Source organism: Bacteroides sp. L10-4, assembly GCF_013373675.1.
Taxonomy (GTDB): Bacteria; Bacteroidota; Bacteroidia; order Bacteroidales; family Bacteroidaceae; genus Bacteroides; species Bacteroides muris.
In genome coordinates this window covers 1-49929 of the sequence record NZ_JABXJH010000032.1, presented here as the reverse complement: position 1 = coordinate 49929, position 49929 = coordinate 1, and the positions used below count along the sequence as shown (strand labels likewise).

At 43.2% G+C, this 49929-nt stretch carries 39 protein-coding genes, 1 tRNA gene and 1 pseudogene; 9 read left to right on the top strand and 32 right to left on the bottom strand.

The features are described 5' to 3' along the window. The 4 genes from HU824_RS11480 to HU824_RS11465 form a co-directional block, all read right to left on the bottom strand. A tRNA-Arg gene (locus tag HU824_RS11480) sits at positions 1-71 on the bottom strand. A gap of 75 nt (positions 72-146) precedes the next feature. Further along, complete coding sequence (locus HU824_RS11475; RefSeq protein WP_136010978.1) at positions 147-2444, bottom strand: patatin-like phospholipase family protein; 2298 nt, start codon at positions 2442-2444, stop codon at positions 147-149. A gap of 182 nt (positions 2445-2626) precedes the next feature. Further along, the gene (gene htpG / locus HU824_RS11470; RefSeq protein ID WP_176468913.1) at positions 2627-4675 is read right to left on the bottom strand and encodes a molecular chaperone HtpG; all 2049 of its coding nucleotides are present in this window, start codon (positions 4673-4675) and stop codon (positions 2627-2629) included. Between the two features lie 111 nt (positions 4676-4786). Next, positions 4787-7315, bottom strand: a complete 2529-nt coding sequence (locus HU824_RS11465) for an ATP-dependent Clp protease ATP-binding subunit (RefSeq protein WP_176468912.1) — start codon at positions 7313-7315, stop codon at positions 4787-4789. 304 nt (positions 7316-7619) lie between these two features. Here HU824_RS11465 and gyrA point away from each other — a divergent pair, with 304 nt between their 5' ends. From gyrA to HU824_RS11440, 5 genes are all read left to right on the top strand, one after another. Further along, a complete protein-coding gene (gene gyrA, locus HU824_RS11460) occupies positions 7620-10148 on the top strand; it encodes a DNA gyrase subunit A (RefSeq protein ID WP_176468911.1) in 2529 nt (842 codons plus the stop codon). A 30-nt stretch (positions 10149-10178) separates the two neighbouring features. Then, entirely contained in the window at positions 10179-11420 is a 1242-nt protein-coding gene (locus HU824_RS11455) for a M48 family metallopeptidase (protein WP_136010982.1), read from the top strand. 529 nt (positions 11421-11949) lie between these two features. Next, positions 11950-12414 carry a hypothetical protein gene (locus tag HU824_RS11450; protein ID WP_176468910.1) on the top strand — a complete coding sequence of 155 codons (465 nt, stop codon included), beginning with the start codon at positions 11950-11952 and terminating at the stop codon, positions 12412-12414. Next, the gene (gene tnpB / locus HU824_RS20045; RefSeq protein WP_136010984.1) at positions 12386-12739 is read left to right on the top strand and encodes an IS66 family insertion sequence element accessory protein TnpB; all 354 of its coding nucleotides are present in this window, start codon (positions 12386-12388) and stop codon (positions 12737-12739) included. The genes HU824_RS11450 and tnpB overlap by 29 nt, the downstream gene beginning before the upstream one ends. Positions 12740-13156: 417 nt before the next feature. Then, positions 13157-13663: a hypothetical protein gene (locus tag HU824_RS11440; protein WP_176468909.1), complete on the top strand. Its 507-nt coding sequence runs from the start codon at positions 13157-13159 to the stop codon at positions 13661-13663. 799 nt (positions 13664-14462) lie between these two features. Here HU824_RS11440 and HU824_RS11435 read toward each other — a convergent pair. The 18 genes from HU824_RS11435 to tsaD all read right to left on the bottom strand — a co-directional run bounded on the left by HU824_RS11435 (position 14463) and on the right by tsaD (position 30473). Next, on the bottom strand, positions 14463-14738 hold the full coding sequence (locus HU824_RS11435) for a DNA-binding protein (protein WP_085929906.1): 276 nt from the start codon (positions 14736-14738) through the stop codon (positions 14463-14465). A 246-nt stretch (positions 14739-14984) separates the two neighbouring features. Next, on the bottom strand, positions 14985-15830 hold the full coding sequence (locus tag HU824_RS11430) for a tetratricopeptide repeat protein (protein ID WP_136010986.1): 846 nt from the start codon (positions 15828-15830) through the stop codon (positions 14985-14987). A 10-nt stretch (positions 15831-15840) separates the two neighbouring features. After that, complete coding sequence (locus HU824_RS11425) at positions 15841-17688, bottom strand: BatD family protein (RefSeq protein WP_176468908.1); 1848 nt, start codon at positions 17686-17688, stop codon at positions 15841-15843. A gap of 22 nt (positions 17689-17710) precedes the next feature. Further along, a complete protein-coding gene (locus HU824_RS11420; protein ID WP_136010988.1) occupies positions 17711-18415 on the bottom strand; it encodes a tetratricopeptide repeat protein in 705 nt (234 codons plus the stop codon). Next, on the bottom strand, positions 18412-19440 hold the full coding sequence (locus tag HU824_RS11415; RefSeq protein WP_136010989.1) for a VWA domain-containing protein: 1029 nt from the start codon (positions 19438-19440) through the stop codon (positions 18412-18414). The genes HU824_RS11420 and HU824_RS11415 overlap by 4 nt, the downstream gene beginning before the upstream one ends. Positions 19441-19499: 59 nt before the next feature. Then, complete coding sequence (locus HU824_RS11410; protein ID WP_176468907.1) at positions 19500-20483, bottom strand: VWA domain-containing protein; 984 nt, start codon at positions 20481-20483, stop codon at positions 19500-19502. 95 nt (positions 20484-20578) lie between these two features. After that, on the bottom strand, positions 20579-21658 hold the full coding sequence (locus HU824_RS11405) for a hypothetical protein (protein ID WP_136010991.1): 1080 nt from the start codon (positions 21656-21658) through the stop codon (positions 20579-20581). A gap of 7 nt (positions 21659-21665) precedes the next feature. Continuing rightward, positions 21666-22535 carry a DUF58 domain-containing protein gene (locus tag HU824_RS11400; protein ID WP_176468906.1) on the bottom strand — a complete coding sequence of 290 codons (870 nt, stop codon included), beginning with the start codon at positions 22533-22535 and terminating at the stop codon, positions 21666-21668. 170 nt (positions 22536-22705) lie between these two features. Next, positions 22706-23701: a MoxR family ATPase gene (locus HU824_RS11395; protein WP_176468905.1), complete on the bottom strand. Its 996-nt coding sequence runs from the start codon at positions 23699-23701 to the stop codon at positions 22706-22708. Between the two features lie 195 nt (positions 23702-23896). Next, a complete protein-coding gene (locus HU824_RS11390) occupies positions 23897-25111 on the bottom strand; it encodes an HU family DNA-binding protein (RefSeq protein WP_136010994.1) in 1215 nt (404 codons plus the stop codon). A 24-nt stretch (positions 25112-25135) separates the two neighbouring features. Further along, entirely contained in the window at positions 25136-25408 is a 273-nt protein-coding gene (locus tag HU824_RS11385; protein WP_025832116.1) for an HU family DNA-binding protein, read from the bottom strand. Between the two features lie 78 nt (positions 25409-25486). Next, on the bottom strand, positions 25487-26785 hold the full coding sequence (gene rimO, locus HU824_RS11380) for a 30S ribosomal protein S12 methylthiotransferase RimO (RefSeq protein WP_176468904.1): 1299 nt from the start codon (positions 26783-26785) through the stop codon (positions 25487-25489). Beyond that, positions 26782-27741 (bottom strand): signal recognition particle-docking protein FtsY, encoded by a 960-nt coding sequence (gene ftsY / locus HU824_RS11375; RefSeq protein ID WP_136010996.1) that lies wholly within the window; start codon positions 27739-27741, stop codon positions 26782-26784. Before ftsY ends, rimO begins: the two co-directional genes overlap by 4 nt. Positions 27742-28197: 456 nt before the next feature. Continuing rightward, positions 28198-28356 (bottom strand): DUF4295 domain-containing protein, encoded by a 159-nt coding sequence (locus HU824_RS11370; protein WP_005827735.1) that lies wholly within the window; start codon positions 28354-28356, stop codon positions 28198-28200. A gap of 14 nt (positions 28357-28370) precedes the next feature. Further along, a complete protein-coding gene (gene rpmG / locus HU824_RS11365; protein ID WP_002560155.1) occupies positions 28371-28559 on the bottom strand; it encodes a 50S ribosomal protein L33 in 189 nt (62 codons plus the stop codon). A 20-nt stretch (positions 28560-28579) separates the two neighbouring features. Next, the gene (gene rpmB / locus HU824_RS11360) at positions 28580-28840 is read right to left on the bottom strand and encodes a 50S ribosomal protein L28 (protein WP_136010997.1); all 261 of its coding nucleotides are present in this window, start codon (positions 28838-28840) and stop codon (positions 28580-28582) included. 121 nt (positions 28841-28961) lie between these two features. Further along, positions 28962-29429 (bottom strand): CinA family protein, encoded by a 468-nt coding sequence (locus tag HU824_RS11355; RefSeq protein WP_136010998.1) that lies wholly within the window; start codon positions 29427-29429, stop codon positions 28962-28964. A gap of 21 nt (positions 29430-29450) precedes the next feature. After that, positions 29451-30473 (bottom strand): tRNA (adenosine(37)-N6)-threonylcarbamoyltransferase complex transferase subunit TsaD, encoded by a 1023-nt coding sequence (gene tsaD, locus HU824_RS11350; protein ID WP_176468903.1) that lies wholly within the window; start codon positions 30471-30473, stop codon positions 29451-29453. 204 nt (positions 30474-30677) lie between these two features. Here tsaD and HU824_RS11345 point away from each other — a divergent pair, with 204 nt between their 5' ends. Next, positions 30678-35141, top strand: a complete 4464-nt coding sequence (locus HU824_RS11345) for a translocation/assembly module TamB domain-containing protein (RefSeq protein ID WP_176468902.1) — start codon at positions 30678-30680, stop codon at positions 35139-35141. Positions 35142-35300: 159 nt separating this feature from the next. Here HU824_RS11345 and dnaB read toward each other — a convergent pair whose 3' ends face one another. Continuing rightward, positions 35301-36872 carry a replicative DNA helicase gene (dnaB, locus tag HU824_RS11340; protein WP_136011201.1) on the bottom strand — a complete coding sequence of 524 codons (1572 nt, stop codon included), beginning with the start codon at positions 36870-36872 and terminating at the stop codon, positions 35301-35303. A 211-nt stretch (positions 36873-37083) separates the two neighbouring features. Between dnaB and ispE the strand changes: the two genes are divergently transcribed. Further along, the gene (gene ispE / locus HU824_RS11335) at positions 37084-37917 is read left to right on the top strand and encodes a 4-(cytidine 5'-diphospho)-2-C-methyl-D-erythritol kinase (RefSeq protein ID WP_176468901.1); all 834 of its coding nucleotides are present in this window, start codon (positions 37084-37086) and stop codon (positions 37915-37917) included. Between the two features lie 165 nt (positions 37918-38082). Here ispE and purT read toward each other — a convergent pair whose 3' ends face one another. Beyond that, positions 38083-39249: a formate-dependent phosphoribosylglycinamide formyltransferase gene (gene purT, locus HU824_RS11330; protein WP_176468900.1), complete on the bottom strand. Its 1167-nt coding sequence runs from the start codon at positions 39247-39249 to the stop codon at positions 38083-38085. Between the two features lie 139 nt (positions 39250-39388). Then, positions 39389-40906, bottom strand: coding sequence for a DUF4301 family protein (locus HU824_RS11325; protein WP_136011204.1), 1518 nt, complete (start codon positions 40904-40906; stop codon positions 39389-39391). A 106-nt stretch (positions 40907-41012) separates the two neighbouring features. Here HU824_RS11325 and HU824_RS11320 point away from each other — a divergent pair, with 106 nt between their 5' ends. Next, positions 41013-43232: a bifunctional (p)ppGpp synthetase/guanosine-3',5'-bis(diphosphate) 3'-pyrophosphohydrolase gene (locus HU824_RS11320; protein ID WP_176468899.1), complete on the top strand. Its 2220-nt coding sequence runs from the start codon at positions 41013-41015 to the stop codon at positions 43230-43232. 20 nt (positions 43233-43252) lie between these two features. Next, positions 43253-43624, top strand: a complete 372-nt coding sequence (locus tag HU824_RS11315) for a diacylglycerol kinase family protein (RefSeq protein ID WP_176468898.1) — start codon at positions 43253-43255, stop codon at positions 43622-43624. Here HU824_RS11315 and HU824_RS11310 read toward each other — a convergent pair. The 7 genes and pseudogenes from HU824_RS11310 to HU824_RS11280 all read right to left on the bottom strand — a co-directional run. Beyond that, on the bottom strand, positions 43600-44577 hold the full coding sequence (locus HU824_RS11310; RefSeq protein WP_176468897.1) for an MFS transporter: 978 nt from the start codon (positions 44575-44577) through the stop codon (positions 43600-43602). The genes HU824_RS11315 and HU824_RS11310 overlap by 25 nt on opposite strands. Next, positions 44558-45379, bottom strand: coding sequence for a 3-methyl-2-oxobutanoate hydroxymethyltransferase (panB, locus tag HU824_RS11305; protein WP_025832138.1), 822 nt, complete (start codon positions 45377-45379; stop codon positions 44558-44560). Before panB ends, HU824_RS11310 begins: the two co-directional genes overlap by 20 nt. Positions 45380-45422: 43 nt before the next feature. Continuing rightward, positions 45423-46070, bottom strand: a complete 648-nt coding sequence (locus HU824_RS11300) for an HAD family phosphatase (protein WP_136011208.1) — start codon at positions 46068-46070, stop codon at positions 45423-45425. A 149-nt stretch (positions 46071-46219) separates the two neighbouring features. Then, entirely contained in the window at positions 46220-48517 is a 2298-nt protein-coding gene (locus HU824_RS11295) for an ABC transporter permease (protein ID WP_255260503.1), read from the bottom strand. 54 nt (positions 48518-48571) lie between these two features. Further along, a complete protein-coding gene (locus HU824_RS11290; protein ID WP_168354365.1) occupies positions 48572-48730 on the bottom strand; it encodes a hypothetical protein in 159 nt (52 codons plus the stop codon). 60 nt (positions 48731-48790) lie between these two features. Then, positions 48791-49474, bottom strand: a complete 684-nt coding sequence (locus tag HU824_RS11285; RefSeq protein WP_176468895.1) for an ABC transporter ATP-binding protein — start codon at positions 49472-49474, stop codon at positions 48791-48793. Positions 49475-49583: 109 nt separating this feature from the next. Next, positions 49584-49769, bottom strand: a pseudogene (locus HU824_RS11280) (ATP-binding cassette domain-containing protein); the annotation flags it as partial. Positions 49770-49929: the final 160 nt, after the last annotated feature.

Below are 49929 nucleotides of genomic sequence, written 5' to 3'. Positions count from 1 at the left end.
CCGCGACAGGATTCAAACCTGTAACCGGCTGATCCGTAGTCAGCTACTCTATTCAGTTGAGCTACGCGGCCTCTTTGTTTAACGGGTGCAAAGATACGCACTTTTTCCGAATTAGCAAACAATATCCAAACTTTTTTTGAAAAAAATTATTCGACAAAGCGATAATTAAACAATTGCCAGCCGATGGTCATCCCCACATTCCACTCCTTTCTCGGTGAGCTATAATGATTTACATAAGCAGAGATGGCTCCAAATGGCAAATGGCAAATAATAGAAACTTCTCCTATATATTCAAAGCGGGAGAATGCTTTTCCATAATATGCTTTATTCAATGCATTCTTTTTTATCGGAAAAATCGGTGTAAAGCCATAAAATTCTGTCCGGAACTGGAACATGTCGTTCAAAACATATATGGGCTTGATACCGGCAGCCACATACTGGTTGGCACGAAAAGCTTCATTGTACATAAGTTTACTATGCGGAGTCGGTGCAAATTCTCCTGCCTGCATCATAGTTGCCGTATAATTCTCGGAGAAATTCTTCGATGAATACAGTGCTTCTGCCATCCATCCCAGAGTGAACTTCGGTCCCATTGTGTGATATGCCTCTTTCATATAAGAGATTTGCAACCAAGATTGCCGCTCTTGCGGAAAAGGACTATACCCTTCTTGCAGATTTCCCGGTTTAAATCTTTCCCTTCCAGTAAAGACCTGGGCTATCAGCTTCTCCAGATAGCCTTTTGTCGCGTATTGCCGCGTATTCAGGGTGCTCCCATAGAAACCGATGGAACCTCCCAGAAGCTTGTAGGTACTTCTGTCCGAACGGTCTCTATCGAAATCGATTACGCTGGATTGAAAGTAGTTATCTTCCAGTTGACCATATCCCAGGCTGAACTCCGCACGCTTATTGGCCAGAAACGGCAAGGCAACCATCAATTTCACAAAACGTTCGTCCTTTGAATTGAATGAAGGCTTGTCATTCTTGGAAAACAGCTTGTCTTTCTTGTAGTAATCGAAAGTACTGATTGAAGCAATAAAACGAAAGGACGTAGGTATGTGGGTAGGCAAATCAATCTTACCCATCAATTGGGCATTATTATAAATCTTACCCAACTGACCGTCAAAAGTGATTTCCTTGGAATAATAATTCAAGTTCTGATATCCTACTCCCAAATAGATTTGGTTTGAGCTGGTAGTAGAAACACTGCCCCCCAAACGGACGGAGAAATTATCCTCCATCTTCACCTTCAAATGCAACTCATATAAATCTGATTCAGAATTATATACGGCATGAGGAACTATTTCCGAAATCATATTATCCGCCAGTAAACGAAAATATCCGCGCTTCAAGTCTTCATAAGTAAAGACCTCATGCTCCTCATCATGGAATTCTTTTTTGATGTAGGCTTGCTGTTGAGTATTCGCCCCTTCAATAATAATATCCCGGAAACGGAATTGAGGCAGATTACTCCGAAAAACGAGACGCCTCAAACGTACATTATCAGCATTTACTCTACGATGGACACGGCTTTTGATGGAATCCATCATGTTAAGAGTACGGTTGTAACCTATATCGTGCAACTCCTGCAGACGATCAAAATCCAGCAGGTTGACATCGTCGTACTTGAAGGTCATGACTATGCCTAATGAGTCCGGAATGGAATAATCGGTCTTTTGCATAATCATATTCTCCAATTGGCTCATCAGGTTATTCTCCTTCGGTTTACCCGGATTGGCCGCCACCACACTGCCAATGATGACATCCGGATGAAAATCCTCCCGCATCACATCCGTAGGGAAATTATTGTAAATACCGCCATCATAAGCAAGCGTACTGTCTATTTCTATCGGTTTGAAGACAAAAGGAAAACTCATGGAAGCTCGTACCGCATCCCCCAAATCCCCTTTGCCCAATACCAATGGCTTTTTGTTATACACATCGGACGCTATACAGCGAAAAGGGACAAACAGTTTGTTGAAATTACCGGCACATGCAGCCGTGGCACGTGCAAACAATTCCACAAATACCAGATTCATCTGTATGGGGTTGACCATACTTGTAGGAAGTATCTGGGGTTTTATATGCAACGAGTCCCTAAAAGCAAAACGGATATTGAAAAATTCTGGTGAAGGACGATTTTTCTTAAAATAATACTCGTATTTGGGCTCCACTTTGCCCGAATACCAACGTTTAAAGTCGGGAGAGCGTAACAGCGCCTCCATATCGTCTGGAGAATACCCCATGGCATATAGAGAACCGATGATAGCTCCCATAGAGGTTCCGGTTATATAATCAATGGGGATATTATTCTCTTCCAAAGCCCGGATAATACCTATATGAGTCATGCCTTTTGCTCCACCGCCACTCAGTACAAGCCCCACTTTCTGAGCTTGTAAAATAAAGCTACATAGAAGAAACGAAAAAAACAATAAAACTCTTTTCATAACTGTGCTATTCCGAGTAAGATAAATGTTCATTGCCCCAAATATAAACAATAGTTTCTAAAAATGCCGTATTCAACGAGGGAAATCACACCTCAATTGGTGAAAATGAATAAAAAAAAGGGTATTGTGACTCTGGAGAATCACAATACCCTTGCATATATTGAATGCAAATTTAAGGGGGCCTATTTTATCAGATCAATGCTTCTCTTGACAAAGTTGTTCAAAGCTTCACCTCTCAACATACCATTCTGCAGCAGTGCTAAATCTATCAGTTGACGGACAACCTTATTCTTGGCTGCATAATCAGCGAAGATACCTTCTTTCTGCATTTTCAGTTTGTCCCACTTCTTATCCAGCTCATTTACCTTATCTTTTTCGGTAGTCGGTATATCTTCATCTTTCTTACCTTCCTGCTTCTTCTTCAATTCATTACGTTGTTTATCCACTTCATTCATTTCTGCCTGAACCGGAGCAATGGCAGCAGCACATTCCTTGTCTTCATCTACCAGAACTTCTTTCACTAGCTTATGGTCTGAATTCAATACCAAGTTAAACATATCCGGCATTTCGCCATAGAAGCTCATTCCTGCCTGAATATTGGCCATTTCTTTCATACGACGCATATACTCGCTCTGAGTTATCATGATAGGAGTGGCGTTTTCGCCCAAGGCCTGCGCCGTAACGTTGAATTCCGTCTTATCCATCTTGGGCAACTGGCTCTTGAAGATGGAAGAAAGAACTTCCTGCTTGCCAGCTTCCAACGCTTCGTTCTTCTTGTCTTCCTTGACAATCAGATTATCAATAATATCGCTGTCTACGCGAGTGAAGCGAACCTTTTCGAACTTCTGCTCCAACATGCTCACCAATGCAATGTCCAGCTGTCCATCCATCAACAGCACATTGTATCCTTTATTCGTAGCGGCCTCTATGTAGCTGTATTGCTCATCTTTATTATTGGCATACAGATAAATCAGATTTCCATCCTTATCCGTCTGGCTATCCTTAATTAACGTTTTATACTCTTCGAAAGTGTAATATTTGCTGTCTGTATCGGTGAAAAGGGCAAAGTCCTTGGCTCTATCATAGAAATCTTCCTGCGTAAGCATTCCGTAGTTGATGAAAATCTTCAAGTCATTCCACTTTTCCTCAAATTGCTTACGGTCGTTCTTGAAGATAGACTGCAAACGGTCTGACACCTTCTTCGTGATATATGTAGAAATCTTCTTCACGTTGCCATCGCTCTGCAAGTAAGAACGGGAAACGTTCAATGGAATGTCCGGTGAATCAAGCACACCATGCAGCAAGGTCAAAAAATCGGGAACAATACCTTCCACCGAGTCCGTCACATATACCTGATTGCAATAGAGCTGAATCTTATTCTTATTCAACTCAATGTTGCTCTTCACCTTGGGGAAGTACAGAATACCAGTCAGATGGAACGGATAATCCACATTCAGATGAATCCAGAATAAAGGCTCGTCGGACATAGGATAAAGATTGCGATAGAACTTCTTGTAATCTTCATCTTTCAATTCGCTGGGTTTCAGTGTCCACAAAGGATTGGAGTCATTGACAATATTATCTTCGGCAGTTTCAACCTGCTTGCCATCTTTCCATTCTTTTTTCTTGCCAAATGCAACCGGAATAGGGAGGAAGCTGCAATACTTCTTCAACAAAGAGGAAATACGCGCTTCTTCGAGGAACTCTTTGCAGTCATCATCTATGTAGAGAACGATATCAGTACCACGTTCTGCCTTATCTGTGTCTTCAAGCGTAAACTCCGGACTGCCATCGCAGGTCCACTTTACAGCCTGAGCACCTTCCCGATAGGATTTAGTGATGATTTCGACTTTCTTGGCAACCATAAAAGCCGAATAAAAACCCAAGCCAAAATGACCGATGATGGCATTGGCGTCGTTTTTGTATTTCTCAAGGAAGTCATTGGCACCAGAAAAAGCTATCTGGTTAATATACTTGTCTATTTCTTCAGCAGTAAGCCCGATACCATGGTCAGACACCGTAATGGTATCTTTTCCCAGCGAAACATGCACAGTTAAATCGCCAACTTCACCCTTGAACTCACCAATAGAGGAGAGTGTTTTCAGTTTCTGCGTAGCATCAACTGCGTTAGAAACCAACTCACGGAGAAAAATTTCATGATCACTATACAAGAACTTTTTAATGACGGGGAAGATATTCTCAGTAGTTACCCCAATATTACCTTTTTGCATACTACATTTATATTTTTTAGATTTATATTTTTAATTATTTCGGCAGATATAGCACAAAAAAAATGCCAGTCCATAAGGACTGACATTTTGACGGTTTTTATAAAGAACTGCTTATGCTTTCTTGATGCTCAGCTCATTTTTTTCTTTGTCTACTGATACGTTTACCATATCACCCGGTTGTAACTCCGCAGCCACTATCAACTCGGAAAGTACATCCTCCAAGTAGTTCTGAATGGCACGCTTCAATGGCCGCGCACCAAACTGCACATCGTATCCTTTTGAAGCGAGGAATTTCTTTGCATCATTCTCCACTACCAGCTTGTAACCAATTGCTTCAACTCGTTCGTACAAGCCTTTCAACTCAATGTCCACAATCTTCGTGATAGCATCCAAAGAGAGCTGGTCGAAAGTAATGATTTCATCCAAACGATTCAAAAATTCAGGAGCAAAGGTCTTGTTCAAAGCTTTTTGTATCACACTGCGCGAATATTCATTGTCATCCGTGCGGTTTTGCGCCGCAAAACCCACACCACGGCCAAACTCCTTCAACTGCCGTGTACCGATATTGGAGGTCATAATAATAACCGTATTCTTGAAATCGATGGTTCTGCCATAATTGTCAGTCAAACGGCCTTCATCCAGCACTTGGAGCAAGATGTTAAACACGTCCGGATGAGCTTTTTCAATTTCATCCAACAAGACAATGGAATACGGCTTGCGACGTACCTTTTCGGTCAACTGGCCACCTTCCTCATAGCCCACATATCCCGGAGCGGCACCAATCATACGAGATACGGTGTATTTTTCCATATACTCGCTCATATCAATACGTATCAAGGCATCGTCAGAGCCAAACATGTATTTTGCCAATTGCTTCGCCAAATGTGTTTTACCCACACCAGTAGGGCCAAGGAACATAAAGGTTCCGATAGGATGATTCGGAGCTTTCAACCCTACACGGCTACGCAAGATCGCTTTGGTAAGTTTCTCTATCGCAGCATCTTGAGCTATCACCTTCGCCTGCAGTTCTTCCTTCATTCCAGCCAGTTTAAGTCCTTCTGCCTGCGCCATACGCTGTACGGGTACACCGGACATCATCGAAATAACATTAGCTATTTCTTCTTCACCTACCGTTTGGCGATTATCCTTCAAACGGGCCTCCCACTCAACCTTCATCTCTTCCAAGCGGACAGAAAGTTCCTTCTCACGGTCACGGTAGCTGGCAGCCAGCTCAAAATTCTGTGACTTTACAGCTTCAGCCTTCAGGCTTCGTGCCTCTTCAATCAGCTTTTCCTGCTCCTCAATTTCTTTCGGAACGTTAATATTCGTCAAATGCACACGCGAACCAGCCTCGTCCAAAGCATCAATAGCTTTATCCGGGAAGTTACGATCGGTAATATAGCGTGCTGACAACTTGACACATGTTTCCAAAGCTTCATCTGTGTAGCTCACATTATGATGGTCTTCATACTTCTCCTTGATATTCTTCAATATTTGAAGCGTCTCTTCAGCCGTGGTAGGCTCTACAATAACCTTTTGGAAACGACGTTCTAAAGCACCGTCTTTCTCGATATTCTTTCTGTATTCATCAAGAGTGGTAGCTCCAATACACTGGATTTCACCACGCGCCAAAGCCGGTTTCAGCATATTGGCAGCATCCATGGAACCGGCAGCAGCACCGGCACCTACAATCGTATGGATTTCATCGATAAAAAGAATGACATTCGGATTTTTCTGCAATTCATTGATAATAGAGCGAATGCGCTCCTCAAACTGACCACGGTATTTTGTTCCCGCCACCACAGAGGCCATATCAAGCATCATCACACGCTTTTCGAACAAGATACGCGAAACCTTCTTTTGCACAATACGTAATGCCAAACCCTCTACGATAGCGGATTTTCCTACGCCTGGTTCGCCAATAAGCACCGGATTATTCTTCTTGCGACGGCTCAAAATTTGCGCCAAGCGCTCAATCTCGCGCTCACGCCCAACAACCGGATCTAGCTTGCCTTCTTCGGCAGCCCGCGTCATGTCTACGCCGAAATTATCCAACACAGGAGTATCATTGGACGGCTTTCTGGATGCAGTCTGTGCAGCTGAGGCTGAACCAGATTCACCGGTACGGGAAGAACGGGGCATATTCATGTCTTCTTCATCCTCTTCATCGTCCTCAGTGAATCCCATTCCAGCATTCGGATTAGTCGATTTCATGGAAAGTTGTTCAAATACAGTCTGGTAATCTACCCGATTTTCTTCCAAAACAGTTGCAGCAAGATTATCACCATCTTTCAAGATAGCCAGCAATACATGTTCCGTATCAGCTGTTACGCTTTTCAGCAGACGTGCTTCAAGCATACACATCTTCAATATCTTGGCCGACATCGGGGACAAAGGTACTTCAGCGTCCGGCAAGAGAGTATCGTCCTTAGCATCTTTTAGGAAACCCTCCAGACGACTTTTTACCCGTTTTAAATCTATATCAAGTTTCAACAATATTTCAATAGCTTTTCCTCCGCCATCACGTAGCATACCAAGCAGAAGGTGTTCCGGGCCAATATAGCGATTTCTCAATCGATTGGCTTCTTCCTTACTATAAGTAATTATGTCTGAAACTCTTTGTGAAAAATAATTGTTCATATTTTATAATTCTCCTCAATTAAAAAGGTTATCCACGACAAAGATACGCATTTATTAATTCAGCGTATCATATTTAACTGATTTAATAGTATACAAATCTCGTGCCATAAATCTCAAATCTGTTTTTCCATTTTATACCTTATATATTAATGGTAATTCGGGGGAAAAAGAGGGAGGTAGAACTTCCATATTTATGCCGCAGGCAACAAAGTTTATGGAAGAAAACTTTTGTATATCGTAAAAAAGTAGTACTTTAGCGTGGTTTTTCACGAACCCCCAAATGTATAATTAATAATCTTTTTAAATGCTTGAACAAGACAGAATTATAAAGATTAACATCGAGGAGGAAATGAAGTCATCGTACATTGACTACTCTATGTCGGTCATTGTTTCACGTGCCCTTCCAGATGTTAGAGATGGTTTTAAACCCGTTCACCGAAGAATTCTTTTCGGAATGATGGGATTAGGAAATACCTCCGACAAACCTTATAAAAAATCAGCCAGAGTTGTAGGTGAAGTATTAGGTAAATATCACCCTCATGGCGATTCATCCGTTTACGGAGCTCTTGTACGTATGGCTCAGCCTTGGGCAATGCGTTATATGTTGGTAGACGGACAAGGCAACTACGGTTCAGTAGACGGCGACAGTGCTGCTGCCATGCGTTATACAGAGTGCCGTTTGCGAAAAATTGGCGAAGACATGATGACAGACCTTGAAAAAGAGACCGTTGACATGCAGAACAATTTTGATGACTCTCTGCAAGAGCCTACCGTCATGCCGGCCCGTATTCCGAATCTTTTAGTTAATGGTGCGTCTGGTATTGCAGTAGGTATGGCTACCAATATGCCGACTCATAACCTGTCTGAAGTTATTGATGCTTGTATTGCATACATTGAAAACAATGACATCGACATAGAAGAGCTGATGACGTATGTCAAAGCTCCTGACTTCCCGACCGGAGGCTATATATACGGCATGAGCGGTGTTCGAGAAGCCTATCTCACGGGACGCGGACGTGTCATAATGCGTGCTAGAGCCGAAATTGAGACTGGTTCGACACACGATAAAATAGTTGTGACAGAAATTCCTTATGGCGTCAACAAAGCTGAATTGATTAAAAATATAGCCGATTTGGCCAATGAAAGGAAAATTGAAGGTATTGCCAATGCTAATGACGAATCCGACCGTGAAGGTATGCGTATCGTTATTGATGTAAAACGTGATGCAAATGCCAGCGTTGTACTCAACAAGCTCTATAAGATGACAATGCTGCAGACATCTTTTGGTGTGAACAATGTTGCATTGGTACATGGCCGTCCACGTCTGCTGAATCTGAAGGATTTGATAAAATACTTCGTTGAGCACAGACATGATGTAGTCATCCGCCGTACTCAGTACGATTTGCGTAAGGCCAAAGAACGTGCACACATTCTGGAAGGATTAATCATTGCATCTGATAATATCGATGAAGTAATCAAGATTATCCGCGCTGCTAAAACACCGAATGATGCTATCTTGGGTTTGATGAATCGATTCCAACTCAGTGAAATTCAGTCACGTGCCATTGTGGAAATGCGTTTGCGCCAACTCACTGGACTGATGCAAGACCAGTTGCACGCCGAATATGAGGAAATTCAAAAGCAGATTGCTTATTTGGAAGAAATTCTTGTCAATGACGAACTCTGCCGCCAAGTTATTAAAGATGAACTGATTGAAATAAAAGAGAAATATGGTGACGAACGTCGCTCGGAAATTGTCTATTCATCAGAAGAATTCAATCCGGAAGACTTCTATGCAGATGATGAAATGATTATCACCATCTCACATATGGGATACATCAAACGCACACCGCTGAGCGAATTCCGTACACAAAACCGTGGTGGGGTAGGCTCTAAAGGTACCGAAACTCGTGATGCAGACTTTGTAGAGCATATTTATCCTGCAACCATGCATAATACCATGATGTTCTTTACACAGAAAGGTAAGTGTTACTGGCTGAAGGTATACGAAATCCCTGAAGGTACTAAGAATTCAAAAGGTCGTGCCATCCAAAATTTGTTGAATATCGACTCTGACGATGCTGTGAACGCCTATTTGCGTGTGAAGAATCTGAACGACCAGGAGTTTATCAACAGCCATTATGTATTGTTCTGTACTAAGAATGGTATCATTAAGAAAACATTGCTTGAACAGTATTCACGTCCTCGCCAAAATGGGGTAAATGCCATTACTATCCGTGAAGACGATCGTGTAATCGAAGTGCGTATGACAAACGGTGACAATGAAATCATCATTGCCAACCGTAACGGACGTGCTATTCGTTTCCATGAAAGTGCTGTACGCGTTATGGGACGTACTGCCACCGGTGTACGTGGCATGACATTAGATGAAGACGGTCAAGACGAAGTAGTAGGTATGATATGCATCAAAAATCCTGAAGCAGAAACAATCATGGTTGTATCAGAACAAGGATATGGCAAACGCTCGGATATTGAAGATTATCGCAAGACCAATCGTGGTGGTAAAGGTGTGAAAACAATGAATATTACCGATAAAACGGGTAAATTAGTGACAATCAAGTCTGTTACAGATGAAAATGACTTGATGATTATTAATAAATCCGGCATTACCATTCGTCTAAAAGTTGCCGATGTTCGTATCATGGGACGTGCTACACAAGGTGTGCGTCTAATCAACCTTGAGAAACGTAATGACGAAATAGGTTCTGTATGTAAAGTCACTTCAGAAAATGAAGAAGAACTTATAGAGGAGGGGAAAGAAAATATCCCTGAAAGCCCTCAGAACGAGGTAAACAACGAAAATGAAGAATAGACATAATATTAATTTAAATTTTCTACAATCATGAAAAGAGTATTATTTTCAATGGTTTTACTATTTGCCGCAAGCTTTACTTTCGCCCAAGAAAAGAACGTGAAAGAGGCTAAAAGTATTGCTAACGGAGTAAATCCTGACTTTGCCAAAGCAGAGGAACTGATAAATCAGGCTTTAACCAATCCCGAAACAAAAGACAATGCTGAGACATGGGATGTAGCAGGTCTTATCCAAAGAAAAAGAAGTGAGAAAGAAATGGAAAATGCCTATCTGAGAAAACCTTATGACACTCTTCAGGTATATAATAGTGCATTGAACATGTGTAAATTTTACTTCAAATGTGACGAATTGGCACAAATTCCCAATGAAAAGGGCAAAATCAAGAATAAATATAGAAAGCCTAATTCTGCTACAATTTTAGCAGAACGCGGTAATCTGATTAATGGTGGTATACAGTTCTTTAATTTGGCCTCACAAAAGGAGGGCGATGCAGCTAATGAAGACAATAAAAAAGCGTTAGATTTCTTTGCAACATATATTGATATTGCTATCAATCCGATGTTTGAAAAGGAAAATTTATTACAAACAGATACAGTATTACCCCAAATAGCATATTATGCAAGTTTAGCAGCTGCTAAGATGGAAGATTATCCTAGTATTTTGAAGTATGCTCCTTATGCACAAGATGATAAAGAAGTTGGGAAATACGCTATGGAATTTATCTCTACTGCATTAAAAGCCGAAGGTGATACTGTTAAATGGATTGCTTCTTTAAAAGAAGGTATCCAAAAATATCCTGAACATTCATTCTTCTTTGGTCATTTGATTGATTATTATAGCAATAATAACAAATATGACGAAGCTATGCAGTTTGCTGATGATATGTTGGCTAAAGATTCTAACAATACATTCTATTTGTATGTAAAAGGTTACCTTTATCACAATATGAAAGAGTATGATAAAGCTATTGAATTCTATAAGAAAACTATAGAAGTAGATTCTAATTATGCAGAAGCATACTCTAATTTGGGTTTGATTTACTGCTTACAAGCACAAGATTTCTCCGAGAAAGCAACTACAGATATTAATGATTCTAAGTATAAAGAAGACCAAGCTACTCTGAGGACTTTCTATGAAAAAGCAAAACCTTATTATGAAAAGGCAAGAGAACTGAAACCTGATCAAAAAGATTTATGGTTAAATGGTCTCTATAGAGTGTATTATAATTTGCAGATGGGCCCTGAATTCGAAGAAATTGAAAAGCTGATGTAATATTTCTTTCAGTAATAATAAAAGCTTGTTTAGGGACATTCAGTAAATGTCCCTAAAACGTAAGATGGCATATAAAGTCGATAGAGTATAATCACTTTATATGCCATTGTTATTGTCCTTTTTCTGTGTTTTTTACATAATCCTATTATCTTGCTGGACATGACGTTTCGGAAGAAGTCTGATGATCTCTTTTGATTCGTAAGCATCCGGTATTGTTGTGTAACCAACTAATATTTAGTATCTTTACATCAATAAAAAGAGACAGACAATGGATGAAAAAGATATATTGCTCAAGACGATTGAAGGGCTGAATACCTCCATTGCTTCATTGTCTGCCATCAATAAAAAACAAGCAGATTAGAATGAAAAACTGCAGGAACGTATCAAGGAGTTGACGGTCCAGGCCACGTGGTTGAACCGCTAACTTTCCTCTGTCGAATCGAATTTATCCGTAAGTGTCCGATAATCGCATATTTACCAACCATGCTTTTCCCCCTATTTTTGTTCTGATTAAAAAAAATGGAAGATAATGGCAATATCACAAAGCGAAATGCAGGTTCTTTATGCAAGATACCTCAAAAGTGGAATGACATTGGAGGATTTCTGTAAGAAACAACAAGTCACGTATTGGGATATGGTGGAATGGATTAACCAATGGGAAAAGTTACACGGTGAGAAGTTCGTCGAAAACTCAACCGTGACATATCATAGAAGCCAGTCCAGATTGCTAGCCCCATTTTCTGGATCGAAAATCACACCTCAAGCACAAAGGTTGTTCCCGTTGGAGTTTGAAGAGAACGATGTGCCTCTCAGACTGCCGGAAGACAGTCCTGCATTCAGAGCCAGCCTCGAACTGCCAAAACCTGGAACCATCATCAAAGAAGCCAAGCTCACTTTTCCGAGCGGTATGACTATTGACATACCACAGACAACAATCAAGGCGTTAATCCTAATGTCTATCATATATGAAGGGAACTGTATTGGGATTGATTAAGGATATGAAATATTATTTCTGCCAGGAATCGGTGAATATGAGAAAGGGAATTGAAGGGCTTTGTGGTGTTATACGTGGTAGCCTGTTGCGTGACCCTTTCTCGATGGAAGTATTTGTGTTTCTCTCACGGGACAGGAAACTCTTAAAGATTCTCAGATGGAATGACGGGACTTTTGTGCTATATACTGTCAAGTTATACAACAGGAAGCGGGTTAATCCTTCATATCACACGGAATCGGAGTCTTATAAGATGAACTGGAATGACTTTTGGAACCTTATAAGCAACCGAAAAAACTGTTTAAACGGACTTGAAAAAGGTGAATGATTTTATGTGTAAAATCATTATAATTATTTGTGTATTAAATAATTAATTATTATATTTAATACATGAATATAAGTAGCATATACCATAATCTGATGGAGCAGGTACGCAGTAAGGACGCTCAACCAGACTTGAAACAACTTGTTTCAAGTCTGGTTGAAAAAGTCGATTCTTTAGAATCCGAACTGGCGTCATACAAATCGCTCGTAAAGGGAGCAGCTTGATACCATCGGGCTACTGAACAAAAAGATTTTCGGGTACAAAAGCGAGAAAACACATACGGAATCACCTGAAACGGAAAATATTGAGAGTGTACCAAGTTACATCAGAACTAAGCCGGTCGATGACGCACCTGTGAAGAACATACGAAAAAAGATTAAAAGTTCATACAGAAGACCGGAACGGAGGGCTTACAAGGAAATGGAGGAAAGGATTGAAGTGCTTACGCCTGATGCGGAAGAATTGAAGGGTGCAAAATTTGTCCGTTCTGAGAAGACCTTCCGCCTGTATATGATACCGGCGCGGATTGTGAAGGTCATCTATAGGAAGTTCGTCGAATCGGAGAGCAACAATCCGGAACATTCCGGGGAAGCTTTGGATTTTATCGGGAAGATTTACAGGTTGGAAAGGTTCTTCAGGAAGAAGAAGTTTATCCCGGAGAAAATCAGGGAGTACCGGATTCGTTTTACCGTTCCGATATTCAGAAAATTCAAAAGGTTGCTGCGTCCGACAAAACTTGGACTGAACAACTATCTGTTCTTCGGGAATCACAAGAATGCCAAGAGGGGAGCCATTATCTACACCATCGTGGAAAGCTGTAAACTAAACAATGTCAATCTGTTCGAGTATTTAAAGGTAGTGTTCAGCAAGAAACCAGAAGTGGGGGAGACGTATGAAATGTTTCTTCCGAACAAGTGGAAAGTATAAATTGGCTTGTAACTATTCAGCGATTCTTACTGCTGACTTTTTAATAGTGGAAATTGAATATCTCCCAACTCCTTAAAAAATGTATTCGGCTTTGTATTTACTAATAAGAAACCGTATACAGTCATCTTTTGGTTTCCTTTCACTACAAAACCGTCATCGTTTATCATCGGTACATAAATGATAGACCCTTTTTTATATTCTCATCCGTAACAATCTGAAAATCTCTCTTTTTGTTTGAAAACTTAGGCAGCTTCCCATCTTCCTGCAAATTTTTTATTTGCTCTTTTAATGCTATTTTCATCCTGCACAAAAAGCCTCCATTTGTTGTGATTGATGTATATAATTGATGACATCATGAGTTGCCCCTCCAGCTTTTGCCATATTCACTATAGAAATGTAATCATCTGCGGGGTCATTCTTGGCTCGTTTGTTGGCAGATTTCCAAGCACTGTCTTGGCTCGTTTGTTGGCAGATTTCCAAGCACTGTCATGTGACTCTTGAATAACGTAATTAAATCCAATGCACCACCGGGGTTTTCATAATGTAATATTAAACATAATCAAGATATTGGTTAAAAACTATATGTACCTATCAATACATTTCGCCAAATAAGCCATGTCCGACCACTAATCCAGTAGTTTAGAAACTTCGTCGAACATCATTTTCTTTTTCAAGAACATCCTTCAATTGTACGTTAGATTGCCAAAGTAAGTAACTAACCAATTTATCTTCCATGATTTTGAGATTAAAACAAGCAAGAAATCCCAATTGTTATCAGCAATTGGGATTCTATCTCTTCTTAAGCTCGAACAGCCTCTTCAGTCTTACCTGCCATTTCATCTAAAATTTTTAAAGCTCGCTCCAAAACAGTAGTATCATCAATCATAACCAATCCACCATCTGGTCCAGGTTCCAAGTGAATCCCAACACTTTTCCCCTCCTTAAAATTGTGTCCACCGAAGAAATTTCTTACAGTGTCAACATTCAGTCCAAGTTCATCGGCTATTCTATGCATACTACCACTGGGCAATGAGTCTTTAATCTTACGTAATTCATTAAATGTTATTGTTCTCATATTCATAAATTTAATGGTTAATACTCTATACTTTTATTATCACGCTATAAATTTAAGGAAAAAAAAGATAAAACAAACTATTTCTTTATCTTTTTTCAAAAAGAATATTGCCTCTCCCCAAAATAATCATTTTTCAAGTGTACAGAATTATAAGCACAGGGAAGAATCCCCTAAAAACATACAGAAACAGCTCGTATAAACCAATAATACCGCTTTATACGAGCCGTGTTTTAGATATAAGGAGAATTAAATACCCTCTACGGTGGAAGCTGGAACCCACCCTACTTTACCGTCTTCCAAACGAATTTCTTTCCATTCACGCATAGAGTTGTCTTTTATTTCAACTTTACGTCCTTCATGAAGAATGAATAGACTTGTACCACTTTCGCTGGGCGTGCTGCGTACTGTGACACTAGGAGCCAACACTATAGCTTCATTACGATTCATCAGTTCGTCTTTTTGCTGAGCAGCAAACACATTACTCAATATAACAAAAACCAAGAATACTATTCCTGCAATGAATCCCACTTTCTTTCCCATGACCTGTTTTGAAAAGAAAAAGAGATAGAATGAAACGAGTAACAGTATAAAGAATACAATCCCCAACTTAGCCCATGCATCTACGCTAAGACAATTAATCAACGATTTAGTCCAAGATACAAAGAAAACCTCAGGAACTGGAATTACCTTATCGATTGTCTTAGAACGTGCTATCTCCAAATTTGCACGAATATCAGCGTTACCAGGCTCCAACAACAAGGCACGCTCATAATTCAATATAGCTTTTGCCATATCATCTGCCTTATAATAACTGTTGCCAAGATTATAATAGACTTCTGCAGCCTCTCCCTTCTTTAATAGATTCTCATATATTTGAATGGCAGAAGCATAATCATTCCGTATATAGGCGCTGTCACCTTCAGCTTTTGTCACATTGCTTTCTTGTCTTGCAGCAGAGAATTCCGCATGTGAACTGGCAGATATAGAATCATCGGCAGTCTGTAATGTATCTACAGATGCGGAATTCTGCCCATAGGCAGTAATTGCCATCGCTAGACTAAGAGTAAAAAACAATATTTTATTCATTACCATTTCCTCCTGATTAATGTTTTATCGAGTTTTCCATTTTGCTGATAACTTCCAAAGAAGCTGAATATACCTTATCCATAGCCTGGTTATCATCACCCGGAGCAAAGCGGGCAAACTCACAGTTGTTCAATGCATCGAGGAATTCCTTTATCAACGCATCATTCACACCATAATTACGAAGTTCCTCTTCGATATTATCCTTAGACAAACGGGATACCGGAATGTTCAATTTATCACTGATATATCCCCAAAGAGCCTTCAAGACCTCATCATAAAACGCATCTTTCTTATTCTCAGCCAGTAATTTACCAGCTTGCTTCATACGTTTCACCGCCACTTTATTGGCTTTCTTGGTACGCATCTTTGCTACATTTGCATTGGCTGCTATTTGCTTACGATAGATGATAAAAAATGCAATGAATGCAATACCCGGTATCAAATAAAGCAACCAATACATCAACGAACCGAAGAAGAAATCGCCTTTGGGAGACAGAGTAACATTATTCTGCTTGATAAAACGAATATCCTCGTTCAATACTTTCAAATCTTCCTTGCTTGTAAAGTTTGCAATGGTCTGAGCAGCATTACCTGCTCCCTTTTCCACATGTAATTCGTATTCTTCTGTAGTCAACGTTTTATACGAACGGGAATTAATATCAAAATAACTAAATCTTACGGCAGGAATCTTATAAGTTCCGGCATTACGCGGAATTGCCAGATACTCGATGACCTTGCTACCGGAGAGACCCGAATTTGTCAGACGGAATTTACTGTCCACCTTCGGATCATATACTTCAAAATCCTCGGGGAATTTAACTTCCGGATTAGAAAGCAATTTCAGATTGCCGGTACCAGAAATGACAAGTTTGACAGTAACAGCATCATTGGTCTTGACATTTGTACTATTGATAGAAGAAGTTATATTGAACTCTCCCACTCCTCCCGAAAAATCGGCTGGCTTACCTGCCGGCAAAGGTTTTACGTCAATTGTCAGTTGCGGAGTCAAAATTGTCTTCTTGACTTCTACGTAATTGCTTCCTCCATTGAAAAATGCCTCAAACGGATCGGCAACTTGTGTAGCTTTTGCAATGGAAGCGTCAAAGCGTGCAGCATCAATTGTCAGCTTACCGGCTTGTTGCGGGAACAACACAAACTGACGATAGATAGTAGACTGATAATTTCTACCTTTATAATGCTCCAATCTCCATCTTCTATCATTAGGCAATTCTACTTCCTGAGAATGGAATCCTTTGAAGTCAGGCAATTTCACATTATCAAACATACGTAAGTCCACCAAAGTGTATATCTTGTATGTCAGTAGAAAAGCCTCTTGTTCATACACCGTCATCTTACTGGCAGTGGCTGTAATGAACAAATCACTATTCGATACAGATGTTCCGGAAGAAGCGCGGCTGGCAACGTCCCCACTCTGTTTGCCGCCATTTCCAGAAGATGCTCCATTGGCAGACTGATCTGCCGGAAGAACCCTTACTTGTACAGAATTAGAAACCATTTGATTACCATCAGCAGTAATAGTGGCTCCCGGAATGGTAAAATCACCTTCTGCAGTGGCCATTAAAATGTAAGTGAATGTAATGCTGCTGGTTGAAGTCGTCTGTCCATTAATCATCTGCACGCTACTTTGCTGCGAGCGGCTGGGTCCCATCAACACATCAAATCCCTTAATAGAAGGAGCACGAAAAGCCCTCACCTTTTGTGTAGTCACCGTATACGACAGTCTGAACTGGTCTCCTACCGCCACAGCGTCAGGAGCAGACGCAGTAAACGATACCTTGCCATCGGCAAAGGCATTCATACTGACTGCAATCAGTGCTATCCATAAGAAAACTATTTTTCTCATATATTACTTCCTATTATGTTTGTTACCAATCCTTTTCCAAGCGACCTCCTTGAAGTACCTGCTGCTTTTTCACTTTATCTTGCACATCCTTCTCGTCTTGCATGACAGAGTTCAACAGCTGCTCGGCATTTTCCTTAGACATCTCATTATCTTTCTTTTCCGGCTGAGAAGGTTGTTGTTGCTGGTCTTGATTCTGTTGCTGGTCTTTCTGCCGATCCTGCTGTTTATCCTGCTCCTTCTGTCGGTCCTGTTTATCCTGATCTTGATTCTGGTTCTGCTGCTGGTCTTGCAACTGTTTCTGTGCTAAAGCAAGGTTATAGCGCGTTTCATCATCTTTCGGATTATTGCGTAACGACTCCTTATAAGCTTCTACCGCCTTTGCATAATCCTTCTGAGAATGAAAGATGACTCCCATATTATGATAAATCTGTGACAAGTTCGATTTGTCCTTTTCTATCTTGGTTGCTCCCACATATTGCTCCATCGCTTCCTGCAGCTTGTTCTGCTGAGTCAATGTATTTCCCAAGTTAAACATGGAGACCGTTGACTTCGGATTTACCTCCAGAGCCTTCCGGTAGTTCACTTCCGCGTCCACATATATGCTATCCTTAAAAAAACGATTTCCTTTACGGATATAATCGCGTTCCGCCTTCTGTGCAGAAGCTGAAACTGCCACTAACAGCAGCAATACCATTCCAATATACTTTTTCTGTAACATACGCATCATTTCTTATTAGAAAATAAATGAATGTTGCGGAACAGAGGATTCTTGCGCTCCAATATCAACATCTCAGCCAGTAACAACAGCAGGATAATCCATGCCACTGCCTGAAACTGTTCATTGAATTCCGTGTACACCTGTGTTTCCACATCTGCCTTTGCCATCTTGCTGATTTCCTGACTAATCGCTTTCTGTGCACCATTTGTATTGTCTACGCGCACATAAATACCATTTCCTGCCTGAGCAATTTCCTGGCACATCTGCTCATTCAAGCGGGTAACGATTACGTTACCTTCACGGTCACGACGATAATCATTAGTGCCCTCTATTGGAATGGGGGCCCCCTCAGGCATACCTACCCCTAATACATTGACCTGGATACCTTTCTCAGCAGCGGCCTTAGCGGCTTCTACAGCACCACCTTCATGGTTTTCACCGTCGGTGATGACAATAACAGTACGTCCCACTCCTTCCTGAGGGGTGAAACTCCGGGCAGCCAGATTTATTGCAGCTCCAATTGCCGTACCTTGCTTGGAAATCAGCGAAGGGTCGATGGACTCCAAAAACATCTTGGCAGAAATATAATCACTCGTAATAGGTAACTGGGTAAATGCGTCACCTGCAAAAACAATCATACCGACCTTGTCATTTTGCATCTTATCCACCAACTGTGCCACCAGCCGTTTTGCCTTCTGCAATCGGCTTGGCTGTACGTCTTGTGCCAGCATGGAATTGGATATATCCAGCGCAATCATCACTTCCACTCCCTGACGTTTTACCGTCTCCAGTTTGGAACCGAACTGTGGACGTGCCAGCAGTACCGTGAACAATCCGATAGCCGCAAAAAACAACCAAAACTTCACATCCGGGCGGTATTTGGAAACATCCGGCATTAACTGTGCCATCAGTATAGGGTCACCAAACTTACGAATGGCTTTCCTCCTCCGATAATTGGAGTACAAGTAGAAGGCTGCCAATAAAGGCAGTAGCAGCAGCAAGTACAAATATGCAGGTTCTTCAAATCGAAACATATTCTTATTTACTATTTTACAATTTACTATTTTAGTGCAAGCATATCGAAAAGATCCTCTTACGGAATCTTCTTCAATATAGAGTTGCGCAACAGTACCTCCAGCAATACACACAAGAAAGCAGCCAACGCAAACCAGCGGTACTCTTCCTGACGCTTGCTGTATTCTTTTACATTCAATTTTGTTTTCTCCAGCTTGTCTATCTCCTCATACACTTCCTTCAACTTCGAATTGCTGGTGGCACGGAAATAGTTACCTTCCGTTGTTCCGGCAATCTGTGTCAAAGTCTTTTCATCAATCTCGACGGGCATATTGACATATTGCACTGTTCCGCCTACCGGATAAGGATAAGGAGCCATACCATTGGTTCCTACCCCAATAGTATAAACGCGAATGCCAAAGTTTTTGGCTATTTCAGCAGCCGTTAAAGGAGAAATATCACCTTTATTATTGACACCGTCCGTCAGCAGAATAATGACTTTCGACTTTGCCTTGCTATCCTTCAAACGGGTAACGGCATTGGCAATACCCATACCGATTGCAGTTCCGTCTTCAATCAGCCCGCATTTCATATCTTTAAGCAAGTTCAACAATACGGCATGGTCTACTGTCAATGGACATTGCGTAAAGCTTTCTCCTGCAAACAAAGTTATACCTATATTGTCATTCGGACGTCCGTTAATAAACTCTGCCGCCACATCTTTGGCTGCTTCTAACCGATTAGGTTTCAAGTCTTCGGCCAGCATACTGGTAGAAACGTCCATAGCAAGCATAATATCAATACCCTCAATCTCACTGTTCTGCCAGCTATCTGTGGTTTGCGGACGTGCCAAAACAAGGATAATCAGTATCAAGGCAATTATCCGCAGTACAAACGGTACATGCAATAAATAGTTCTTATAGCTTCTAGGAGTATGAGCATACACACGGGCATCCGGAATTTGAAGCGCAGCTTCACTATTCTTCCGCTTCATAATATACCATACTACATAAGGTATAAGCAACAGCAGCAAAAATAAATATTCAATATTGGCAAAAACCATATTTATGTACGATTTAACGATTTACAATTCAGCTTCGTTCCAAACATCCTTCATTTTTCATTCATATATATCTGATTGAAGTCACTTTTTCAGCATTAAGCAAAATAATTATACAACTCCAAACCGATGTATATCAATGAACCCGCAAGGGCTACAGCCAATACCACAATACCTGCTCCTAGCAAAATCTTGGTACGCAAAGAACGTTTCTCGATAATGGTAATCTCAGTAGGCTGCGGCTTGGCATTCTCCTCTTCTTTCTCCTTGGTTTCATTAATAAAGTCAATGGCATTAATCAGGTTAGCGTCATTTTCGTTCATCAACGGATTATGCTTGGCAAATTTCACCAAATCTGCAGTCTGAAACAATTCACGCAAATCAGAAATCGCATCCTTATCTCTTATTTCCAGCAACTTATCTATGATTTCCGTAGAAGTCATTTCTAACGCATTGAAACCAAAACGGTCTTTTATATACATACGAAGAGTATCGGTCAATTCTGTATAATATTCCTTCGGCTCCCCTTTCTGCCATACCTTCTCATTTTTGATACGTTCTATCTCCTGCATGGCCAACTGATGGGGAGGCAGCTTAGGCTCCACCTTCACCTTACGGATAATAGGCTTATTGTCAAAGAAACGCATTATCAGATAGACAAGCAATATCCCTATCGGGATAATCAGCGCACCGCAAGCCATAAGACCATACCAATCTTCCCAAGCAAAAGGTGCTTGCATCACTGTTTTGGGGCCAAAGAACTGTTCCGGATTCTCCGGGTCTAACGGGACATTCACTGAATATACTTTCAAGGCCAACGCTTTCGAGCAATACTTCTCATTATCCACTGTCACCTCCATAGGCGGTAGATAATAAAGAGCCGAGTCGAAAGAAGTAATTGTATACTCTTGAGTTATCAATGCACGCCGGCCATCATTCAGCAGTTGCGTATCCGGCTTGGCCACATCAATGATTTCAACCCCATTCACCAGCGTATCGGTATATACCGGAAATATGGCACGTTTATCGGCATCCAGAGATACTTGAAGCTTTATCCTTGCCTGCTCCCCAATAAGAATCTGCAAAGAGTCAATTGTAGCATCTACCGTTACCGACTGGGCTGCTACCCTTCCCGAGCATGCTATTAATAACGCTATCAGAAATAAATATCTTTTCATTTTCCGATTAATTTCGTTTCGCAAACAAATTCATTAATGCCTTGACATAATCTTGGTCGGTACGTACCGACACATTGTCAACATTACTCTTGGTAAACGTTTCATTCAATTCCGCCTGCTTGTTCACCCACCAATCATGATGGGCACGACGCACAGCACGCGAGGAGGTGTCGAACCACTGCTCGTGTCCCGTCTCGGCATCCCTAATCTTCATCAGTCCCACAGATGGCAATTCTTCCACACGACGGTCGTATACCTGAACGGCAACCAAGTCATGCTTACGATTGGCAATGGTCAAGGCGTTCTTGAAACTTTCTAGGTCTATGAAGTCCGACAGGATAAAAGCCGTACAGCGACGCTTCATTACGTTTGTCAGATACTCCAATCCCAGACGAATGTTAGTCCTCCGGCTTTCCGCATGAAAATCTATCAATTCGCGGATGATATAAAGTATATGCTTACGTCCCTTCTTGGGCGGAATAAACTTTTCAATTCGGTCAGAAAAGAAGATGACACCAATCTTATCATTGTTCTGAATGGCCGAAAATGCAAGTGTTGCGGCAATTTCTGTCACCATATCCTTCTTCATCTGCTTTACCGTACCGAATTCCAAACTACCGGAAACATCTACCAGCAACATCACAGTCAATTCGCGCTCCTCCTCAAACACCTTGACGTAAGGCTTATTGAAGCGGGCGGTCACATTCCAGTCGATGTCACGTATGTCGTCGCCAAACTGATACTCACGCACTTCGGAGAATGCCATACCTCTACCCTTGAAGGCTGAGTGATACTGCCCGGCAAAGATATTGTTGGACAATCCACGCGTTTTTATCTCAATCTGACGGACTTTCTTCAAAAGTTCTGTTGTTTCCATTGATTTATTTTAATAATCTCATTTAAGCACACAAGCGCAATTTAGTTTATAACAGAAACTTCCCTATGAAAAAGGGGGGGAGGTTTTGAATGCTCAAACCTAAGGCTTATGACGCTAAACCTCAGGTCCAGGACTATAAACCTCAAGTCTACGAAAACCTTTATTATGCGTTAGGGCACTTCAACCTTATTCAGTATCTTGCTGACGATTTCATCAGATGTCATATTGCTGGCTTCTGCCTCGTAAGTCAAGCCGATACGGTGGCGAAGTACGTCGTGTGCCACAGCGCGCACATCCTCCGGAATGACATAACCGCGGCGCTTGATGAACGCGTAGCTACGGGCAGCCAGGGCCAGGTTGATGGAGGCACGGGGCGAACCGCCGAAACCAATCATGTCTCTCAGCTCTTTCAGATTGTACTTCTCCGGATAACGGGTGGCAAATACAATATCGACAATATATTTTTCGATTTTCTCGTCCAAATATACCTGGCGAACCACCTTGCGGGCTTCGATAATTTCGTCAGCTTTCAGGATTGGCTTCACGTTGAACTTTTCTCCGTTGATATTCTGGCGGATAATCAGTTTCTCCTCTTCCAGTTTCGGATAGTCAATTACGACTTTCAGCATGAAACGGTCCACTTGCGCTTCGGGCAGCGGATAAGTACCTTCCTGCTCAATAGGATTTTGCGTGGCAAGCACCAAGAACGGCTTGGGCAACCCGAAAGTTTCATTGCCGATAGTAACTTGACGTTCCTGCATGGCTTCCAGCAAAGCACTCTGTACTTTGGCGGGAGCACGGTTGATTTCATCGGCCAAAACAAAGTTTGCGAAAACCGGACCTTTTTTTACTTGAAACGTTTCATCCTTTTGACTGTAAACCATTGTACCTATTACATCGGCAGGCAACAAGTCGGGCGTAAACTGAATGCGACTGTATTGTGCATCAATCAGCGAAGAAAGTGTCTTGATAGCCAAAGTCTTTGCCAAACCGGGCACACCTTCCAACAATACATGTCCATCAGACAACAAACCAATCAACAACGACTCTACCAGATGCTTTTGTCCTACAATGACCTGGTCCATACCTGTGGTAAGATTGGTAACGAAAGCACTTTGTCTTTCAATCCGCTCATTCAGTTCGCGGATGTCAATTGTTTCAGCCATAAATCAATCTATTTTTTAATGTTTAATTTCCTCATTTATCCGGTTTTTAACCGGTAATCATTTTTTTAGCTCCCAAAAGTACAGGAATAAATTAACCATACCAACTAATTTTTATTAAAAAAACTATGCGAAGCCCTTAGATTAAACTACTTTCATAGAGTTTAGTATTTAACAAAAAAAGAAGCAGCAATTTTTTTACTGCTTCTTGGCCAGTTTCGGTATCTTGATAGTGGTACCATAAGGCACATTATCCGGATTCTTGATTACGTCGGGATTATGCTTCACGATATAAGGCCAAAGAGCTTTTGTTCTGTAAAAACGAAGTGCCACCCTAGTCAGCGTTTCTCCTTCCTTGATGGTATAAGTGGTTTCTGTTCCCACAATCGTATACCCCACAGAATCCGGTTTAAACGGTACAACTGTCTTTTTCTGCTCTTTTTTAGGAGCAAAAAACTGTGCTTGTACATTTTCTTCGGGAGTCTTTTTAAGCGCAGCGGTTGTTGCAGCAACAGTTTCTGCCACAGTATCTGTCCGGGCAGGAACTACAACATTTTTAAAAACAATACTGTCTGTCAAAGCAATATTGTCTTTACCGGTAAGAACATTCGCCTTTTTAGTAACAGATTCCTTTACATCTGAATCTGCAACTTCTTTTACAAGAAGGTTTGTCGCAAATTTGTCAAGCAAGTCCGGATAATACATGAAAGCTACAGCACCACCACACAATAACACTACAAAAATAACGATGCCTATAAAATATTTCATAGTCGAAGAATCTGCCATATCTTTTACCACTGCCTCAGACGGTTTCAGCTCAGTAGCAGCTATATTTTCAGGTATTGCTTCCGGTTCAGTTTTTTCCGGTTTCTCCTCTTCAACTTCCGATTCTGGCTCGACTAACGGTTCTTCCACTAAAGCAGCCTCTTCCGCCACCGCTTCTTTTATTGTAATTTCATCTTCTACGATTACAGTTTCTTCTTCAACAGCAAGTTCAACCTTCTCCTTTACCTCTTGTTCCGGAGTCTTGATTTCAATATCTTCATCATCTTCACTGTCATTTTCCTGCAAAGTATCCTCAAGCACTGTAGCGTCATTCAAAACTACAGTTTCAAAATGCGAAAATGGTCTATTGACAATATCTTTCAAAGCCGGTTCTGGCGTAAACGACACTTTTGTATGCCCTTGTATCTCAAACCTTTCCCCCGTATTCACATTAACGCTTTCACGACTCCCGACATCTATCAGCTTGAAAGTCCCCAAACCTCGTATCTTCACATACTTGTCCTTCTCCAATGACTCCTCAATCAGCTGGAAGAATTCTTTCACAAAACTATCCGCATTCTTCTTGCTCATGCCATGCCTTTCAGCCAGCGTGTCTATCAGATCTTGTATGTTCAGTTTCTCATTCATATACGGGAGATTTTTAAAAGCCAGTTACTTAAACTTATCCTTCAATAATGTACTCGGCTTATAAGTCAACACCAATTTAGGAGGTACCAACATACGCTGCTTTGTAGTCGGATTCACTGATATACGCTCTGCCTTCTTTTTCACTTCGAATGTGCCGAAGCCTTGTATAGAGATAATATTCCCCTCCTCCAACTGTCGTGTCATATCCGACAGCAATGAAGCAACCAACTCAGAAGTATCTTTCAATGTATATCCTAACCTCCGCGACAATTCAGAAGTAAACTCTTTGTTATTCAAAATGTAAGCTTTTAAATTGAACTTCAGTGCTATATTAGCAAATCTTCTTCACATATGCAAGAAGATAAGGAAAATTCTTTAAATTATTCGCCCAAAAAGGTCGAAATCATCGGAATTAATTATCTCTACATGGTAAAAGTTACCTATATGTAATGTTTTGTCTCCACGTTCAATCAGAACCTCTGGATCCACTTCAGGAGAATCAAATTCTGTACGTCCGATATAATATTCACCTTCAAGCCGGTCAATGATTACTTTCATCCGCCTGCCTACTTTTTCAGCACTCAGCTCCCCTGAAATGCCTTGTTGAATAGACATTAACTCATCCAGGCGCGCTTGCTTCACTTCTTGGGGAATAGAATCCTTGTATTCGGCAGCAGCATATGTCCCTTCTTCTTCCGAATACGCAAAAGCCCCCATTCTATCGAAACGAACTTTATGGACAAACTCTTTCAGTTCCTCAAAATCAGTTTCTGTTTCTCCCGGATGCCCCACCATCAGTGTAGTACGGAGATGGATACCGGGAACCTCCTCACGGAATTGTTCTATCAACTTATAAGTCTCAGCCTTCGTCACATGGCGGCGCATCCTTTGCAGCATATTGTCGCTGATATGTTGCAGGGCAATATCCATATATTTACATACATTGTCACGTTCGCGCATCACACGAAGCAAATCAGCCGGGAAATGCGCCGGATAAGCATAGTGCAAGCGTATCCACTCCACTCCGGGAATATCCGAAATCCGCTCAACAAGCTCGGGCAACATTTGCTTCTTGTATAAATCCACTCCATAATAGGTCAACTCCTGGGCTATAACTTGGAATTCCCTTACACCACATGCAACCAGATATCTCACCTCACCAAGTATCTCCTCCATCGGGCGTGACACATGTCGTCCCGTAATGATGGGAATAGCACAATAAGAACATTTACGGTCACACCCTTCGGATATCTTCAAATAGGCATAATGCTTTGGAGTGGTCAGTGTACGCTCTATGTGCAACTCGTCATGATAGGCCTTTCCCAAATCCTGCAACAATTCTTTCCAATTGAATTTACCATAGAATTTATCCACCTGGGGAATTTCAACGGCCAATTCTTTCAGATAACGTTCCGAAAGACAACCCATTACATAAAGCTTTTCCAAGTTTCCTTCCTCCTTGGCCTGCGCAAATTCCAGAATCATATTAATGGATTCCTCTTTGGCATCACCGATGAAACCGCAAGTATTGATTACGACAATCTGTCCTTTTGGCCTTTCCGCATCATGTGTCACATAGAATCCCTCTTCTTCCAACTGGCGCATCAAATGTTCCGAATCCACTAGGTTTTTAGAACATCCTAAAGTAATGATATCTATAGTCTTCCGTTTCATGCATTCTCCCCAAACAGTGAATCAACAAATTCCTTTTTACGGAACACCTGCAAATCTTCCACTCCTTCACCCAATCCAATATATTTAACCGGAATCTTAAACTGGTCTGAAATGCCGATGACTACGCCACCCTTGGCTGTTCCGTCCAACTTTGTAACAGCCATTGCCGTAACCTCTGTTGCCAGAGTGAACTGCTTGGCTTGCTCGAATGCATTCTGTCCGGTTGAGCCATCCAACACAAGCAACACTTCATTCGGAGCATCAGGGACAACCTTCTTCATCACATTCTTGATTTTCGTCAGTTCATTCATCAAACCGACTTTATTATGAAGGCGTCCTGCCGTATCTATAATTACTACATCCGCATTATTGGCAGTTGCAGAATTCAGTGTGTCAAAAGCGACTGAAGCTGGGTCGGCACCCATTTTCTGCTTCACAACAGGCACGCCTACCCGTTCACCCCATATTACCAACTGCTCCACTGCAGCAGCACGGAAAGTATCGGCAGCACCCAGATAAACAGATTTTCCGGCTTTCTTGAACTGATAAGCCAGTTTACCAATCGTAGTGGTCTTCCCTACACCATTGACGCCCACTACCATAATGACGTATGGTTTCTTAGCAATCGGTGCTTCAAAGTCATCCACATCCTCCGAATTATTCTCCGTAAGCAACGCTGCGATTTCATCACGTAAAATATGATTCAGCTCAGTGGCATTCATATATTTGTCTGCTGCTACACGCTTTTCGATACGTTCAATAATTCTCAGTGTCGTTTCCACGCCCACATCCGAAGTTATCAACACCTCTTCCAAATTATCCAATACTTCATCATCAACTTTTGACTTTCCTGCCACGGCACGTGCAATCTTGCCAAACACACTTTCTTTGGTCTTAGATAATCCTTTATCTAATGTTTCCTTTTTTTCCTTGGAGAAAAAACTAAAAAATCCCATACATTAATTATTTTTATGCAATCTATTTTCGCATTCCCTGTAAAGATATTGCAAACCGAATATAGAATAAAAATGAACTCGTTCATTTCTTATGCTAAGGTGCAGCCTATCTTCGCATTTTCAGCAAAGATATAACAAAACTGACGAATATTAAAAACTTCATCCTCTTTTTAATTGAGTAGAAGGAAAACTAAGTAGTTTTCCAATCTCTCACATCACCGTACATGCCGTTCGGCATACAGCGATTCCTATTCGGGGCACCCATTTGAGATAGCAGTCCATTAGGAACACATATCCAGTCCTACGCAACCTATCATTAGACATTGCGGAGGTTACAAGTCGGCTTTTTCCCACACACTAATAACCATACCGGGCATACACAAAGAATCCCCTTACCGGAAAACCGACAAGGGGATTTTTATAATCCATCAGCGCTTTACAGCCACTGTATTTATCTTATTTCTTAAAGAAGTTCTGAACATCTTCATTACGGACCATCTGTTCATCAAAGATGTAAGCACCAGTCTTAGGAGACTTCACCATTTTGATAACCTTTGTATAAGAACGTCCTTCTTTACTTCCTTCGTGCAAGGTTGCTACCGCTTTCTTTGCCATAAGTTATAGATTTATTATTTGATTTCTTTATGTACTGTTACTCTCTTCAAAATCGGGTTATATTTCTTCAACTCCAATCTCTCTGTGGTATTCTTTCTGTTCTTCGTCGTAATATAACGAGAAGTACCCGGCATACCGCTATCTTTGTGTTCTGTGCATTCCAGAATCACCTGTACTCTGTTACCTTTTGCTTTCTTTGCCATAATCAGTATTCTCCTCTACTTTAGCCAATAACTTTAATGCTTTTCCAATCACAATAACCTTTAGCTACCGCATCTTTCAAAGCAGCGTCCAGTCCTTTCTTATTAATAACGCGCAAACCATTAGCGCAAATGCTAAGGCTGATCCAGCAATCCTGCTCTACATAGTAGAACTTCTTGTTAAACAAGTTCAAATCAAAGGTTCTCTTCGTTCTTCTCTTTGAGTGTGAAACATTGTTGCCAATCATGGCCTTCTTTCCGGTAATTTGACAAATCTTTGACATTTCTATCTTAATTTTATAGTTTTCTTTTTTGCCTATTTCAAACAGAGCGCAAAGTAAGCACTTTTATCGTTACCAAACAAGTTTTTCCTAAAATAATTCACTGTATAATAGTATTTTTTCCTCATTTCAATCTCTCATAAAGCAACATAAGGGCATTTTGAATTGCTTTTTTCACATTTCCCTTTCTTCCCTCGTCTCCCTCCTGCTTCATGGTAACGATTTCATTTTTATAGGCAGCAGCTATCCACACTGTGCCCACCGGCTTTTCCGGAGTTCCGCCTCCAGGACCTGCAATGCCGGAAGTAGCCACTGCACAATCTGTTTTCAGCGTTTTCATCGCACCTTTCACCATTTCTGTAACAGTTTCGCGGCTTACCGCTCCATATTTTTCCAATGTTTCGGCAGACACATGCAACAAAGACATCTTTATTTCATTGGAATACGCCACTATACCACCATTAAAGTATTCCGAACTGCCAGGAATAGAAGTTATCAAAACAGCAATTCCCCCGCCCGTACAACTTTCTGCGGTAGAAAGGAACAATTTCTTTTCTTTCAGCAGCTCTCCAACCTTTTCTTCCAACTTCATACCTTATATATTATTATATACTTATCCTAAAGTAACACGCGAATAAGCAGGTGCCTCCATTGGACAAAAATCTTTGTCCAGATATTTAAAGTATCCTGTAATGGCAATCATGGCGGCATTATCTGTCGTATAGCTGAACTTCGGAATAAATATCTTCCAGCCATATTTCCCTGCATGCTCACGAAATGCATTACGTAATCCATTATTAGCGGAGACGCCTCCTGCCACAGCCACTTCCTTTATCTTATATTGCTTGGCGGCTTTACGCAACTTGTCCATCAAGATATCCACAACAGTAGCCTCTAACGAAGCTGCCAAATCCGTCTTATGATGCTTGATAAAATCGGGATTTTCCTTTATCCAGTCACGCAAAGAGTAGAGAAATGAAGTCTTCAATCCACTGAAACTATAATCCAGCCCCGGAATATGCGGCTTGCTGAACGAGAAGGCTTTAGGATTACCCTGACGGGCCAGCTTATCAATAATAGGACCACCCGGATACCCCAATCCCATTACCTTCGAGCATTTGTCAATTGCCTCGCCTGCAGCGTCATCAATCGTCTGCCCCAGAATCTCCATATCATTATAAGCCTTCACTAAAATAATTTGCGAATTACCACCGGAAACCAGCAAGCAAAGGAAAGGAAACTCCGGCTGCACATTATCTTCACCTTCTACTTTAATAAAATGAGCTAACACATGTCCATTCAAATGATTAACATCAATCATAGGAATACCTAATGAACGGGCGAACCCTTTGGCAAAAGATACCCCCACCAACAAAGACCCCATCAATCCCGGTCCACGAGTAAAGGCCACAGCATTCAATGCCTCTTTGGTTACTCCGGCGCGTTTCAATGCCTCATGCACTACCGGAACTATATTTTGTTGGTGCGCACGGGAAGCCAGTTCAGGCACTACCCCACCATATGCTTCATGCACAGCTTGGCTGGCCACCACATTCGAAAGCAGATAGCCATCTTTGATGACAGCTGCAGAAGTGTCATCACAAGAAGATTCTATTCCCAAGATTATTGTACTCATAATGTTTATTTACGTTTAAACGCTGCAAAAGTAGTGATAAAAGTACGATTCATAACGTATTATTTCATATTTTTGTGGCGAGATTATAAAAATTAACCGCCTATCAGAAAGCTAAAAAAAACAGTACGCTGGGTACTCGGTATTGTATTGGGCCTGTATATCGGTACCATCATGTTGCTGAACATTCCATATGTTCAGCGGCAAATGTCTGTATTTGTTGCCAATGAACTGGCTTCCATGCTGGACAGCAAGATTTCCATTGGGCGAATAAACATAGGATTGCTGAACCGCATCATCATCGACGACCTGCTCCTGAATGACCTGTCCGGTAAAGAAATACTGAAGGTGACCCGTCTTTCTGCCAAATTCGATATTCTCCCCCTATTCAGCGGCAAAATATCCATCAGTAATATACAATTGTTTGGATTTAACATCAATCTGAGCAAGCAGACTCCCAAGGATAAACCTAATTTTCAGTTTGTACTTGACGCATTCGCATCCAAAGATACGGTTCAAAAGAAAACCAATCTGAATCTCCGTATCAATTCCTTACTGATACGTCGCGGAAAGGTTTCGTATGATGTTCTGTCTGAAAAAGAGACTCCGGGAAAGTTCAATCCACAGCATCTCCGCTTGCGCAACATTATTGCAAACATCTCCCTAAAAGCATTGCAAAATGATTCTATTAATGCCGCCATCAAGCGTCTGAGTATCGAAGAGGAGCACTCCGGATTTGAATTGAAGAAACTAAGCCTAAAGGTTATCGGCAACAACCAACGGATGAAAATCGAAAATTTTGCCATTGACCTCCCCAACACCTCTTTGGCAATGGATACTATACACATGGATTATGACAACCTGGGGGCTTTTAACAATCTTGCCCAAGATGTACGTTTCTCATTCCATTTGCTACCCTCTCAAATTGCCTTGCAGGATTTATCGGCTTTTGTTCCGGCTTTTAGTTCCTTCAAGGAGAAATTGCAAGTAGAGGTACAGACGGACGGTACCATCAATCAACTGAATTGTCCACACCTTTCCGTCTCTGTCAGAAATCATTTTTATCTGAGGGGAGACGTATCTCTGCAAGACCTTTCCCATCCGGAAAGTGCTTATATATTCGGCAATTTGTCCAATTTGTACGTAGATCCGGAAGGAATGGCCTTCCTTGTTCGGAATTTCAGCAAGAACTATAATGGAGTACCTCCAGTCCTGCAACACTTGGGAACGGTTTCCTTCCGTGGAGAAGTCTCGGGCTACTTCACAGACCTCGTAACTTACGGACAAGTACGCACCGACATCGGAACCATCCAAACTGACGTAAAACTAAGTTCTAACAAAGATAAAGGTTATTTTGCCTATTCCGGTGCAATAAAAACAAAGGAATTCGAACTTGGCAGGATGTTGGGTAACAATAAACTCGGCAAAGTAACCTTTAACCTGGATGTCAACAGTAATCATTACGAAAACCAATACCCGTCTGTCATATTGAAGGGATTGGTTACCTCCATTGATTACAGCGACTACACTTACGAGAACATCACCTTGGATGGAGAATACAAGCAGGGAGGTTTCACAGGAAAAGTCGCCTTGGATGACACCAATGGTACTGTTATTTTGAACGGTACTATCAATACCGCCAGTCGGATACCTACTTTCAATTTTCAGGCAAACATCGACAAATTTCGTCCTCATGCCCTACATCTGACACCCAACTATGAAGATGCGGAAATATCAGTCAAGGTCAAAGCTGACTTCACCGGTGGTTCCATTGACGAGATGAACGGTGAAATCAACGTTGACAGCTTACTGTTCGCAGCTCCAGAAGCACAATACTTTCTGGACAATCTGAAGATATCTGCCATAAGGAAAAGCAAAGACCGGAAACAGCTGACCATCCAATCCAATTTTCTCCAAGGTAGCATAGAAGGAGACTATTCTTATCGTACCTTGCCTGCCAGTGTACTGAATATCATACAGCGTTATATCCCCGCCCTGATTCTGCCAGACAAGAAACCCATAGAAACTGAGAATAATTTCCATTTCGACATGCACATTTACAATACGGAACTACTCTCCACCGTCTTTCAGATTCCGATAAAAGTATATACCCATTCCACTATTAAAGGATACTTCAATGACAAGGCACAGCGGCTCCGCGTAGAAGGCTATTTTCCCCGTCTCCGCTATGAGAACAAATTCATTGAATCAGGAATGTTCCTTTGCGAGAATCCCAGTGACCAATTCCATACGCGCCTACGTTTCAACAACCGCAAATCAAATGGCGCAGTCAATATAGCCTTAGAAGCGCAAGCCCAGAACAACAGCATACAGACCACGCTGAATTGGGGTAACAGTAGCACTGTAACCTACAGCGGGAAACTTGCCGCTGTCGCCCATTTCATCCGTGAACAGAAAGAAGCAAATGAAAGCAAGAGAGACTTAAAAACCGTCATTGATGTTCAGCCCACCAACGTAATACTGAACGATACACTGTGGGATATACATCCTTCTCAGGTCGTATTCGACTCCGGCAAAGTGTACATCAATGATTTTTACTTTAGCCATAAAGACCGGCACTTGCGTATCAATGGTATCGTTTCACCACAACCCGAAGATACTGTACGTCTGGATTTGAAGGAAATTAACATTGGTTATGTATTCGACATTGCAGACCTCGGAGTCAATTTCAAAGGAGAAGCCACCGGTCCGGCTTTCGCTAGCGGAGTACTGGAAAAGCCCGTCATGAGTACCGACTTGTTTATCCGCAACCTCGGGCTGAACGAAGGATTGTTGGGTGATGCCAATATACACGGAGAATGGCACCACGATGTGAAAGGCATCTATCTCGATGCCCATATCCGGGAGAAAGACATTGCCAAAAGCCATGTGTATGGCTATGTCTATCCCCTGAAACCCACCAGCTCATTAGACCTCCAGATTGAAGCGGGCGGCACCAACCTGAAGTTTATACATCATTATATGAGCAGCATCACGCCCGAATTCAACGGACGTGCCACCGGACATGTACATTTCTATGGCAAATTCAAGGCTCTTACCATGGAAGGACGTATATTTGGCGATGCCTCCATGAAGGTAGACGTGCTCAACACCACTTTCTCCGTCAAAGACAGCATCTACATCGAACCCGGCGGATTGACCTTCCGCAACAACCGCATTTTCGACACGCAAGGGCATCAAGGCAGCATGAGTGGCTATCTGCACTATCAGCATTTCAAGAACCTGGAGTACCGTTTCAATTTCAATGTCAACGACATGCTGGTGATGAATACCAAAGAATCACCAGACTACCCCTTCTATGGTACCGTCTATGGTACGGGAAATGCCACTATTGCCGGTAACGCCCAAGATGGCGTGAACATTGACGTTGCAATGACCACCAATCGTAACACCTCCTTTACATATATAAAGGATAATGTTTCTACAGCAGTCAGCAACCAGTTCATCAAGTTTGTGGACAAGACACCACGCCGTGCCATACAAGACTCTGTCCGCCTTTCCGACTACGAGATTGCTCAAAAGGAAATTGAGGAAGAGAAAGAGAACGACACTGATATCCGGCTGAATCTCTTGGTAGACGCCACTCCCGACGCCACCATGAAGATTATTATGGACCCTATGGCCGGCGACTATATCAGTGGACGGGGAACCGGAAGTATCCGTACTGAGTTCTTCAATAAAGGAGATGTAAAGATGTTCGGCAGTTACCGGATAAGCCAGGGAGTCTACAAATTCAGCCTGCAAGAGGTCATCCGGAAGGACTTTATAATCAGAGATGGAAGTACCATTACATTCAACGGCTCGCCACTGGATGCCACTCTGGACATAAAGGCAGGCTATACGGTCAACTCAGCATCCTTAAATGACTTGATGCCCAACGAGGCAACCTCCGGCTACATCAGCCAGACAAATGTAAAAGTGAACTGCATGATGGACCTTACCGGACAATTGACTTCACCTGATGTAAAATTCGACATCGAACTGCCCAACGAACGCGATGAAGTGCAAGCCATTGTCCGAAACTATATTCCTACCGATGAACAAATGAACATGCAGATACTCTATCTGCTGGCTATCGGCAAGTTCTATACCCCGGAAAACTTGGGAGCCACCCAGAATTCGAATATGATGTCCAGTGTTGTTTCATCCACCCTTTCCGGACAGTTGAATAACGCTTTGTCGAACATTCTCGATATCAATAACTGGAACTTCGGTACCAATTTCAGCACCGGAGAAAGAGGCTGGACAGACGTAGAGTTCGAGACCATGCTTTCAGGACAATTATTGAATAACCGACTACTTATCAATGGTAATTTTGGTTATCGTGACAATCCGATGGCAAACACCAATTTTGTGGGAGACTTTGAAGCGGAATGGCTCGTCAACCGTTCCGGAGACATCCGCTTGAAAGCGTACAACGAAACGAACGACCGCTACTATACCCGGACAAATCTGACGACACAAGGTATTGGCATTATCTTCAAAAAAGATTTCAACAAATGGAGTGAGCTCCTTTTCTGGAACAAATGGAAACTCAACCGGTTGAGAAAGGAACAAGAAGTAAAACACAATACTCTATCCACTGATAAAATAAACACAGAACAGCAGATACCCGAGGCACAATCAAAACGGAAAAGGAAGCAAAAGTAAGATTGACGTTTTCACTTGTCCACATTGAAGGTTGTAGAATAAGCAAACAGACTAGAATTCAGTATTTTAACATGGCTACACCCTTTGCGCCTGAAGGTGTAGCCATTACTCTACGATGGTATAGGTATTCAAGGCAAAGGGTGTAGCTATAAAAATATATCAGAAAGGCAGTGGGCCGTCTGCCCCCATACCTCCAAACGGGTTGTCTGTCTGTAACGGAAAGTCGCTAGCCGATGGGGGCGGCGGTGTGGCCGTACTTCCAATAGGCGCATTCATACGTGAGCCGAATGTAGCTCCTCCACCCTCTGTCGGAGGTGGGATAACCATATCATCCTCCGGGTTCTGGAAACGGGTGTACTGCCCGATAAATCTCAGACGCACATCCCCTACGGCACCGTTACGATGCTTTGCAATGATGATTTCTGCCATACCACGCAAATCACTGCCATCGGCAGAAGTATAAATCTTGTAATATTCGGGACGATGGATGAAGCACACCATATCAGCATCCTGCTCGATGGCACCAGATTCACGAAGGTCACTCAACTGGGGACGCTTGCCTTCTTCGCCTTCACGGTTTTCCACACCACGGTTCAACTGCGACAGAGCGATGATGGGAATGTTCAGCTCCTTGGCCAGCCCCTTCAATGAACGCGAAATGGTACTAACTTCTTCCTGACGGCTACCAAAAGACATTCCGCTTGCATTCATCAACTGAAGGTAGTCGATGATGATAACCTTCACTCCATGTTCACGTACCAGACGCCGTGCCTTTGTACGGAGTTCGAATACCGACAAAGAAGGCGTATCGTCCACATAGAGCGGAGCATCCAGCAAATCACGCAGTTTGTAATCCAACTGCTGCCATTCATAGTCTGCCAACTGACCGCTCTTGATTTTTTCACTCGGAATCTCGCACACGTTAGATATCAGACGGTTCACCAACTGCACGTTACTCATTTCAAGCGAGAAAAGCGCTACAGGATTGCGAAAATTCACGGCAATGTTTTTCGCCATGGAAAGTACGAATGCCGTTTTACCCATGGCAGGACGGGCTGCAATAATAATGAGGTCGGACTTCTGCCATCCGGAAGTCATCTTGTCAAGTTTGGTATACCCACTTTCCAAACCACTCAAACCATCGGTACGGGCAGCAGCTTTCTGAATCAAATCATAGGCTTCGGCAATAACCGGATTAATCTGCGTGTAATCCTTCTTCATGTTCTGCTGGGAAATCTCGAACAGTTTTCCTTCAGCCTCCTGCATCAAATCATCCACGTCCAGCGTCTCGTCAAAAGCCTTGCTCTGGATATTGCTGGTAAAAGTAATCAGTTCACGTGCCAAAGCTTTCTGTGCAATAATACGTGCATGATATTCGATGTGTGCGGAAGATGCCACCTTACTACTGAGTTGGGTAATATAGAACGGTCCTCCCACTTCTTCCAGTTCTCCCCGCTTGGAAAGCTGCTCCTTCACGGTGAGGATGTCGACCGGCTTCTGATTCACTGCCAAATCGGTAATGGCGGAATATATCAACTGATGTCTATGCTCATAGAATGACTCCGGACGAAGGATTTCACTTACCAGCGAATAAGCGTCCTTCTCAATCATCAAGGCTCCTAAGACAGCTTCTTCCAGCTCCGGTGCTTGCGGCTGAATACGTCCGTAGTCTGTTACGGGCTGTGGTGTCTTTCCTTTCGGAGTGCGAGATGTTCTTCTTTGTTCTGCCACTTTAAAAATTAAAAATTAAAAATTGAAAATTAAATGAACTTCCCTTTTGGAAAGGGGAAGCAAAGATAAGCGAATTTATTTATAGGCGGTAAATAAATCATTGTTAAGTTTTCAATCTACTATGAACAGAAATCACTAACTTTGTCTTCGGAAACTGCCTCACAGCTTTCCTTTTTTAATTTTAAATTATTAATTATCAATTATCAATGCCATGCTGACTTTTCCAAATGCCAAAATAAACCTGGGACTGAATATCACAGAGAAACGTCCGGACGGATACCATAATCTGGAAACCATTTTCTATCCGGTTCCCATAGAAGATGCTTTGGAAATAAATATTTTGAATGAAGGAAACGGAAAGTTTCGTCTGCATCAGGCAGGTCTGGAAATTGAGGGAGAAGCGGAGAGTAACCTGGTAGTGAAAGCCTACAAGTTGCTGGATGACCGGTTCAACCTTCCTCCGGTAGAGATTCATCTCTTCAAGCATATTCCCTCGGGAGCCGGACTGGGTGGCGGCTCGGCTGATGCTGCCTTCATGCTGAAACTTCTGAATAATAAGTTTGAACTCGGACTACCGGATGACACTCTGGAAGAGTATGCCGCCAAGCTGGGTGCCGACTGTGCCTTCTTCATCAGAAACCGTCCGACTTACGCAGAAGGTATCGGAAACATTTTTTCTCCCCTTCCTCTATCACTGAAAGGATACCAGATATGGTTGGTGAAACCGGACATATTCGTCTCTACGCGGGATGCCTTTGCAAAAATAAAACCGCATCATCCGGAAATGTCTCTGAAAGAAATAGCCCGATTACCCGTAGAAGAATGGAACGGACGAATGGTCAATGACTTCGAAGAAAGCGTATTCCCCCAATTCCCGGCTATCGGAGAAATTAAGAAAGAGATGTACCGACAAGGAGCTGTATATGCCTCCATGAGTGGTTCAGGGTCATCTGTTTACGGATTATTCAAAGAGGATGCCGTATTGCCGGAAGTGGATTTCGGAGAAAAAGTTTTTGTATACAAAAGCCAGTTCGCTGATATTTAAAAATATATCAACACAACGTACTGATTCCCGGAAACAAAAGTACATCCAGGTTGTTCTTACAGAAAGTTAAAAACAACCTAGATTGTGAAAGAACTAAGAGATTGATGATTTGTCGATGACATCTACTACTCACCAACAAATCACCAAATTATTCATCACCAATCATTAATACACCTCTATCTTATCTGCAATATGCTTCGCTTTGTCGCGCAGCGTGTCAAGGTCACTGCCAAGAGGTGCATAACACAGCACTACACCCATACGACGGTTTACGCGGGTAGTAGGCTTGCCGAAAATACGCAGATAAGTATCCTCTTCTTTCGTAACCTCTTCCATACCGCGATAGTTGGGACGTTCTTGGCTAGCTATCGGAGAGAGGATGACTGCACTGGCTCCTATACGCTCCTGCTTGATGCCAGGAATAGGCAGACCGAGCACCGCACGGCAGTGCAATTCAAACTCATTCAGATTCTGCGTTCCGGCCAAGGTTACCATACCTGTATCGTGCGGACGTGGAGAAAGTTCGGAGAAATAGACACCGTTCTCATGGCTGAGAAAGAATTCCACTCCCCACAATCCGGCGCCGGTCAAGGCACGGGTCACCTTCTCTGCCATATCCTGCGCCTCCTTCAGATGGGCAGGGTCAATATGGGCAGGCTGGAAACTTTCACGATAGTCTCCACCTTTCTGTACATGGCCGATAGGTGGACAAAACAAAGTCGGGCCATTCTTCTGCGTTACAGTGAGCAATGTTATCTCACTGTCGAACTTAATGAACTCTTCAATGATAAGTTCTTTGATGTCTCCACGGCTACCGTTACAGCCATACTCCCAGGCATGCTCTAATTCGTCGGCACTTTTTACGAGAGACTGGCCTTTGCCGGAAGAGGACATCAGCGGTTTCACCACACACGGGAAACCAATCTTTTCAGCAGCAGCTTTCAGTTCATCCAAAGATTTGGCATAAAAATATCTAGCAGTTTTCAGTCCCAACTCTTTAGCTGCAAGGTCACGTATAGCCTTACGGTTCATGGTAAAGTTCACGGCGCGGGCACTGGGCACCACTTGAATACCTTCTTTCTCGAAATCATACAGACGTTCCGTACGGATAGCTTCGATTTCCGGAACAATGATATCCGGCTGGTGTTTTCGTACCACACGTTCCAAGGCATCTCCATCGAGCATACTGAATACTTCACATTCATCTGCCACTTGCATGGCAGGCGCTCCGGCATACGAGTCGCAGGCGATAATATACTGGCCTTTGCGTTGGGCGGAAATGACAAACTCTTTGCCCAGTTCACCGGAACCCAACAATAAAATCTTTTTCATCCTATCTATTTATTTACTATTTGACGATTTACAATTTACTATTTAACACTATACAATCAGACGATTTACTACTTACCATCCGCTGCCCGATTACAGCGCAGCCAATAGTAAATAGTAAATCGTCTAATAGTAAATCCTCTTATTGGTGTTGGTCTCTCAACAAGTCATTCACCGTTTTTACCGGATTGAACGTCGTCAGAGGCACTTCTACAAACACTGTGTTCCAGTCGCTCATGGCTCCGTTCCACAAACCGGGGAGTTCAAGCGCTTTCAAATCCTTTCCGTTCTTGGACTTATAGGAAATGAACCCCGTCGCTTTATCCACATACTTCACAAGATTAAACTTATGCCCTTTATAGTCACGTACGGCGCAAACCAAATCTACCGGATTGAAATGGGTACCCTTTTCAAACATCTCCTTCTTTTCCGGGTCGCCCATATCAATCTGCGAACTTTCCAGAATCTGCAAAGAGATAGTACCGTCATTGTTGTATGCCAAGAACGGCCCCCCACCCGGTTCGCCTACGTTTTTCACCATACCGCAAACACGCATCGGACGGTTCAGCTTCTCTTTCAGATATATAACTAACTCGGCATCTTCCAGATTCTTTGTCTCCGGATTCTTGCAATAGAGCTGTTTCTGTAGGAATTGCAGGATTTCAAGAATTTGTTCATGCGTATACTTCCCGCTGTCAAGCAACTGCAAATAAGCAAACGCTCTCTGTTGTAAAGCTACCAGTACACCGGCAATCAGTTTTTTATATAACACGGTATCACCTTTCAGTTTGTCGGGTACCACATTGTCTATATTTTTTATAAAAATAATATCCGCATCAAGGTCGTTCAAATTTTCAATCAATGCACCATGACCGCCCGGACGGAACACAAGTTTGCCACTGTCACGGAACGGTTTGTTTTCCATATCGGCAGCAATGGTATCGGTACTTGTTTTCTGCTCTGAGAAAGTAATCTCATAATCCACCCCATACTTCTTTGCATAAGAGGCAGCCTTTTCGTCTACCAAAGCCTTGAACAAAGCACGGTGTTCAGGCGAAACCGTGAAATGCACATTCACCTTACCATTCTTATTGGCAGCATACAACGCTCCTTCTACCAAATGTTCTTCCAGCGGCGTGCGGCTATTGTCTTCATACTTATGGAACTTCAGCAATCCTTTGGGCAGAGCACCATAGTTCAGTCCGGCTCCTTCGAGCAAGGCAGCAACAACCGCCTTGTAGTTTCCGGCAGCAACCAAAGCCGGTATGCCCTTTCCTGTACCCCTCTGACAGGCGGTATTCAGGTCATCATAAAAAGCAAACTTCTCTATTCTCTCAAAAAAAGTCTTTTCAAAACTTGTCTGGGGAGCATCATAGTTTGCCCCGAGAAATTCAAACAAGTTTTTGAACATACGACTGGCAGCACCCGAAGCAGGCACAAACTTTACCACCACTTTATCGGTTTGTGTATATGCCTCCCACGCGTCCAGATATTTCTTCTGTTCATCCGTATCCGGAGCCAATATACCTTTTTCTACAGAAGCGGCGGCAGACAGCTTCAAGTATGGAAAACCTTTTTCGAAACAAGCCAACTGTTCGGCTATTCGTTCTTCGGAGATGCCTTTATTTTCGAGCAACTCTTTGTCTTGCGGTGTTATCATATATATCTTGTTTTATTAATTCATGCCCAAAAATACAAAAAAAGCAGAACTGCTGTCAAGAAAATGAAGAAAAAACTTACCTTTGAAGCATAAAATACGGACGATTATGGAAACTGATGAATTTTTCACTACCCGAGAGAAAGATTTGCTCTTCTCTCTCTACCGCAAACTGTTGCAACTTTCCGGAGAAACCCTTCGGAAAGGAGACTGTAAAAAACTGAAAACGCATCTTATTAGTACCATACAGAACAACCGCATCCAGCGTGACCTATTCGGTTTGAATCCCGTCATCAAGGATATGCAGACGGCTGTCATCGTGGCCGAAGAAATCGGCATGAGACGTGCTTCCATCCTAGGACTTATGTTGCACGACTCTGTACGCTGCGGCACTTGCACTACACAGGAGGTGAAGCAGATTTATGGTGAAGATGTGGCAGGCATCATCCGCGGATTGATACGCGTGAACGAACTCTATGCCAGAAGTCCTGCTATCGAATCCGAAAATTTCCGCAACCTATTGCTTACCTTTGCCGAAGATATGCGTGTCATCCTCATCATGATTGCCGACCGCGTAAATATCATGCGGCAAATCAAGGACTGCGAAAATGACGAAGCCCGTCGGCAGGTAGCCAATGAGGCGGCATATCTCTATGCTCCCTTAGCTCATAAACTGGGGCTATACAAACTTAAATCGGAACTGGAAGATCTTTCACTGAAATATACCGAAAAAGAAGTTTACTACCACATCAAGGAGAAGCTAAACGAAACTAAGGCATCGCGCGACAAGTACATTGCTGCTTTCATAGCACCGGTACGGAAGAAGCTGGAAGAGGCCGGACTCAAGTTTCACATCAAAGGACGCACCAAGTCCATCCACTCCATCTACCAGAAAATGAAGAAGCAGAAATGCCCCTTCGAAGGTGTATATGACTTGTTTGCCATCCGTGTCATCCTGAATTCCAGCCAAGAAAAAGAAAAAATGGACTGCTGGCAAGCCTACTCCATTGTAACAGATATGTACCAACCCAACCCGAAACGGCTTCGAGACTGGCTGTCTGTACCAAAGAGCAACGGCTACGAATCACTGCACATCACCGTGATGGGGCCCGAAGGCAAATGGGTAGAAGTACAGATACGTACCGAACGTATGGACGACATTGCCGAACGCGGTCTGGCCGCCCACTGGCGATACAAAGGGGTGAAAGGAGAATCGGGACTGGACGAATGGCTGACTTCCGTACGCGAAGCTTTAGAGAATTCGGACAGCAACGGGCTGGAAACCATGGACCAGTTCAAACTGGATTTGTACGAAGATGAAGTCTTTGTATTTACCCCCAAAGGCGATTTGTTCAAACTGGCCAAAGGCTCCACCGTGCTCGATTTTGCGTTCCACATTCACAGCAAACTGGGATGCAAGTGCATCGGTGCCAAAGTAAACGGCAAGAATGTACAGCTGAGGCAAATGCTGCATAGCGGTGACCAAGTGGAGATAATGACATCGAATACGCAGACGCCCAAGCAGGATTGGCTGAACATCGTAACCACCTCCAAGGCCCGTACTAAAATACGCCAGGCATTGAAAGAAATGGTCGCACGCCAGCATGCCTTCGCCAAAGAGACATTGGAACGCAAGTTTAAGAACCGGAAGATAGAGTATGATGAAGGAACCATGATGCGCCTCATCAAGCGCCTCGGCTTCAAGATAGTAACCGACTTCTATCAGGCTATAGCCGATGAAGAGCTGGATGTCAACGAGATTATAGACAAATACCAGGAACAGCAAAAACGGGAAAACGATACGCGCGACGAGATAACCTATCGCAGTGCCGAAGGCTACAACTTGCAGCAGGGAATACCCGAAGAGATAAGTACCAAAGAAGATGTACTCGTCATCGACCAGAATCTGAAAGGGCTGGATTTCAAGCTGGCACGCTGCTGCAACCCCATCTATGGAGATGATGTATTCGGCTTTGTCAGTGTGACGGGAGGCATCAAGATACACCGTTGCGACTGCCCCAATGCCAGCGACTTGCATTCACGTTTCGGCTACCGCATCGTAAAGGCACGCTGGTCCGGAAAGTCACAAGGTACACAGTATCCTATCACCCTGCGTGTAGTAGGACATGATGATATCGGTATCGTGACCAACATCACTTCCATCATTTCCAAAGAAACGGGCATTACTCTGAGAAGCATCGGTATTGACTCGCATGACGGACTGTTCTCCGGAACACTGACCATCAAGGTAAACGATACAGGGCATTTGGAAGCGCTCATCAAAAAACTGAGAACTGTAAAAGGAGTAAAACAAGTCACAAGGAATTAATGTATTAGCACATTAAAAGTATGCAGTACGACTTTAAAAAGCAGTTGCGCAGTTTCGGCTATGCCTGGAAAGGTATCCGGTGCTGCGTAGGAAAAGAGCAGAACCTAAGCTTCCATCTGATTGTTACGGTACTCACAATAATTGCCGGATTCTTATTGGACATTACCCGGACTGATTGGATGATTGTCATCCTCTGTATCGGTGTGGTAATAGCTGCCGAGCTGTTCAATACCGCCATTGAGAAGCTGGTCGACCTGGTTTCTCCGGAACGACATCCCATTGCAGGGCAAGTAAAAGACATAGCCGCCGGAGCAGTACTGGTATGTGCTGCAACGGCGGCCATTATAGGATTGATTGTATTTATCCCCTATCTCACCCGCTTCTTCTTATAATAAGGATAGGTCAGCAGCACAAAGAAGAATACTGCAAGCATAGCGGCAACAGATGCCACATGATATACCAGTACTCTGTCCATCAGATAGCAAGACACAGTCATACCGGCCAACAGCCCTCCCTCCATAAACAAATGGCAAGTGGTGTTTGCCGTTCCACGCTGGCAGTGGTGTGACAATTTGACAAACATCTTCATGAACGGGACTGTAATGAACACCAATACAGCCAATGCCGCCAATGACCAGTAATCGCCCACAAACATCAGCGGTAGCAATGCTCCCGGTGCAAAAGCAATCAGCAGCATATTGATGGCAGGCACCCATGCACGCGGCAATAAAAAGCGATCCATATTGCACAGCGACACACCTATCGGAGCACGGAAAGCCACATATACCCTCGATGCGAAAAATATGCTGGCCAATCCGGTAGCTACGGACAAATAGGTCACCATACGGAAACCATACATCTTATACATGCCAATGCCCAAAACAACCCCCACCAGCATACCCAAGCGTGCAACCCATGCATATACCATGTTTCCTGCACTGCGACGCGCGGAAGTCGTTATGTCAATGGCCACCGTAATGCCCGCTGTGGTTGCTAGCCCGAAACATGCCCCCTGCACAGCGGCAAGCAGCAGAAATTTCGTATAACTATCCACAAAGGCATACCCCAGAACAGCCGTCAGCATAATGAATGTGGAGTAAAGGAGCACGTGCTTCCTTTTATATTCATCGACCAGATAAGCATGGAAAGGCCCCACAGCAAACATGGCCATCGCAAAAACCAAGAACATGCTACCCACCTGCCCGGCGGAAACGCCCAGCTGCTCTCCCTTCACAAAAGGAAGCAGAGGAAAAAGCATGTAGACGGATGTATACAACAACAGATTTGCCACACACATCCGCCAAAAGTTGAGAGTCATTAGTTTGTTAGTACTGTTCTTTCTCATTCGGGAAATCTAAATTCTTCACATCGGATACATAACGGCTGATGGCATCCGTCATCACTGTATGCAGGTCGGCATAGCGACGCAGGAAACGGGGACGGAAACCGTTATTCATACCCAGCATATCCTGAACCACCAACACCTGGCCGTCCACATCACCACCGGCACCGATGCCTATAACGGGTATAGTCAGCTCGCTTGCCACGCGGGCAGCCAATGCGGCAGGAATTTTCTCCAATACCAGTCCGAAACATCCGGCTTCTTCCAGCAGATGCGCATCGCGTACCAGCTTCTCGGCTTCGGCATCATCCTTGGCACGAACCGTATATGTTCCATACTTATTGATAGATTGGGGCATCAGTCCGAGATGTCCCATGATGGGAATACCGGCGCTGAGAATACGCTTTACCGTGCCAATGATTTCCTCGCCTCCCTCCAGTTTGAGAGCGTCGGCATGGCTTTCTTTCATTATACGGATAGCGGAAGCCAATCCCTCCAGTTCGTTGCCCTGATAAGAGCCGAAAGGCATGTCGACGATGACCATGGCACGCTTCACACCGCGAACCACGGATTTGCCATGATAAATCATCTGGTCGAGCGTAATGGGAAGCGTGGTAACATTGCCTGCCATTACATTGGAAGCAGAATCTCCCACCAGAATCACGTCTACACCGGCACCATCTACAATCTGCGCCATAGTATAGTCATAAGATGTCAACATTGATATCTTTTCGCCTCTTTGCTTCATTTCAACAAGGCGATGTGTAGTCACTTTACGAGTGTCGTCTGAAATATAACCCATGATGATATTTTTTATTAATCGGGCGCAAAGGTAATCCTTTTTCTGATTACTTGTGCAATTGAGTTAATTTATCGTAAGTGAATCCCTGAAAGTCATCCAGTACATAATGGCACAACGGAGCTATGTCTTCACGGGAATTGGTAGTTGCCAACCCTATAACGGTAGCTCCTGAAGCCATGCCGGCTTTCAGCCCGTTGAAGGAATCCTCGAATACATATGTTGTGTCGGGAGTTGTGCCGAGAACCTCCATACCCAACAGAAAACAATCCGGTGCAGGCTTGGAAGCCGTAAACATCTCGGCCGTAAGGATACGGTCGAAAAGAGTCTTTATTTCGGGATGAACCCGATAGACAGCTGCCATCTTCGCTTCGTTGGAACTGGTCACCACGGCAGTCTTCACCCCATTCCCGTGTAGGTCGGCAATGAAGTCAAGCACTCCGGGAATAAAGTCGAATGACATCTCCTGTTCAAAACGGTTCAACCGTTCGGTAATTTCAGCCTGCTCCTTCACCATGCCAGGGAAAAAGGTATCATATATATAAACCAATGTCTGGCCTTTCACCCTACCTTCAATATCGTCCATACCTAAATATTGCTTTCCCATTTCATGCCAGAAGTGGCTGTACTGCGTTTCCGTGTCTACCACCACACCGTCAAAATCAAAAAGTACGGCGGTTGCTTTTGTTGTGTCCATAAACATTCTTTTACCTAGATCTGTTAATACCAAAACATTATAATGCACAAAGGTGAGAATAATCTGCGAATCGAACAAATAATTCTCACCTTTGTACTTCTTAATTGACTCATATCAAATGAACAACTTGCATCTATTTAGGAAACTTTTTATTCACTCTTTATGCTATTCACCGGGTTCTCATTGGCTATCCGCCAAGTGCGCCATACTATGCAAACGGCAATAACCGTTAAGATTAGGATAGCTACTCCCACATGGAGCCCGGCATCCACCGTTATTTTCTCAGCAAAGATTTCCAGCCAGCAATGTCCGAGAACAAAAGCGGCAAAACTTCCGAGAAAAACCGCAGGCAATGCTATCCAGGCAACCTCTCTTGTCAGCAAGCCGATAATGTCACTCGATTTCGCCCCGTTCACCTTGCGGATGGCTATCTCCTTGCTGCGACGGCAGATTTCATCGTTGATATACCCAAACAAGCCCATCAGTGCAATGAAAAAGATAGAAATACTGGTCAGAAACACCGCGTTGCGGAAACGATACACATTTACATATTCCTCATCCAAGGTTTTTTCCAAAGAAACGAACTCCACCTCTTCTGTGGGAAATGCTTCCAGCGCCGTACGATTCAATGTGGCAAGATTCTCTTCAAAAGGTTCCTTCAGCCTTACGTAATGCGCGTAACCTAGCTTTTCTTTCCATCCTACAAGTACGGGCGTCTGCTCCTTGTATGCGCTGTACACCGGATAATCTTCCATTATACCAACCACCGTCAGGCTTTCTCCTTCATGGTTTATGACACGTCCTACAGCACTTCCCTCCCAACCGGCCTGACGTACGAAAGTACGATTGACTATCAGCTCGTGATTCTCCGAGGCGAAATTGGATGAACGCTTTTTAGGGGTAAAGTTACGCCCCTCCACAATATCCACCTGCATCATCGGAAAAAAGTTGGGAGAAACCCAGTCCATACGGGCTGTCACTTCAACACCTTCACCCGTGCGAAAAGTTTCACCACAATAGCCTTGGCAGACAAGCTGGCTGGAACAAGTATAATCTTCCACCATGGGAAGCTCTTTGAAAAAGGACAACCGGTTTTCGTAACTGCCTCCCAGCTTGGCCCAACATATCGCCACGCGCTCCGGATTGTAACCCAACGGACGGTCTACCACCGACTGATACTGCCGGAACACGACCAGCAAAAAGCAAAAGGCAAAAGCAACACCCAGAAACTGGATGAAAAGCAACGGACGCTTCCAAGACGCATTATGCTCCGTATACCGACGGAAGACCTGCGTCACCGGGATGGACGAGAACAAGCATGCCGGCATAATGCCTGCCAACAGAAAAACAAGCAATACCACCAAGAAAGGCATCCACAACGTCTGTATGGCAAATAAAGAAGCAAGCCGGACTGCTGCCATCTCCTCTACGAAATCAGCAAAAAGATACATCAACAGCCCCACCCCGGCAATGGATAACAACACCATCAATGCTGTTTCAGTGAGGAACATGCCGAATACCGTACCGGCGGAAGCCCCGCTACATTTATGCACTCCCATCTCCTTGGCACGATGGGACAAGGAAGAGACGGATATCAGCACATAATTGAAAGCTGACACCAGCAAAATGACGATTGCAAGAAGAGTAGTCGCCAATATCATGGTACGTACCGTAGAGTTTCCAGTATGATAATCTGCCAATGAACGGAAAACAAACGCTTTCTCTCCTCCGGCATCTTGCCCGAAATCAGGCATATATTTTTTCATCAATTCCGGAAGACGCGTTTCTACGACACGCACATCCTGTTCCGGATGATGGAAACGGGCAATTACCGTATAGCTTATGTCAAATCCCCATCCCGCCCTCTGCTCATTCCAGAGTTCGGCCATGGGAACCACCGCATCAAAGGGAAAATCCGTATTCTCCGGTTGGTTCTGAAAAACGCCTCTGACAATGTAGGGAGTCTTGTGATTCAGATAAAGCACCTTGCCTATTACCGTATTCAACGGCGCCCCCTCCCGCAACTTATCTGCCAGCATACGGGAAATGAAAAGAGCGTCCGGGGTTTTCAATTCTTCGGTATTGCCCGTCAAGACCGGGATTCCTAATGTGGAAAACAAATGTGTATCACCAAAAACAGTCAGTCCCGACAAGCGGACATTACCATGATAAAAGTTCCAGTCTTCCATCCGGCGCATCACCGTGGCGTCTTCTACCTGGTCGGGAAAGTTCTCGCGCAAGGCCTCTGCAAAAGGCCCGTATACATACTCCTGCATTCCAGCCGTCGCATGGTTCTTATAAGCCAGATAAAGCTGATTCGACTGCCGGAAAGAGTGATTATAGCTCAACTGGAATGCCACGCAGGCAAAAAGCAAAATACTCATAAACAAACCGAGTGTCAGAGAAATAAGCTTCGTCACATTATTCCCCCGCCCACGCAACAACATCAAAATGCTATAGTAAAGTAGTTTCATTATTCTTTTGACTATTTAGACAGACTCCTATTCACTCTTTATGCTCTTTACCGGATTCTCATTCGCTATCCTCCATGCTTTCAGCACCACAACCGCCACTATCAACACAATGACTATCCTATTATCCACACGGAATAGGCTGTAGTCATACTCCTTCTCGGAAATGCCTGCCTTTATGCGCTGCATGCGCAACATCACCACCCGGTCCGGCTGCTTGTAGAGAATGAATCTTCCGGTTTTCTTCTCTTACAACCCCTGTGCAGTGATATTTGCCACGATACTACCGTCAAACAGATGTATCGTGCGGTGTGCAAAGCTGGCGTCATGCTGAGAGTGGGTTACCATAATAATCGTAGTGCCCTCTTTATTCAGTTCCGTCAACAAATTCATCACTTCGGCTCCGTTCTTGGAATCCAGGTTACCGGTAGGCTCATCGGCAAGTATCAGTTTGGGATTGGTTACGACCGCACGGGCTATCGCCACACGTTGCTGCTGACCGCCGGAAAGCTGTTGCGGGAAGTGCTTGGCGCGATGGCTGATGTTCATCCGCTTCAGAATATCCTCTACCATACGCTTACGTTCACCCGCCCTTACGCCAAGATACGTAAGGGGAAGTTCCACATTCTCGTACACATTCAGTTCGTCTATCAGGTTGAAGCTCTGGAACACGAATCCCAGCTTGCCCTTGCGCACACGGGTACGTTCCTTTTCCTTCAAGTCCGCCACTTCCTGACCGAACAGCTTGTAACTGCCCTCCGTAGGATTGTCCAGCAGTCCGAGGATGTTCAGCAAGGTGGATTTGCCGCAACCGGACGGCCCCATAATGGCTACAAACTCCCCCTCTTTTACATCGAGGCTGACGTGGTTCAATGCTACAGTCTCTACTTCCGAAGTACGGAATACTTTACTGATGTTGTTAATTTCAATCATGATACACTACTGTCCCATTAAAATCTGAAAAATTTCTTTGAAATTATTGAAATATAGTTAGTTACATGGATTTTTCGAGCGAACGGACTTGAAATTTTATCTTTGCGGTATAACTGCCCTCCGTAGGATTGTCCAGCAGTCCGAGGATGTTCAGCAAGGTGGATTTGCCGCAACCGGACGGCCCCATAATGGCTACAAACTCCCCCTCTTTTACATCGAGGCTGACGTGGTTCAATGCTACAGTCTCTACTTCCGAAGTACGGAATACTTTACTGATGTTGTTAATTTCAATCATGATACACTACTGTCCCATTAAAATCTGAAAAATTTCTTTGAAATTATTGAAATATAGTTAGTTACATGGATTTTTCGAGCGAACGGACTTGAAATTTTATCTTTGCGGTAGTTTTACTATGACCGCATATGTTTCAAGACAAGTTTGTATTTGCTCAGTT

Coding starts and splice junctions, on each gene's coding strand:
- HU824_RS11475 (WP_136010978.1), bottom strand. CDS start 2,444: ATGAAAAGAGTTTTATTGTTTTTTTCGTTTCTTCTATGTAGCTTTATT.
- htpG (WP_176468913.1), bottom strand. CDS start 4,675: ATGCAAAAAGGTAATATTGGGGTAACTACTGAGAATATCTTCCCCGTC.
- HU824_RS11465 (WP_176468912.1), bottom strand. CDS start 7,315: ATGAACAATTATTTTTCACAAAGAGTTTCAGACATAATTACTTATAGT.
- gyrA (WP_176468911.1), top strand. CDS start 7,620: ATGCTTGAACAAGACAGAATTATAAAGATTAACATCGAGGAGGAAATG.
- HU824_RS11455 (WP_136010982.1), top strand. CDS start 10,179: ATGAAAAGAGTATTATTTTCAATGGTTTTACTATTTGCCGCAAGCTTT.
- HU824_RS11450 (WP_176468910.1), top strand. CDS start 11,950: ATGGCAATATCACAAAGCGAAATGCAGGTTCTTTATGCAAGATACCTC.
- tnpB (WP_136010984.1), top strand. CDS start 12,386: ATGAAGGGAACTGTATTGGGATTGATTAAGGATATGAAATATTATTTC.
- HU824_RS11440 (WP_176468909.1), top strand. CDS start 13,157: ATGGAGGAAAGGATTGAAGTGCTTACGCCTGATGCGGAAGAATTGAAG.
- HU824_RS11435 (WP_085929906.1), bottom strand. CDS start 14,738: ATGAGAACAATAACATTTAATGAATTACGTAAGATTAAAGACTCATTG.
- HU824_RS11430 (WP_136010986.1), bottom strand. CDS start 15,830: ATGGTAATGAATAAAATATTGTTTTTTACTCTTAGTCTAGCGATGGCA.
- HU824_RS11425 (WP_176468908.1), bottom strand. CDS start 17,688: ATGAGAAAAATAGTTTTCTTATGGATAGCACTGATTGCAGTCAGTATG.
- HU824_RS11420 (WP_136010988.1), bottom strand. CDS start 18,415: ATGATGCGTATGTTACAGAAAAAGTATATTGGAATGGTATTGCTGCTG.
- HU824_RS11415 (WP_136010989.1), bottom strand. CDS start 19,440: ATGTTTCGATTTGAAGAACCTGCATATTTGTACTTGCTGCTGCTACTG.
- HU824_RS11410 (WP_176468907.1), bottom strand. CDS start 20,483: ATGGTTTTTGCCAATATTGAATATTTATTTTTGCTGCTGTTGCTTATA.
- HU824_RS11405 (WP_136010991.1), bottom strand. CDS start 21,658: ATGAAAAGATATTTATTTCTGATAGCGTTATTAATAGCATGCTCGGGA.
- HU824_RS11400 (WP_176468906.1), bottom strand. CDS start 22,535: ATGGAAACAACAGAACTTTTGAAGAAAGTCCGTCAGATTGAGATAAAA.
- HU824_RS11395 (WP_176468905.1), bottom strand. CDS start 23,701: ATGGCTGAAACAATTGACATCCGCGAACTGAATGAGCGGATTGAAAGA.
- HU824_RS11390 (WP_136010994.1), bottom strand. CDS start 25,111: ATGAATGAGAAACTGAACATACAAGATCTGATAGACACGCTGGCTGAA.
- rimO (WP_176468904.1), bottom strand. CDS start 26,785: ATGAAACGGAAGACTATAGATATCATTACTTTAGGATGTTCTAAAAAC.
- ftsY (WP_136010996.1), bottom strand. CDS start 27,741: ATGGGATTTTTTAGTTTTTTCTCCAAGGAAAAAAAGGAAACATTAGAT.
- HU824_RS11370 (WP_005827735.1), bottom strand. CDS start 28,356: ATGGCAAAGAAAGCGGTAGCAACCTTGCACGAAGGAAGTAAAGAAGGA.
- rpmG (WP_002560155.1), bottom strand. CDS start 28,559: ATGGCAAAGAAAGCAAAAGGTAACAGAGTACAGGTGATTCTGGAATGC.
- rpmB (WP_136010997.1), bottom strand. CDS start 28,840: ATGTCAAAGATTTGTCAAATTACCGGAAAGAAGGCCATGATTGGCAAC.
- HU824_RS11355 (WP_136010998.1), bottom strand. CDS start 29,429: ATGAAGTTGGAAGAAAAGGTTGGAGAGCTGCTGAAAGAAAAGAAATTG.
- tsaD (WP_176468903.1), bottom strand. CDS start 30,473: ATGAGTACAATAATCTTGGGAATAGAATCTTCTTGTGATGACACTTCT.
- HU824_RS11345 (WP_176468902.1), top strand. CDS start 30,678: ATGTCTGTATTTGTTGCCAATGAACTGGCTTCCATGCTGGACAGCAAG.
- ispE (WP_176468901.1), top strand. CDS start 37,084: ATGCTGACTTTTCCAAATGCCAAAATAAACCTGGGACTGAATATCACA.
- purT (WP_176468900.1), bottom strand. CDS start 39,249: ATGAAAAAGATTTTATTGTTGGGTTCCGGTGAACTGGGCAAAGAGTTT.
- HU824_RS11325 (WP_136011204.1), bottom strand. CDS start 40,906: ATGATAACACCGCAAGACAAAGAGTTGCTCGAAAATAAAGGCATCTCC.
- HU824_RS11320 (WP_176468899.1), top strand. CDS start 41,013: ATGGAAACTGATGAATTTTTCACTACCCGAGAGAAAGATTTGCTCTTC.
- HU824_RS11315 (WP_176468898.1), top strand. CDS start 43,253: ATGCAGTACGACTTTAAAAAGCAGTTGCGCAGTTTCGGCTATGCCTGG.
- HU824_RS11310 (WP_176468897.1), bottom strand. CDS start 44,577: ATGAGAAAGAACAGTACTAACAAACTAATGACTCTCAACTTTTGGCGG.
- HU824_RS11300 (WP_136011208.1), bottom strand. CDS start 46,070: ATGGACACAACAAAAGCAACCGCCGTACTTTTTGATTTTGACGGTGTG.
- HU824_RS11295 (WP_255260503.1), bottom strand. CDS start 48,517: ATGTTGTTGCGTGGGCGGGGGAATAATGTGACGAAGCTTATTTCTCTG.
- HU824_RS11290 (WP_168354365.1), bottom strand. CDS start 48,730: ATGCAGCGCATAAAGGCAGGCATTTCCGAGAAGGAGTATGACTACAGC.
- HU824_RS11285 (WP_176468895.1), bottom strand. CDS start 49,474: ATGATTGAAATTAACAACATCAGTAAAGTATTCCGTACTTCGGAAGTA.